Source organism: Pseudaminobacter soli (ex Li et al. 2025) (assembly GCF_029892515.1).
Lineage (GTDB): Bacteria > Pseudomonadota > Alphaproteobacteria > Rhizobiales > Rhizobiaceae > Pseudaminobacter > Pseudaminobacter soli_A.
The window spans coordinates 56,359-112,955 of the sequence record NZ_JARXVF010000011.1 but is presented as its reverse complement, the minus strand read 5'-3'; the positions used below and the strand labels follow the sequence as shown (position 1 = coordinate 112,955).

Genomic DNA, 56,597 nt, shown 5'->3' with positions numbered 1-56,597 from the left:
CTCGCGCTCAAGGTGGACATTCATCGCCACCTGATCGAGCGCTTCAACCTTGCGGCTCTGGATACGGCATCCAAGGAAGACATCCTGCGCGAGATCCTTCCACTGGTGCGCGAGTTCGTCAGGGCGCGCAACGTGCCCCTCAATTCCCGCGAACTGGACCAGCTTACCAGCGACACCGCCGACGAGATGCTTGGGCTCGGGCCCATCGAGCCGCTGCTCAAGGACGATTCCATCGCTGACATCATGATCAACACACACAGGCGCGTGTTCATCGAAAGGCGCGGCGTCATCGAGGAAACGCAGGTCCGCTTTCGCGACGAGGCGCATCTGATGCGGGTGATCAACAAGATCGTCTCGGCGATCGGCCGCCGCGTCGATGAATCCTATCCGATGGTGGACGCTCGGCTCGAGGACGGATCGCGCGTCAACGTTGCCGTGCGGCCGATTTCGGTGGACGGGCCGCTTGTGTCCATCCGCAAGTTCTCCAGGCGCCCATATTCATTGGAGCGCCTGGTCGACTTCAACTCCATCCGGCCGCCGATGATCGATCTGCTCAGGATCGCCGTGCAGTCGCGCAAGTCGATCCTGGTGTCGGGCGGCACCGGCAGTGGCAAGACCACGCTGCTCAACGCCCTTTCGAGCTACATTTCAGACCGCGAGCGCCTGATCACCATTGAGGACGCGGCCGAACTGCAGCTGCAGCAGCCGCATGTCGGTCGGCTGGAAACGCGGCCTCCAAACGTCGAAGGCAAGGGCGAGGTGCGCCAGCGCGATCTGGTCAAGAATGCGCTGCGCATGCGCCCAGACCGCATCATCGTTGGCGAGGTGCGTGGCGAAGAGGCCTTCGACATGCTGCAGGCGATGAACACCGGTCACGAAGGCTCGATGACCACCATCCACGCGAACACGCCACGCGACGCGCTTTCAAGGCTGGAGCAGATGATAGGCATGGCCGGCATGCCGATGAGCGCTGAATCCATCCGCGCCCAGATCGCCTCGGCCATCGACATCATCGTGCAGACACAGCGCCTGGCCGACGGCGGACGGCGGGTGATTTCCATCTCCGAGATTACCGGCATGGAAGGCAACGTGATCCAGCTGCAGGAGATCTATAACTTCGTTCGCCGCGACGTGGCGGAGGATGGCAAGATAATCGGCGACTTCCGCGCAACCGGCGTGCGCCCGCGTTTCGCCCAAGAGGCCGCGACCCTCGGGCACCACTTCGCGAAGGACGCATTCAATCCGCAGGTTCCGCTCTAGATGCTCACCGGTCAGACGCTCCTTTACGGAATTTATGTGCTGGCAGCAGCCGCGGTGATCCTGCTTGTCGAGTCCTTCTACCTGTCCTTTGCCGCGCGCCGGCAGGCGGCAGGGGCAGTGAACCGGCGACTGAAGCGTCTTGCAGAAGACGCCCCGGCCGAACAGACGCTTCGCGGGCTGCTGCGCGAACGCGGGCTGACCGACAATGGCGATTTCCTGTTCGGCATCATCGCGCTCAATCGCCTCTATACGCAGTCTGGCATCACAGGGAGCCCGCTGGCGTTCGCCGCCATGTTCATCATGGCCGGGCTGGTCCTGGCTCTGGTGCTGGTCGTGTTTGCCTTTTCATCACTGCTGGCGCTGCTGGCCCTCCTCGTGGTCGGCTTTATTTTGCCACTTCTGGTGCTCCGCCGAGCCCGGAACAAGCGCATAGCCAAGTTTGCCAAGCAATTGCCCGATGCACTCGACATGATCATCCGCTCGCTGCGGGCCGGTCATCCGACCACGGTGGCGATAGGCCTGGTGGCGCGCGAGATGCCCGACCCGATCGGTACTGAATTCGGCATTGTCTCCGACGAGATAACTTTCGGCCTCAGCCTCGAGCAGGCGGTGAAGAAGCTCTCCCACCGCGTGGGTTTTGAAGGGCTGAACCTGCTTTCCGTGTCGCTGTCCATACAGGCGAAGACCGGCGGCAATCTGACCGAGATCCTGTCGAACCTTTCGGCTGTGTTGCGCGAACGGCAGAAGTTGCGTCTCAAGATCCGGGCCCTGTCTGCCGAGGGACGCGTGTCGGCCTGGATCATCTCGCTCTTTCCGATCGCGATGTTCCTCATCCTCCAGCTGATCGCGCCGAGCTATTACGGCCAGATCTGGGGCAACCCGCTCATCACTCCGATATTCGTCACCTTCGGTGGGTGGGCGCTCGTTGGCGACTACATCATGTATCGCATGGTTAATTTCGAGATCTGAGGGCTGGATATGAACCTTCCAGCCAGCTTTCAGGATTTGGACCTTCTGATCTCGCTTGCGGTGTTCGCCGCCGCAGCTTCGCTTTTCCTGTTTGCGGCACTGCTGTTCCGGCCGGTCCTTCAGACCAGGCGCATGCTCGCCCAAGGCCTGCTGTCCGATTCCTCCGTCGACCGGCGTTCGCTTGCAGCACAGGAGCAGCTGGCCAAGCTTGCCGCACAGCGCCCAGTGGATGCCTATTTCAAGGCGCTCGAAAAGGAACGCGGGCAGCCCGATGCGCTGGAAATCAAGCTGTTTCGGGCAGGCTTCTACCAGAAGAGCGCGCCATTCATTTACCTGCTGTGCCGGATCGGCGCCGTTCTTATAGGGTTCGCGGCAGCGTATCTCGGCCTGCTGAGCGTCTTGCCGAAGCAGCTTCCCGGCTTCTTCGCCTTCGCCGGCGGCGGTCTGTTCGGGCTCGCCTGCCTGGTCATTCCCAGCATTGCACTCGACCGCTTCGAGCGTGCGCAGCAGCGACAGTATCGCGTCGGCTTCCCCGACTTCATGGACATGATGATCACCTGCGCCGATGCCGGTATGAGCCTGGAAGCAGCAGTCGAGCGTGTAAGCAGCGAACTTGCGGGAACGCACAAATGGCTGGGTGTCCAGCTGTCGATCATGAATCTCCAGCTGCGGGCGGGAAAGCCGTTGCGCGAAGCCCTGCGCGATCTGTCGGATCGGATCGGGCTCGACGAGGCGCGGTCGCTCGCGGTGCTGTTTCGCCAGTCCGAGGAGCTGGGCACCAGCCTAACCGAAGCTCTGCGCGTCTACAGTGGTGAAATGCGCAGCCAGCGAATCCTGCTCGCCGAGGACCGCGCAAATTCGCTGCCGGTGAAGATGATGATCCCGCTTGGACTCTGCATCTTTCCGGTGGTGCTGATGATTATCATGCTGCCCGTTATCATCCGAATGAGGGGCGTATTCTTCTGATCCGATCGGGCCAATGCGAGATCAATAATTGCACCAAAAAGGTGCTGAGGGGACGAGAATGACAAGGCCAATCCACATTGCCATCGCCGCGTGCCTCATGGGGATAGCGCTTGCCGGCTGCAAGACCGACGGCGTCGTCCTCAACGATGGGATCGTCCGCACCAACGAGCCGACGCCCCCGGAGCTCACTGCCTTCGGCGACACCTTCAAGGGACTGAAAACGGTTTCTGACGTCGAATTCTACGCCTCCGACGAGGCGGTGGCCCAGGCCACGAACCAGTTTCGGCAGAGCAATTACGGAAATGCCGGTGCGTTCTTCTACAAGGCCGTCCTTCTGGCACCCAATGATGGGGTTGCGTGGCTGGGTCTTGCCGCATCCTGTGATCGCATTCGTCGCTTCGACCTGGCGGACAAAGCCTATCGGCACGCGTTCCAGCAACTCGGCCCAACTCCGGAATATTTGAATAACTACGGCTATTCCAACCTGCTACGCGGCAATCTCCAGGCGGCCAGGAACAATTTCCTGCGCGCCTATGAATTGGCGCCCAACGACCCCACGGTGAACAATAACCTGCAGCTGCTGTCGTCAAGCGTTCACAACATCGAGCGCTGACATGCTTTTGGTCGCGTCAATATTGATGAAACTCATGGCGATGCCGCTGCTGCTCAAGATCGGCTGGAAAGACTTTACCACTCAAAAGATCGCCAACAGCGACGTCCTGCTGTTGCTCGCTCTCGGCTCTGCATCGATGTTCCTCGCCGCCTTGACCGAGAACTCGTGGTGGAACCTTGGACTGAGCGCGATTGCGGGCGCCCTGCTTCTCGTGTTGCTGTTTCCGTTTTGGCTGTTGCGGAAAATCGGCGCTGGCGACGTCAAGCTGATGGCGGTGGCGCCGCTTGTCTCGAGTGGGGCCGATTTGCTGGTCTTTGCTGTTGCGCTGCTAGTCTTCACGCTAGTCACCGCGGCCATCGTGCGCAATCCGATGTTGCTGCCATCGCCTGCATTCCGCGGCTACATCAAGCACCTGGATCGCCAGCGTGTTGTTCCCTTCGGTGTGCCCATCTCGGCCGCGTTGATTGTGACTATCAGCCTTCAACTTTATGCGCTGATGGTAGCGCCGCACTATTCCACATTGCCAATGCTGTGAGCCGGATAAGATGAATCTGGAAAGCTGATTGTTTGATACGGGGCGGAATGAAATAGTTTCCGACAGCGAAGAAGATCGAGACGAACTTCGTTAGCCCGGCCATTACGGCCAATGCATCGCAACGGATCGGACAAAGAGGGCAAGCACCAAACAACAGAAAGCCCGCCGAAGCGGGCCAATGCTAAGGAAAGCAGCAAGCGAAAGGCTCACGCTGCAGCGTTACTTTACCAGCGTGACGTACCGGCCTGCCATCTTCGAACCACGAGATGAGAGTTCTTCACCCTGTCGTTTAGGTTTTTGTGGGATTCACGTCGGGCATGAGATTGTCGAAAACCCAATCGCCGGGATACCGGTCGGAGGCGGGGAGAGGTGCTCCGGCATCGGCACAGTGTAAGCTGCCATGTGCAGAACGCTTTCGAACCTGTCAAAGCCGACGACACTGAAAACGGGCCTGCCCCAATGGGGGGCTCCCTTCGATCCCGCACAGAATCAAGAAGTTAGAGCCCGCGCGAATTTTCCCACTCTTGGCCAACGGCTTGATCCGCCGATCATAGACAAAAAGACTGGAGCCGAGCCCCACGGGGTATGGAGTAGAGGCGCTCCACGCTTCTCAAGTGGCGCGGCAGATCGCACTTCATGCCCCTATACTGTTTTTGCATGTGAATTTGCAGAAATAGCATTTGCCTTTGACTGACCGTCGCCGGAAATCTGCACGCCGACAGGCTCATTCACCGTCGGGGAGATTCAGAACATGAGAATATCGTTTCGCGCCAAAAGCTACTTGGGCGTAGCCGCTGCCTTGCTGCTTGGCGCAAGCGCGCTTGGTACGACATGCGCTTTCGCAGAGGATACACCGCAATCGGGCGGGGATCTGGTGATGGTGCACGCCGATGCAATCCTGACGCTCATGCCGACGGTGGCGGCCGAGAACGCCTCGATCTGGGCTATTGAGGAGATTTTCGACACGTTGCTGTTTCCGACCGAGGACGGCAAGGGCGTCCAGCCGGGCCTTGCCACCGAATGGAACCAGTCTGCCGACGGCCTCGAATGGACCTTCAAGCTGCGCCCGGATGTAAAATTCTCGGACGGCACCCCAATGACGTCCAAGGACGTGAAATTCTCGCTGGACCAGGCGGCAAAAGAAGCCAACCCGTTCGGTTTCATCAACACCTCCATTCAGGAAGTAACGACGCCCGATCCGCTGACTGTCGTGGTGCGCACCAAGGGCCCTTATGCGCCTCTGCCGTCGGTGATGGCGATCTTCTCGAACTCCATCGTGCCAGATAATTACGGCGGCAAGACTGCCGAGGAATTCGCCAAGGCCCCGATCGGCACCGGCCCGTTCAAGCTGGCCGAACGCACGGTGGGTGTCGGCACTCGTCTGGTCCGCAACACTGAATATTGGCAGAAGGGTAAGCCTTACCTGGATTCGGTCAGCATCAACGAAGTCGCAGACGGCAATACGCGCGCCAATCAGGTGTTGGGCGGACAGGCACACATCAACGAGTTTCCCGCCTATTCGAGCGCCCAGGCGCTGCTGGCAGGAGGCGGCGACGTCACTCTCGGCGTCTTCCCGTCGAGCCGAGTGGATTTTGTCGTTTTCAACACGAAGAAAGCACCGTTCGACGACCCGCATGTCCGCCGCGCCATGGCTGCGCTGATCGACAAGCAGGCCCTTGTCAAGGTTATCCTGTTTGGCAACGGCGAGCCGGCCGGCGCCTATATGTCGCCAAGCTCGTGGTCGCACAACGCCGACATCAAGGGCATGCCGTTCGATCTGGATGCTGCGAAAAAGGAACTCGCCCAGTCGAAGGTGCCAGATGGCTTCAGCACAACGATCACGGTAAGCAGCGGCAATTCCGACGAAGCCACGATGGCGCAGATCATCCAGGCACAGGCCGCCAAGATCGGCATCGAGCTGAAGATCCAGGTGCTTGACCCGGCGGCATCGTGGGATGCGCGCCAGGCTGGCAACTATGACATGGCCTTCACCTACAACACCACCGACATCGTGGATCCGGACGAGATCATCCGCTTTGCCGGCGTCTATAACGGTGGCTCGCAGGTGCAATTCTCGTTCTACGACAGCAAGGAAATCGCCGAGAAGGCGGAGCAGGCCTCCGCAATCAGCGACCAGAACGAACGCAAGAAAATCTACGACGAGATCCAGGTCCTATGGGACAAGGACCAGCCGATGGTACCTTTGTATTATTCGCCCGAGCTCTACTCCTACTCGACGAAGGTTCATGGTTTCCATCCTTACGTGACGGGCAACTACAACCTCGTCAATGTCTGGCTTTCGAACTAACGTCCGCTCGCGGGAAACCCGTCCCATCGTTACCCGATGAACGGATCCCGACCTGACGAACAATCGCGACGGGTTGTCCGCGTTCCTGCTTCCATGGAACCGGACAGCCCGTCTCTGTCTCTTTGAGTTTGATTTTACATGTCGAGATTTTTGTTTCGAAGGCTTGTGCTACTGGTCCCCGTGATACTCGGAACGGTAACCCTGACCTTCCTGCTAATGCATCTCACGCCAGGCGATCCGGCGCGGACCTATCTGGGCGAGCATGCTACGCCAGAGGCAATTGCCGCGCTCAGGCAGCAATGGGGTCTCGATCAGCCATTGGCGATCCAGTATCTGCATTTCCTGCGCGATCTCGTGACCGGCCAGCTTGGCGAGTCAATGTTCTTTCATGAACCGATCATCGATCTGCTTGCAACGCGTTTGCCGCCAACACTACTGCTGATGCTGATGAGTGCAGTCCTTAGCCTGATCATCGCCGTTCCACTGGCTGCCTGGAGCGCGGTTAGCAAATCCGGGCTCTCTGATATGGTGGCGCGCGCCCTTACCGCAGTGTTTCAAGGAACACCGATTTTCTTCATCGCGACCATTTTCATCCTGGTCTTCAGCATCCGGCTGAAAATCTTCCCCGTTGCCGGATACGGCAACAAGCCGTGGGACCATGTCGTATCACTGTTCTTGCCGGCGCTGACGCTGGCGCTTGGCATCGTGCCGGTGCTGATGCGCAGTCTGCGCACGGCGCTGATCGACGCTCTGAACAGCGAATATGTCAACTTCGCACGCGCCAAGGGACTGCGCAGCCGCACTGTCTGGCTGCATTACGCGTTGCGGAACGCCAGCATTTCCGGCTTGAGCATTCTCAGCATCCAGATTGGCTTTCTCGCCGGCGGTTCGCTTGTGGTCGAAAACGTTTTTGCCATTCCTGGCATGGGCACCTTCCTGATGAAGGGCATTCTGAACCGCGATTTCCCGGTCGTGCAGGCTAGTGCCCTGGTCTTCGCTCTTCTGGTGCTGCTCGTCTATCTCATAACCGACATCGCCTACACGCTGCTCGATCCCAGGGTGAGGCTGAAATGAGCGAACGCGAAATGACCGCCACTACCGCCTCAGGGGATATTGCCCGATCGCCCGGCCCGCTCAAGCGGCTCCGGCGCGACAACCCGCAGCTGCTGTACGGATCGTTGATCGTCGGGGTGATCGTGCTGATGGCGCTCTGCGCGCCTCTGCTCACCAGTTATGATCCAACCGCGCAGGATTTCATGTCCACGCTGCAAGGGCCGAGCGCCGACCACCTGCTCGGCACCGACAACCTGGGACGCGATCTGTGGGCGCGGCTGCTCTATGGCGCACGGGTCGATCTATTCCTGGCAACGATCGCGGTCGTGCTTCCCTTTGTCATTGGCTCGACACTCGGGGCGCTCTGCGGCTATTTCGGCGGCTGGTTCGATACGATCGTCATGCGCATCGCCGACATCGTGGTCGCCTTCCCATTCTATGTCCTGGTCATCAGCCTGGTTTTCATTCTAGGCAACGGTGTATCCAGTATCATCATAGCGATCTCCATTGTGAGCTGGATCGCCTATGCCCGCATCATTCGCGCCGAGGCGATGGTGCTGAGCTCGACCAATTTCATGGATGCGCTGCACGTAGGCGGCCTTGGCGTTCCACGCATCATTTTCCGCCACCTGATGCCGAATGTGCTGAGCCAGGGCATCGTTTATGCGATGAGCGACATCGTGGCCAATATCGGGGTGATCGTCACGCTGAGCTATTTTGGTCTCGGCATCGTGCCGCCGACGCCTGACTGGGGCAATATGATGTCGGAGGGACAGCCCTTCTTTGCCGGCGGGATCTACAGCCTGATGCTGATCCCCGCCGTAGCGGTGATCGTGACGAGCTACGGACTGTCGATGATCGGCGATGGATTGGCAACGGCGCTGAGGGTAAAACGATAATGCAGCAGGCGATAAAGGCAGATGCCCTTCAGATTGAGGGGCTAAGCGTCGCCGCGCAGATCGGCGAGAAGAGCTACAAGGCACTCGACGGCGTGACGCTTTCGGTGGCGCGTGGCGAGGCGCGCGGACTAGTGGGCGAATCCGGCTCCGGCAAGAGCTTGACCTTGCGCGCCGTGATGGGACTTTTGCCGGCTAATCTGACCGTTACTGCCGGAGCAATCCGTTTCGACGGACGCGATCTTCTGGGCGATGGCGGCAAACTCCTGCATGAAGTCCGGGGGACCGGCATTTCGATGGTGTTTCAGGAGCCGGCCGTCGCGCTTAATCCAGTGATGAAAGTGGGCCGGCAGATCGTCGACGGTGTGGCTTGGCGGCGTGGGCTGAGCGGCCGGCAGGCCAAGGAACTGGCGGTAGAGCTTCTGGCGCAGGTCGGCATCAAGGACCCCGCACGATGGGTCGATGCCTATCCGCACCAGCTTTCGGGCGGGATGCGGCAGCGCGTGATGATCGCCTCGGCCATTGCGAGCAAGCCGGACGTCATCCTGTGCGACGAACCGACGACGGCACTCGATGTCACGATCCAGGCTCAGATTCTCGCATTGTTCAAGGCGCTGAAAACCGACCTTGGCGCGGGACTTCTCTATGTCACGCATGATCTGAGCGTGGTGGCGGAATTCTGCGATTCGCTGACCGTCATGTATGCCGGACGCACGGTGGAGCAATCGGACGATCTGGGCGCGCTGATCGCCTCGCCTGCGCACCCCTATACGCGCTCCTTGCTTGCGGCAGTCCCACGCATCCGGGGACCGATACGGCGTCTGCGTGGGCTTTCGAGTTCCGCGCCATCGCTGACCGAACGCGACCAGAAGCCGGCGCCGGCGCTGGTCGCATGCGGACCAGGGCGGCAGGTCGCGCCGTTTACCGCAGAAGACGAACGCTTTTTTGCAAGGGACGAGGAAGTATGACGCGCAACGAGCTTGTGGCGGAAGGCCTTTCGGTCACTTTCCCCGGCGGGATGCAGGCGCTGCGCAACGTGGATATCCGCGTCGGGGCGGGCGAGATCGTCGGTCTTGTCGGCGAATCCGGATCGGGAAAATCGACGCTCGGCCGAGTCATCGTTGGGCTTCAGAACAGCTATTCCGGCGCGCTGCGTTTTGCGGACGAGGCGCTCACCCCTCGCCGCACGCGGCCGCAGCGCTGCGCCATCCAGATGGTGTTTCAGGATCCCTATGCCTCGCTCGATCCGCGCATGACGGTCTGGCAACTTATTCATGAACTGATGGTCGTGCACCGGATCGGAACGGGGCGAGAGGATCGCCGCCAGCGCTGCGAAGACCTGATGCGCCGCGTCCACTTGCCCGGCGCGCTGCTCGACAGTCGCCCGACGAGCATGTCGGGCGGGCAACGCCAGCGTGTCGCCATCGCCCGGGCGCTTGCCGTCAATCCGCGCTTTCTGGTTGCGGACGAGCCGACGGCGGCGCTTGACGTGTCTGTGCAGGCGGGGATCATCAACCTTTTCGCCGACTTGCGCCAGGAGATGGGGCTTTCGCAGCTATTCATATCCCACAACCTTGCGGTCGTGCGGTCGCTGTGCGACCGGGTGGCAGTTATCTATCGTGGCGAGATCGTCGAAATGGCGCCGACCGGCGCGATCTTCGATGCCCCCCAACACGACTATACCCGCCAGCTGCTTGCCGCAGCGCCCGATCTCCCGTGAGCAGAGAGGATTAATAATGCTGTCTTTCAACAATCTTTCGCGACGGGAAGCGCTTACGGGCGAGATCGCCACAATCTTTTCCGAGCGTCTGGCCCAAAAGATAACGCCGGGGCTCCGGTTCGCGATTTTCGATGCCGAGGGCATTGTGCATGAAGAGGGACTGGGTAGTGCAGGTGCGGCGGGCAGCCCGCCCGGACCGCGCGCCCGGTTTCGCATCGCCTCCTGCACCAAGAGCTTCACGGCCGCCGCCGTTCTGCTGCTGCGAGACAGGGGGCTCCTATCGCTCGATAGCTCCGTAACGCAGTTTGTGCCTGCGCTGGTCCCCACACTGCCCGCAGGCCGGCCGGAAGCGCCGACGGTGCGGATGCTTTTGTCCATGGCGGGAGGCTTTCCCACCGACGATCCATGGGCCGACCGGCAGGAATCACTATCCAACGAGGCGTTCCATGCCGTGCTGCGCGCCGGCATCCGTTTTTCCAGCGCGCCGGGAACCCGCTTCGAATATTCCAATCTCGGATATGCGTTGCTTGGGCAGGTGATCGAGGCCGTCAGCGGCCAGACCTACCAGGAATTCGTGACCGACAATCTGCTCAAGCCACTTGGTCTGCAGGAAACGGGTTTCGATCCAGCGGCAGTCGCTCCGGAAGCGCTCGCCACGGGTTTCCGCAAAGTCGGTGATGACTGGCTGCCACTGCCTTTTACTGGGCCGGGGGCGTTTTCGGCGATCGGCGGTGCCGTCACCACGATCGGTGACCTTGTCCGGTGGGCGCGCTGGCTATCGGCAGCTTTTGCGCCGGAAAATACAGATGACAGTCCGCTGTGCGCCTCCAGCAGGCGCGAAATGCAGCGGATCCAATGCCCGATCGCGTGCGAACCGACGGAGGAACAGCGACTCAAGGGATATGGCTTCGGCCTCATGGTCGAACACAATCCGCGCTTCGGCCCGATTGTCAGCCATTCGGGGGGCTATCCCGGCTTCAGCTCGCATATGCGGTGGAACCCGCAGACCGGGCTCGGTGTCGTGGCCTTCGAGAATGCGACCTATTCGGGCGCGTGGGTACCCACCGCGGCAGCGCTCGAGCTATTGCTTGGCGCAGCCTTTGCCAAGGCTGCGCCGGCCGGCGAGCCGCCGGCGGCCGTGCGTGACCTATCCGCGGGATTGTCGCGTCTGGTGCTGGAGGGCTGGGATAATTCGATCGCGGATGCCATCTTCCTGGAAAATGTGGCGATGGATCGGCCCTATTCCGAGCGTGCAAAGGCGCTCGCGGAGCTTTGTGAAAAGGCCGGGGCACCGGTTTCCGACGCAATGAAAATCCTGCCGGCGGATGAGGGCGCCGCGAACGGCGGTTTTGGACGCTTCCGACTGCAGATCCCCTGCGCGCACGGCGAGATCAAGGTTCGCGTTCTATGCGGCCCGACTGAACCGATGAAAATCCAGTCACTTGAATTCGAGCTTTCGAATTGAGGTGACGGGGCGTCGCTTCCGGAAGCCCGCGGCGCCTGCTACGATTCTAGAAGCAGATGGCGGGTCCTAGCGGCCCGGCCATCTCTTAGCCGGAAGCGCCCTCGCGGCCCATATAGCGCCCGAACCAGTCTCGCGCTGCCTCGACCACGGCATCGAGCGCCCCGGGTTCGGAAAAGAGATGCGTTGCGCCAGGAATGATTGCCAACTGGCTGGGGCCGGCAAGTCTGGCAAATGCCGCCTTGTTCAAGCGGATCACTTCGGTATCGTTGCCGCCGACAATCAGGAGAGTGGGCGCCCGGACTTCTTCGAGGGCGGCTCCTGCCAGATCGGGACGTCCACCGCGTGAAACCACGGCCGCGACTTGATCCCCCAGCCGCGCGGCTGCAACAAGTGCCGCCGCGGCCCCGGTGCTTGCCCCGAACAACCCCATCGGCAATCCCATCGTCTGCGCGGCCTCTCCCGTCCATTCGACCGCGGCAGTGAGGCGGCGAGACAAAAGCGGAATGTTGAACACATTGGCTCGGTTCAGTTCCTCGTCCGGTGAAAGGAGATCGAAGAGCAGCGTGCCAAGACCGGTCCGACCCAAGGCCTCCGCAACGTAGACATTGCGCGGACTGAGCCTGCTCGAGCCACTGCCATGTGCAAAGACGACAATCCCGAACGGGTTCGGAGGTAGGCGCAAGCAGCCCGGAAGATGAAGTGGCACGATCTCCACATCGGTGACGTCAGGGCCACGGGATGAGTTGCCGCCTTCACCATGTTTCATGACCTTGCTCCTTTATGAAGAAGGAACGGTTTCGAGGCAGCTTTCGTTCATTAGAATTATGAAACCGGGCGCCTGTTGCGGTTGGAATGAAAGCTATGCCCTGTGTCCCTCAATTCAAGCCGTGAGCCCGAGTCTGCAGATGAGGCCCACACCAGCGGGCCAGTGCGCCTCTTCTTATGCGGAGATGTCATGATTGGACGTGGCATCGACCAGATCATGGCCAACCCATGCGATCCGGCCTTGCACGAAAGAGCCATGCTTTCGGCGACCGGCTATATCAAGCTGGCCGAGAGGTTGCATGGTCCGATCCCGAGGCGTGTGGCACCGACTTATATCTGGGGCGTGGCCCTCGAAGAATTGAGACATAGCAATCCTGACGCATGCATTGTCAACCTTGAGACCAGCATCACGCGCAGCGAAAGCTACATACCAAAGGGTATCAACTATCGAGTCAGTCCCGAGAATGCAGACTGCCTTGTCGCCGCGGGGATCGATTGCTGCACGCTTGCCAATAATCACGTGCTCGATTGGGGGATCGCGGGCCTTCTGGATACAATGCAGGTGCTCGATCGGCTTCACATCAAACATGCTGGCGCTGGTCGCGAACGCGATCAGGCCAGCGCGCCGGCAGTGCTCGATCTGGCAAACAAGGGCCGCGTGCTTGTCTTCTCTTTTGCGTCAGTCACGAGCGGCACGCCCGAGAATTGGGCAGCAACATCGGAAGCTCCCGGCGTTAACGTCCTGCCGGATTTGTCAGAAGCCACCGCTACCGCGGTCTCGGAAGGTATTTCAGCTGCTCGGCAGCCAGGAGACGTGATCGTCGCGTCCGTGCATTGGGGTTCGAATTGGGGTTACGAGATCCCCGACGATGCACGGAGATTTGCCCACCTGCTCATCGAAAAAGCAGGCGTGTCGGTTTTTCACGGACATTCCTCGCATCACCCAAGGGCCATCGAGATCTACCGAAACAGGCTGATCCTCCACGGGTGCGGGGATTTCGTGAACGACTACGAAGGCATCGCCGGCTATGAGGAATTCAGAGACGATCTGCCCCTCATGTATCTGGTCGACATAGATGCAAAGAGCGGCGACCTTGCCAAACTTGAAATCGTTCCCTTGCGGATTCTGCGGTTTCGGCTTGCGCATCCCTCGACCGAGGACGCCACATGGATATGCCAGACCCTTGATCGCGAAAGCCGACAACTCGGAACGCGCGTTGTGAAGTCGCGCGACGGACACCTCACCGCCTCCTGGTGACGCTGGCTAGCACACCACCGCCGCGCATCGCAGGACGTAACCATGGAGCGCTGCCCTGCGAAATCGGTTGCACATCCTTTTCGGACAAGTGCAACAGGGAAGGCCACATCGTGCTTCAAGCCTTGCATTCTGGACAGGTCATCATCATTTGATATATAAATGAACCATCAAATGATGGAGAGTGCAATGCTAGCAACTGCTCATCCAATTTCAGCTCTTCCCGAACGACAGGACTTCTCGGCCGAAGCTGATCGGCAGCGGCTCTCGAAAGTGGCACTCAAGGCATACAAGCGCCTGGTCGAAAGTTGGGGCCTGACGGGTCAACAGGCCGCAGCACTGCTCGACGTTTCTACAAGCACCTGGGAGCGTTTGAAGCAGGAGGGAAAAGACAAGCATCTCAGCCAGGACCAGTTGACCCGCATCTCGGCAATGGTCGGAATCTACAAGGGGTTGCATCTGTTGTTTGCTGACGACATGGCTGACCGCTGGCCGAAACTCGAGAACAGGGGGCCACTCTTCGGGCGGATGAGCCCGATCGCGTCGATGCTGAAGGGCGGCATTCCCCAAATGCTTGAGGTGCGCAGATATGTCGACGCAGTTCGTGGAGGCCTTTGATTGTCGATCGAAGGTGTACCTGTCGTCACCGAGGCGTTCCCAAAGACTGTCCGGCTTGTGACGACTGCCCGCCTTCGCGAGGCAGTGCTTCTCCCACTGGTCGATGACCAGGATGAACTGGAACTTCTGGCTGAGATTGAGGGGGCAACCAGCACGAGGTTGATCGCACAGGACAAAGGGATTTCCGGACTGGCAGCCAATGAACTCGTCTACGACGTGCCGCATGCGCCATTTATCAACGCGTCGTTCGCCTATGCCAAACCCCGGCAACCGAACCGTTTTAGCGGACCGGACCGTGGCGCCTGGTATGCGGCGCTCGAAGTTGAAACCTGCCTCCACGAGGTTGGCTTTCATTTGACCAACGCCCTCGCAGAAGCCGGCGACTATAACGCTACGGTCGAGTATGCGGAGATGTTTTGCAGCCTCGCTGGAGACTTCCTCGATCTTCGACAAGTGCCAGATCATCCATCGCTTGATCCCGACCAAACCAGGGCCTACCCAATAGGAAACGCACTTGCTGACAGCGCTCGCGCCGAGGGACTAAATGGCATCATCTATCCTTCTGTGCGGCACGAGGATGGTATCTGCCTCGTTGCGCTAAGGCCTGCAGCGGTGCAGTCGGTCAGGCAGGGATCCGTTTATCGCATGATCTGGAAGGGCGATCCCACGCCAACGATAGAAGGGCCGCTATAGCGCCGGATGGAGATGTCATGTTAGGATGGCGCCCTCGCCGCGTCCGTGGGGTGATGCAGACCGTTCCGCCTCGCTACAAGCGTTCAGCCTTCCGGGGCCTGAACGGTGCTCCCAAGCCGAGCCTTAAATTTCAGACGTTGACCTGACAGCCCCCTGACCAGCGACATGGCTGCCTGAGCCCGCAGTTCTCCCAAAAAGTTTCAGCCCCGCGAAGTTAACTTGACATCTCTCAGGAGGCTACTGCACCAACGGGGTGTCAGCAGCATCAATCTCAACCCCCAGGAGTTCCGCTCGCCCTGCGAGGATGGCGATATATTGGCGCAGCGCCCGTTCCTCCACAGTGGCACTAAGCGCTTCAGCGATCTGCTCGCGCGCGTGCTCGAAGGGAATGTCCACGCCTGGAATGCTCCGGTCCACTGAAACGATGTGAAAGCCGAAACGGGTTTTCACCAGATGCGGCAGAATGCCGAGCGCGTCGATACGGAACAGCGCACTCTCGAATTCCGGCACCATGTCGCCGCGGCCGATCTGGCCGAGATTGCCGCCCTGCTCGCCCGACGGGCAGTTGGAAAGCTCGCGCGCCATCTCGGCAAAGCGCTCCGGGTCGGCCAGAAGCTCGTTGAGTGCCTGCTCGGCGCGGGCGCGAATGACGGCAATGTTCACCGAAGGCGTCACCTGGAACAGGATGTGGCGCGCGTGGACCAAATCGCCCGAGCGGAATTCTTCCAGATGCGCTTCATAATAGCGTTGGCATTCGGCTTCGCTCGGCGTCGGAACCTGCACGTCCTGCGCCAGCAGCTTTTCGATTGCCGCTTCCACAACCTCATTGTCGATGGCACCAGGGTCTAGAAAGCCAGCCTCGACTGCACGTTGCCGCAGCAATTCACGCACGACAGCGAGCTTCGCATCTTCCACGTCACCCGGAACCGGGACGCCATTCACATAAGCGGTCATGGGCGTATCGGCTCCTTGGCGCGCGTCTGCGGCGTTCGCACGATCTGATAGGGCCGGAACAGGTAGGCAAGTGCGCCCACGCCGCTCCAGATGTGGATCATGCGGGTGAAGGGCGAGATCAGGAACAGGGTGAAGCCGAGCAGAATGTGCAGCTTGTAGGTCAGCGGCACGCCGATCATGTAGGAAGAGGCGTTCATGTCGAGCGTGACGATGCCCTTCACGTAGCTGGTTAACGTCTCAAACAGCACGCCGTCCATGTGAAAGGCCGAAAGCGGTACGGTGAGCAGCCCCAGCGCAAGCTGCAGCCAGATCATGACGACCACGGCGATGTCCCATTTGCGGCTGTTGAGCCTGATGCGTGGGTCCGCCAGGCGGCGATAGATGAGCATCGACAGACCGATTATGGCGATCAGCCCTGCGATGCCGCCGACGATCATGGCAAGCAACTGGTGCATGATCGGCGAAAGGAAGGGCGAGACCAACCAGTGCGGCGCGAGAAAGCCGACGAAGTGGCCGAGGATGACCACGATGACACCGTAGTGGAACAGGTTGGAGCCGAGGCGCAACTGGCCCGCGCGCAGCATCTGCGAGGAATCGCTCTTCCAGGTATAGGGCTCCCGGTCGAAGCGGATCAGGCTGCCGAGCAGCAGCACCACCAGACAGACATAGGGATAGATTCCGAAAAGAAGCGTGTTGAGATGGTTTTCGGACACGGCATTCCTCCCTTTCCTCAGGGCTTGGGGCGGCCGCCAGGCGGCTCCTCGAAGGCCGGCTGTTCGGCCCAGTCGCGATCGAGCGCGGCATGATGCTCCTTCACCGGCTTGATCTCGGCTGCGTTTAGCGGCTTTTCTCCGGCGATCACGAGCAGCGCCTGTAGGACAGCCGCATAACGGCTCTGTCGGGCAATCAGCGAACGGGTGATGGCGGCCAGTATATGGGCACAGTCGGCCAGCAGGTCGCGCGCCTCGCTCAGGTCGCGGCAGCTCAGATATTCCAGCACCACCGGCAGGTAATCCGGCAGTTCGTGACTGACCAGCTCGAAGCCGGCGGCTTCGTAGAGCTGCTTCAGCTCCACCATCGCTGCGCCGCGATCCCGGCTTTCGCCATGCAGATGTTCAAAAAGATGCAGCGAAAGCGACCGCCCTCTGTCGAACAGATCGACATAGCGGGCCTCGGCGGTGAGCGTGTCCCCTTCGCCCAACTCGCGCATCAGCGCCCCTAGTTCACGTTTCTCCCTGGCCGAGATCAATGGCGAAGCCTCGACCACGCGAGAAATCTCAGCCAATGCCGCGCGCATATCGGCGGTGGGATAGGAAAGCAGCGCGCTGAACGCCTTGAAAAGGATCATCGGCATAGCTCAAGTGTCCAGAGGACGAATGGGATTGAGCTTGCGACGTCCCATTTTGCCGCCGAAGAGCGAGGAGTGCGGCGGGCCAAAATCGCAGCCATTGCCGAAGGTGAAGCCGCAGGAGCCTTTCAGGCCGTAGGCATCCTCTGCCAATTCGCGGTGGCCGGTGGGGATGACGAAGCGGTCCTCGTAATTGGCTATGGCGAGATAGCGGTGCATCTCCTCCACCTGCGCGAGCGAGAGGCCGGCCTGGTCGAGTACTGTCTGTCCGTCGCCCTCGCCGAGCTGGCGCTGACGGAAATGGATGCGCATGGCGAACAGGCGCTCCAGCGCACTGACGATGGGAGCTTCTTCGCCCGCCGTCAGCAGGTTGGCGAGGTAGCGCACGGGAATGCGCAGCGAACGTACATCCGGCAGTTCGCCCACCGTCTCGATCGCGCCTGAATTTGCATGGGACTGGATCGGCGAAAGCGGCGGCACGTACCAGACCATCGGCAGGGTGCGATATTCCGGGTGAAGCGGAAACGCCACGCGCCAGTCGACCGCCATCTTGTAGGTGGGAGAGCGCTTGGCGGCCTCGATCCAGGCATCCGGCACGCCGTCCGCGCGTGCCTGGGCCTCAATTTCGGGGTCATTCGGATCGAGGAACAGCTTCAGTTGCTCTTCGTACAGATCCTGTGTGTCCTCGGTCGAAGCAGCCTTCTCGATGCCATCGGCATCGTAGAGCAATACGCCGAGATAACGGATGCGCCCAACACAGGTCTCCGAGCAGACCGTGGGCTGGCCGGCCTCAATGCGCGGATAGCAGAAGATGCACTTCTCGGCCTTTCCGGAGGTCCAGTTGTAATAGATCTTCTTGTAGGGGCAGCCAGACACGCACATGCGCCAGCCGCGGCACTTGTCCTGGTCGATGAGGACGATGCCGTCCTCTTCGCGCTTGTAAATTGAGCCTGACGGGCAAGAGGCGACGCAGCTTGGATTGAGGCAGTGCTCGCAAATCCTCGGCAGATACATCATGAAAGTGTTTTCGAACTGGCCGTAAATGTCCTTCTGCACGGCCTCGAAGTTGTAATCCTGCGAGCGCTTGTCGAACTCGCCGCCGAGGATCTCCTCCCAGTTCGGCCCCCACTCGATCTTTTCCATCGGCTGGCCCGAGATCAGCGAGAGCGGCCGCGCCACAGGCGTGGTCGCCAGCTCCGGCGCGTTCTGCAGATGCTCGTAGTCGAAGGTGAAGGGCTCGTAATAGTCATCGATCTCGGGCAGGCGGGGATTGGCGAAGATCTTGGCCAGGATAGAAAGCCGGCCGCCTTGCCGAGGCACGATCTTGCCGTTCTTCTTGCGTCGCCAGCCCCCCTGCCAGCGTTCCTGGTTTTCCCAATCCTTCGGGTAGCCAATGCCAGGCTTGGTCTCGACATTGTTGTACCAGGCGTATTCCATGCCCTGGCGCGAGGTCCACACATTCTTGCAGGTGACCGAACAGGTGTGACAGCCGATGCACTTGTCGAGATTCATCACCATCGCGATCTGCGCGCGAATTTTCATGGTGCCGCCTCCTTCTGCGCCGGATCGACCGGATTGGAGTGATCGAGCCAGTCAATACGATTGAGCTTGCGCACGATGACGAACTCATCACGGTTCGAGCCAACCGTGCCATAGTAATTGAACCCATAGGAAAGATGGGCATAGCCGCCGACCATATGAGTGGGCTTCAGCACAGCGCGCGTCACCGAATTGTGGATGCCGCCGCGCTGGCCGGTGATCTGCGAGCCTGGCACGTTCACTATCTTTTCCTGCGCGTGGTACATCATGCACATGCCGGGCTGGACGCGCTGGCTCACCACCGCGCGCGCCACGATCGCACCGTTCAGGTTGAACAGTTCTATCCAGTCATTGTCGACGATGCCGGCGCTCTTAGCGTCTGTTTCCGAGATCCAAACAATCGGCCCACCGCGCGATAGCGTCAGCATCAGCAGGTTGTCGGTGTAGGTAGAGTGGATGCCCCATTTCTGGTGCGGCGTGATGAAATTGAGCACGATCTCGGTTTCACCATTGCCGTGCTTGCCTAGCATGCTGTTCACCGTGCGGGTGTCGACAGGCGGCCGGTAAAGCGCAAAGCCTTCGCCGAAATCGCGCAGCCAGCGGTGATCCTGATAGAACTGCTGGCGGCCTGTAACGGTGCGCCAGGGGATCAGCTCATTCACATTGGTGTAGCCGGCCGTATAGCTGACATGCTCGCTTTCGATGCCCGACCAGGTAGGCGAGGAAATGATCTTGCGCGGTTGAGCCTGCAGATCACGGAAGCGGATTTTCTCGTCCTCGCGCGTTTCGGCGAGATGGGTATGATCCCGACCGGTCACCTTGCCAAGCGCCGCCCACGCCTTCACCGCCACCTCGCCGTTGGTTTCCGGCGCGAGATAAAGAATGGTCTCGGCAGCATCTATGTCGCTTTCGATGCGTGGGCGCCCCTGGGTCGGCCCGCCATCGTTGACGCGGTAGTTGAGGTCGCCAAGGCCCTTCACCTCGGCCTCGGTATTCCAGCTTATGCCCTTGCCACCATTGCCGAGCTTGTCAGCGAGGGGACCAAGCGATGTAAAGCGGCGGTAGACATTCGGATAATCGCGCTCGACCGTGACGACCTGCGGTGCGGTGACGCCAGGCACCAGATCGCACTCACCCTTCTTCCAGTCTTTGACGTCGACCGGCTGGGCGAGTTCACCGGGCGTGTCGTGCTGGATCGGTGCCAGCACGACGTCCTGCTCGACGCCGAGATGGCCGACGGCCAGTTCCGAAAAGCGCCTGGCGATGGTCTTGTATGTCTCCCAGTCGCTGCGCGCCTCCCACACCGGATCCACCGCTGCCGACAGCGGATGGATGAAGGGATGCATGTCGGAAGTATTTAGGTCATTCTTCTCGTACCAGGTGGCCGTCGGCAGCACGATGTCGGAGTACAGACAACTCGTGGACATACGAAAATCGAGCGTCGTGACGAGATCGAGTTTGCCCTCCGGAGCCGGATCGCGCCAGACGACATCATTGGGCTTCTCGCCATCGGTTTCGCCCAGATCCTTACCCTGCAGGCCGTGGCGCGTGCCGAGCAGATGACGAAGAAAATACTCGTGCCCCTTGCCGGACGATCCGAAAAGGTTCGAGCGCCAGATGAACAGGTTGCGCGGGAAATTGACCGGATTGTCGGGGTCTTCGCAGGCCAAGCGTATATCGCCTGACTTTAATGCAGCCACAACATGGTCCTTGATCGGAATGCCTGCCTTCTCCGCCTGTGCGGCAATCCCCAGCGGGTTGACGTTGAACTGTGGCGCGGAGGGCAGCCAGCCCATGCGCTCTGCCTTTACGTTCATGTCGATGAAGCTGCCGCGATAGTCGGCAGGATTCACGAGCGGCGAGAGAATTTCGGAGACGTTCAGACGCTCGTAGCGCCACTGGTCGGTATGGGCGTAAAAGAAGGAGGTGCCGTTCATCTGGCGCGGCGGGCGCGCCCAGTCCAGACCGAAAGCGAGCATAGTCCAGCCAGTCTGCGGCCGTAGCTTCTCCTGCCCGACATAATGGGCCCAGCCGCCCCCGGAGACGCCGACCGTGCCGCACATCATCAGCATGTTGATGATGCTGCGATAGTTCATGTCCTGGTGATACCAGTGGTTCATGCCGGCACCGATGATCACCATGGACCGGCCCTTGGTCTTCTCGGCATTTGTGGCGAAGCCGCGTGCGACGGTTATGGCATGCTCCGACGGCACACCAGTGATCGTCTCCTGCCAGGCCGGCGTATAGGGCACATTGTCGTCGTAGGATTTCGCTGCAGCGCCGCCAAGGCCGCGGTCCAGCCCATAATGCGCACACATGAGATCGAAGACCGTGGCGACGCGCGCCTCGCCCCTCGCCAGCTTGACGCGGCGTACCGGCACGTTACGCGTCAGCGTATCGCCGCCATCCTGCGGATTGTCGGTGAAGTGCTCGTGCGCGCGTCCGCCGAAATAGGGGAACGTCACGGCAAGCGTGTCGTCATGTTTGCCCAGAAGCGAGAGCGCCAGGCTGACATCCTCGCCCGTCTCGCCGTCCTTCGGCTCCAGATTCCACTTGCCCGCGGGGTCCTCGTCTTTCGGCCAGCGGTAGCCGATCGATCCCTGCGGCACGACCAGCTCGCCGCTTTCCTCGTTCAGCGCCATGGTCTTCCAGGCGGAATTATCCGACTTCGGTGCCCCCGGCAGATCGCTGCGGCGTAGGTAACGATCGGCCACCCAGCGGTCGCCCTGCTGTTTGAGCATGACCAACATGGGCAGGTCGGTGTAGCGGCGGCAATAGTCTTGGAAGTAGGGAACCTGCCGGTCGAGGAAGAACTCCTTCAGGATCACATGCCCCATGGCCATGGCGAGAGCCGCATCCGTGCCCTGCTTGGGGTGCAGCCACAGATCGGCGAACTTGGCGACCTCGGCGTAGTCCGGCGTCACCGCAATGATGCGGGTTCCATTGTAGCGCGCCTCGACAAAGAAATGCGCATCGGGCGTGCGGGTCTGCGGCACGTTCGAACCCCAGGCGATGATGTAGCCGGAATTGTACCAGTCGGCGGATTCCGGCACGTCGGTCTGCTCACCCCATGTCTGCGGGCTCGATGGCGGCAGATCGCAATACCAATCGTAGAAGGAAAGCAGGGTGCCGCCGAGCAAACTGATGTAGCGCGAGCCTGAGGCATAGGAGACCATCGACATCGCCGGAATGGGTGAGAAACCCACCACCCGGTCCGGACCATAGGTCTTGATGGTGTAGACATTGGCGGCGGCGATGATCTCGCTCACCTCTTCCCAGTTGGAGCGGACGAAGCCACCTCGCCCTCGCATGGATTTGTACGACCTTGCCGTCCCGGGGTTCTCGACGATCGCGGTCCAGGCCTCCACGGGCGCAAGTGTCTTGCGCGCCTCGCGCCATGCCTTGACGAGGCGGCCGCGTACCATTGGATATTTGATGCGGCTGGCACTGTAGAGATACCAGCTATAAGAAGCGCCGCGCGAGCAGCCACGTGGCTCGTGGTTCGGCATTCCGGGACGGGTGCGCGGATAGTCGGTCTGTTGCGTCTCCCAGGTGACGAGCCCGCTCTTGACGTAGATCTTCCACGAGCAGGAACCGGTACAGTTCACGCCGTGGGTGGAGCGTACGATCTTGTCGTGCTGCCAGCGCTCGCGATAGCCTTCTTCCCAGATGCGATCCTCGTCGCGCAGTTCGCCAAGCCCATCGGCGAATGTGCCACGGCGACGGGTGAGATAAGTCATCCGGTCGAGAAAATGGCTCATTGCGCGGGCTCCTTGTTCAAGCGCGGCGACACCACCATGTCGTGGTCGTCATGCCCCATGACCGGCGCCTGGCGTACCTCGGTCAGGTAGCTGAGCATCAGCGACACCGAGACGACGCCATAGAGCAGCATGAAGCAGCTCGAATTGAAGCCGAGCCAGTCCAGCAGGCCGCCAAACATGATCGGCAACAGGAAACCGCCGAGTCCCCCGACCATGCCGACGAGGCCACTGACGACGCCCAGGTTCTCCGGAAAGTCGTCGCCGATATATTTGAAGGTGGACGCCATGCCGAAGGCAAAGGTCACGCCAACGACGAAAAGCAATGGCGTAAACACCCAAGGCGTCAGTGCTATCGTGAATTGGCGATAGCCGTCGACCGTGCGAATGGCGAATTCGGTGTGCGGATAGGACAGAAAAAAGAGGGCAACCCACGCCACCCACAGGACCCACCAGGTGACGTTGTGGGCGCCGAACCGATCCGCGAGCAGGCCGCCCACGGCGCGAAGCGCACCACCGGGCAGCGAAAAGCAAGCTGCCAGAAGTGAGGCAACCGCAATCGAGAAGCCATATTCGCGCACATAATATTGCGGCATCCAGATCGACAGTGCGGTAAAACCGCCAAAGACGATCGAATAATACTGGCAATACTTCCACACTCGACGATCGCTCATGACCGCAAGCTGTGATCGGAGCGAGGTGGCTTTACCTGCCCCAGGATCGGGCGCGGCGAGGAACCAGAATACGATTGCGATGATGAGGAGCAACACCGCATAAAAACGCGGCACCGCCTGCCAACCGAAATTGTTCATCAATACTGGCGCGATGAACATGTTGAGCGCGGCCCCCACCGTGCCGGCTCCAAAGAAGCCCATGGCAAAGCCGCGGCGTTCCGGAGGGAAGAAGCGGGCGACATAGGGCGTGCCGACTGAGAAGGATGCGCCAACCAAGCCTAGCGCGAGCCCGAGCAGGAGAAACTGCCAGAGTTCGCTGGCATAGGAGGCGAGCCACAGCGGTACAGCGCATATGATCAGCAACAAGAACATGACAATGCGGCCGCCGAAACGATCGGTCCAGATACCGAGTGGCAGACGAAAGATCGAGCCGGTCAACACCGGCGTCGCCGTAAGCAGCCCGAACTCCGTCGAGTTGAGCTGCAACTGATCGCGCAGTGGGATGCCTATAACGCCGAACATCATCCATGCGGCAAAGCACGCCATGAAGGCGGCTGTGCTTACGACCAAGACCGTCATGCGTTTAGCCTCGGACATGGCTGCCCCTCGACAAACGTCAGCGATAGATCAATGATTTATAGGGTAGAATTAATTGCGTGACAGTCCCCGTTGCTAATTGCAGGGAGTTTCAGCTCGGCAACGACTTTCTCTAACTCATCGCCCGTGATCACAATGGCGGGGCCGGCGTTCAAGGCAGTATCGTCATCGGGCTGCTTGTCGCCATCGCATTCGTCGCATCTGCAATCATTCCCGACTGACCGCGACCCACGGCCTTGTAACGCATCTAATGCCCGCTGAACCCTGGGAGATTGCCTTTTGCTTCGTGAGCGCGAGTCGCCATTGGCATAGGGGCGGCCCTTTGCATTACGGCGATGGCCGCGCCCGAACCGAAAAGGCAGGACATCGTGTGAGCCTGATCGCAGAGCAAGGCATGGTGGACGGAGCACACTCGAGCGCACGGACCTGATCATCGAAGAGGTTGGCGCAAGGCGCCGTTGAGGAGCAGTCAGCGTTCGGGCCGGCTCCGACACGACGCCCCTTATCGAAGCGAGGACCGGGGCGGGCAGCATCAGGGACGACAGTCGAAAACGGCCATGGCACCAAGGGCGTCATCCAATGGCGCGAACCACCCCGGCGATAGGCGCCAGCAGAGGCCAGCCGTCGAGCATCAGACAATCCGAGGGTGAACCGCCATTGCCGGATAGGATCAGGATGCGGTGAGGCCGCTAGGCTGGTCGCCCCGATGCCCATCCGTCACAGTGAGCGCATCAAAGCGGTCTCATCGATGGGTGTATCTGGCCGAAGACCGGCTGAAGCCTCGATCGCCTTTGACGCAACGGCGCAGCACGGCTTTCTTCCCCTGCCGGCTGCGCCGGCATTCCTCGCCCCCCAACAAAGCCGCGCCCGCGCCATCCTCCGCTTCGCTGCGGCCCATGGGTGCGCCGGCGATCGCCTTCGGCCTGCCGATTCCCATCTAGACCGCAATGGTGCGGGCTCGCAATAGACAGGATCAAGGAGAACCACCATGGCGACCATTGGCACCTTCAAGAAGACCGGCAACAACGAGTTCACCGGCGACATCGTCACCCTCAGCGTCCGGGCCAGGGGCGTGCGTATCGTCCCCGAAACCCGCACCAGCGGCGACAGCGCCCCCAGCCACCGGGTCTTCGTCGGCCGCGCCGAGATCGGCGCCGCCTGGGCCAAGCGCTCCAACGAGGGCCGCGACTATCTGGGCCTCAAGCTCGACGATCCGAGCTTCAACGCCCCGATCTTCGCTAACCTCTTCAACGACGATGACGGCGAGACCTACAGCCTGATCTGGTCGCGGCCGAGCCGCCGCAGCGGCGAGTAAGCCGACCCACAGAGGCTCCGCCCGGTTGATCCGGGCGGGGCGCTGCAGGTTGCAGGCAATCGCCGTTCATTGAGGCGGAAAGTTGTACTCTTGATCCCGCCGCTCGTTGTCATGTCGGCAAATTCACGCTCGTTCCGCCACACGTCGGCTCACAAGCCGCGTTGTCGGTCGATATTCAGGGCCATCACCTGCTGAAACTTGTGAGCTTGCGGTCTTACTTCAGAAGGGCTGCGGAAAAATGGCGCTCTAATTTTGCATCCGATGACCGAATCTTTTGCACCAATGTCGAAATCACTGGATCAAGGCGACTCGCGAACGGCTTCTTCGTCGTCCTCGCTCGCTGCCTGGCTCGCGCGCTTCAGTAGCACTCCGTTTTCCGCCACGAACTCGATACCACCCGTTTCCAAAGCCCGACGTATCGCAGTGAGATTGCTTCGATGGGGAATGCGAGCTCCTCGTTCAAAATCAACAACAGTAGCTCTGGAAACTCTTGCCGCTTCAGCCAGCTCGGTTTGGCTCCAACCGAGCATCGCTCTAGCACCACGGCATTGCTCCGCTGTAATAACACCCATCAATAAAGTCAGTCTTTCTGGTTGACTTTCCGGTAAAAGTCAGCCTAATTGGCTAACATAAGCGGCTGAGCAAGGTGTTGCTGCACCTTGCCCAACCTAGCCGCAACCCAAGCTGAGTGGAGCTCGGATCATGGCTGATTCCGACAATACCACGACTATGGCTTTCGTCACCCGCGGACGAAAGACAATAAATATCATGGCTACGGATATCCGGCAGTGTGAACCGGATACCCGGAGAGGAGGTGCGGAGGCCAAGGCGGACCCGGCTTTCACTTTGGCTCGCGCTTGGCGCGATGCCCACGCCAGATGCCTAGCCCTGTGCCGCCGCCAGCAGCGGCTGGAGAACAGGCTCGCTCGGACGGTAGGCTATCCCGCCTCCCCTGCCCCCGACGACCTCTCTGAATCTGCCCGTTGGGAAAGCGGCGATCTCCGCTATTCGAAAACGAAGGATGCCGAAGAGCGTGCCGCGGAAGCGGCTGAGCTGCTGCTCGACGAGCTCGCACGGACACCGGCGCGGTCCGTCGACGGGCTAATCGCCAAGCTGGAAGTCGTCTTGCTGGAGAGCGAGGTCGGTGACACTCCGTCTGGCTTTCCTTGGCCGCAGCTTCGTTCGGTGCTGGCGGACTTGAAAACGCTCACCAACCGGGACCGGTGTTCGCCGCCATCGCTCACATCGCGGCGGTCATCGTCACAAGGGCGCGCATAGCGACAGCCCGCGCTTGCCTTCGATCAGAGGAGCACCTCCAGCCCAAGACCTTCGTCGCAGCCAGAAGGCCTCAAAAGCACCGCCGCGGCAGCAATTCACAAAATGGGAGACAACAATGAAACGTGGATTTCGCGCGATGCGAGCCGGGCTATACATGGCCCTGGCGATGTTTGCGCTGGCAGCCGCCAGTGGTGCGGCCTTAGCCGAAACGACGAAGGAGCGCATACTGCGCGAAGGCAAGATCGTCGTTGGCATCCACAACCGCTCGCCCTGGGGCTATCGCGATGAGGTGACCGGCGCAGCTACCGGCTGGCATCCGGATTTGCTCAAGGCAGCCTTTTCCGGGCTCGGCGTCAAGGAACTCGACATAAGGGTGACCGAGTTCGGCGCCCTGATCCCAGGCCTGCTCGCGGGAAGGTTCGATGCCGTCGCGTCGGGCTTGGCGATCACGCCGGAACGCTGCCAGCAGGTTTTGTTCGGCACGCCGGACCTCAAGGTGCCGGATGCCGCGATCGTACTTGCCGGCAACCCGAAGCAGATCCACGGCTATCAGGATATCGCCGCCAATCCGAACATCGTCATGGGCGCAGGCCGTGGCAGCGTCGTCACCCGGAACGCCATTGAGGCGGGCGTACCCAGCGATCACATGCTTCTGTTTCCCGACATTGAATCGAACGTCTCGGCCCTGCGTGCCGGTCGCATCGACGTCGCGGTTTTGTCCTCGCCGACAGTGATCGGCCTTTTGGCGGGCGGCAAGGCACCGAGCCTCGAACGCGCCAGCCCCTTCGTGGTCGCTGACGAACAGGCCAACTATGCCGCCGTCGCCTTTCGCAAGGAGGACGCGGATTTGAGAACACTCTATGACGAACGGCTTGCCACCCTGCGGCGGGACGGAACGGTCACCCGCATCATGGCCAAATACGGCTTTGGCGAGCCGGAAACCGTTCCTGAGATGATGACGGCCGAGCGGCTCTGCGGCGGCGGCAAACAGGCAGGCGCTGGCCAATGAGCATGCTCGATGTCTGGCTCAGCACACTACCGCATCGCTGCAGTGATCGAAGTTTGGCGCAGCTTCATCGTCATCATCCTGCTCTTCGTCGCCTGCCCTGCATTCTCGTCGCGGTCAGAAGGCCCCAAAGGCACCGCCGTGTCAGCAGCTTCACCAAATGGGAGACAAGAATGAACCGTGTATTTCACTCGCTTCGGGCCGTCCTGTTCATGACTCTGGCTGTGTTTGCTCTACCAGTCGCCAGCCACACTGCACTTGCAGAAACGACGAAGGAACGCATCTTGCGCGAGGGCAAGATCGTCATCGGCATCCATAATCGAACGCCGTGGGGCTATCGCGATGAGACGACCGGCGAGGCCACCGGCTGGCATCCAGATTTGCTGAGAGCCGCATTTGCCGGACTCGGGGTCAAGGAGCTCGACATAAGGGTGACTGAGTTCGGCGCCCTGATCCCCGGCCTGCTAGCGGGAAGGTTTGATGTCGTCGCCTCTGGCCTGTCGATCACACCGGAGCGCTGCAAGCAGGTTTTGTTCGGCATGCCCGACCTCAAGGAGCTGGATGCTGCGATCGTGCTTGCCGGCAATCCGAAGCAAATCCACGGCTATCAGGATATCGCAGCCAATCCCAATATCGTCATGGGCGCAGGTCGTGGCAGCGTGGTCATCCGGAACGCCGTTGCCGCGGGCGTACCCGACGATCGCATGCTCCTGTTCCCCGACATAGAATCGAACGTCTCGGCCCTGCGCGCCGGTCGTATCGATGTCGTCGTCCTCTCCTCACCCACGGTGATAGGCCTTCTGGCGGGCGGCAAGGCACCCGGCCTGGAACGCGCCAACCCTTTCGCGGTCGCCGATGACCAGGTCAACTATAACGCCGTCGCCTTTCGGAAGCAGGACGAAGACTTGCGGGCGCTCTATGATCAGCAGCTTGCCGCTCTCAAGAAGGACGGGACAGTCGCCCGCATCATGGCCAAATACGGCTTCGGCGAGCCGGAAACCGTTCCCGACACATTGACGGCCGAGCAGCTCTGTAGCAGCGGCGCAAAAGCAGGTCCTGGCCAATGAGTATGCTCGATATCTGGCTCGGCATCCTGCAGGGGTTCCGTGTCACCGCTTCCGTCACCCTTTACGGCCTAGTGTTTGCGATACCCTTCGGGCTGGTCTTCGGCGTCGCGCAATATCTGACGACTGGCTTGGCCCGCGTTATCGTCACCGCAGTGATCGAGTTCTGGCGCAGCTCGGCCGTCATCATCCTGCTTTTCGTGTTCTACTATGCCATGCCGGTGATTGGGGTGACGCTGCCGGCCATGGCCGTCGGCGCCATGGTACTGGGGCTCAACGTCGGCGGATATGCCAGCCAGGCAGTGCGCGCCGGGCTGCAGGCGCTCGACCGTGGTCAGAAGGAGGCCGGACAGGCGCTCGGGCTGTCGCGCCAAGCAATCCTTTTGCGTATCGAGCTGCCGCAGGCGCTGGTTGCCATGAGCCCGACCTTCATCAACCTGGTCATTCAGTTGGTCAAAGCGACATCGCTGGTGTCCCTGATCACGCTGACTGACATGACCTTCCGCGCCAAGGAGATTGCCCAGATCGCGTATGAGCCGGTGCCGATCTACCTCTCGCTGCTCCTGGCCTATTTCGTCGCCTGCTATCCGATCGCGCTTGTGGGGCGCTGGCTAGAGCGCCGCGTAAACCCGGCACGGGAGGCGCGCCATGGGCTTTGATATCGACTTTGCGCTGTCGACGGTGCCGGCGATCCTGGGCGCCATCGGCATGACACTGCTTGTCGCCTTAGCAAGCTGCCTTGGCGCCGCCACGTTCGGCTTTTGTCTCGAGATCCTGCGGCGGCCAGGCGGCATTCTCGGCCTTGTCGTCCGCTTCCTGATCGACTTCATCCGTGCCACCCCAGTGCTGGTTTGGCTCTACTGCCTCTACTTCATCCTGCCCTTTTACGGCCTGCGCCTTAGCGCCCTGACGGTCGGCATCACCGGCCTCAGCCTCTACTACAGCGGCTATCTCGCCGAGGTGTTCAAGGCCGGGATTGATGCCATCGCCAAAGGCCAGCAGGAAGCGGCGAGAGCCCTTGGCCTCGGCCGGCTCGACTCGATCATCTTCGTCATCGCGCCGCAGATGCTACGCAACATCGCCGCCCCGATGGGCAATTACTTCGTCTCGATCCTCAAGGCGACGCCTTATCTGGCAGTGCTGGCCGTGCCCGAGATGCTCGGCCAGGCCTTCGATATCGCCTCCGAGACCTACCGCTACGCCGAGCCGCTGACCGTCGCCGGCCTCATCTTCCTGGCGCTCGCGCTGGCGATCGCCCAGGCCGTCAAATGGCTCGAGCGTAGGCTGTCGGCGCCCACTTCGCGCTAGTTTCTGCGGCACCAGCGCCATCCTCAATTCCGTTCAGAAGGATCTTTATCCAATGCAGGACACGTCCCAAGACCTCGCCGTCGAGATCACCGCGCTGCACAAATGGTACGGCGCCTTCCATGTGCTGCAAGAAATCAGCCTCAGCGTACAGCGCGGCGCCCGCATCGTCATCTGCGGCCCATCCGGCTCGGGTAAATCCACTCTAATCCGCTGCCTCAACGGCTTGGAAACCTATCAGCGGGGCACCGTGCGGCTCGACGGGATAAGGCTGGGCGATGATGCCCGGCAGACCACGCTTGCCCGTAGGCGGACTGGCATGGTGTTCCAGAGCTTTAACCTGTTTCCGCACCTGACGGTACTTGCAAACTGTACCCTCGCCTTGCGCCGTGTGGCCGGCATGGCCCGTCACGAGGCCGAAAGCCTAGCCTATCACCATCTCGATAAGGTGCGCATTCCCGACCAGGCGCGCAAATATCCCGCCCAGCTATCGGGCGGCCAGCAGCAGCGGGTGGCGATCGCCCGCGCCCTGTGCCTAAACCCGCACCTGATGCTGTTCGACGAGCCAACCTCGGCGCTCGATCCCGAGATGATCAAGGAAGTGCTCGAGGTCATGACTGGGCTTGCCCAAGACGGCATGACCATGATCTGCGTCACCCATGAGATGGGCTTTGCCCGAGAGGTCGCAGATGAGGTGGTGTTCATGGATCAGGGCCGCATCGTTGAGCAGGCCGCGCCGTCCACCTTCTTTGCGACCCCCAGCCATCCGCGCGCCCGCACCTTCCTCAACACGCTGCTGCATTGACATGACGGCGGCGCTGGCGAGCGAAACACGCCTCTGGACAACCCTCGACTTCGACCAAGACGGCAAGCGGCACGACTGGCTGCGGCTACCGTTCTCGAGCGACCTCTCCGCCTATGGCACCATCCCCATCCCGATCACCTACGTCAAAAATGGCGACGGCCCGACGGCGCTGCTCATTGCCGGCAATCACGGCGATGAATATGAAGGTCAGGTGGCACTGAGCAAACTCGCCCGTCAGGTCGAACCGGGCGAAGTGCGCGGCCGCCTCATCGTCCTGCCTGCGCTCAATTACCCCGCCGTCGCCGCCGGCCGGCGCCTGTCTCCGCTCGACGCGGGCAATCTCAATCGGCTGTTTCCGGGCGACCCCAACGGCACCCCGACACAGATGATCGCCCACTACATCACTAGTGTCCTGCTGCCCTTGGCCGATCTTGTCATTGACCTGCACTCAGGCGGCCGGTCGCTGGCCTACCTTCCCTGTTGCCTGGTCCGGGGCGGCACTGAGGCCGAAACGGCATGGCTGATCGAGCTCATGCAAGTCTTCGGCGCGCCCATCGGATCGATCAGCGACGGTTCAGGCGGCGGCGGGGCCACGACCCTTTCTGCCGTCGCTCAGGCGCTCGGCGTTCCGACCCTCACCACCGAGCTTGGCGGCGGCGCCACCTTCTCCCGACCCGGCGAGGCCATCGCCACGCAGGGCCTCCATCGCGTCCTCAAGCACATCGGCGTTCTGCCCAATGCCGCAACCGAACCGGCGCCACCCGTCCGCCTGATGCGGGTCGACGGCCGGGGCGCCTTCACCTACGCGCCCAGCCACGGCCTCTTCGAGCCCGCCGCCGAGATCGGCGACACGGTATGCGCCGGCCAGTGCGCCGGCGTCCTCCATCCGATCGCAGGCCCCCAGCAGCCGCCAACGCAAATCCGCTTCAGCCAGTCCGGGCTCGTCGCATGCCGTCGCGCACCGACCCTCACTGCGCCCGGCGACTGCCTGTTCAAGCTGGTGACCGACGTCGAGCGCATGTGATGCAAGACGGGTGTGGTCGCTTATGACAAGGCCAGCAGCGATTAGAGGCTGATCTGGCATCGTGCGCGCTGCCCAACCCGGGCAACCGCCGAGCCGGCCCTTGCAGCCAGTCAATCCCAACTTTCAAGGATAGCTTCTTTCAAGGATAGCTTCGCATTTTACCCTGTCCTACGGGGATGATCCGTGATCGCAGGGGGGATGGATGAAGCCGAATTCGACGCAGTGGCGGAGCCCGACCGCTTACGATTTCACAAGCCATGCAACGGCCGATGCGCTCGCCTGGGAATTCTTGCGCAGGAACCCAATCTATCAGCACGAGTTCGCAGAATTACTGAGTACAGGCGTCAAGCGAGATTCCCCATCTCTGGACAGGCTTCGGCGACGGTGGGGCTTGCGATTTCCCAGCCAATCCTGAGCGACCCGCAACGGCACAGGCGGTCTACTGGACGCCCGAGATCGATCCCGGCGTCATTCTGCTCATTAACACGCCGGCGCTGCTGGCCGAGGACAACGATGCCCTGCCCACGCTGCCGGCGGCAGCTGCTCAACGCGATGAGCTCGGAGAGCATAGGCGTCCGCTATCGGGTGCAAATGGCTGCCAGCTTGCGCTTCTTCGCGGCACCAAGAGCAAACGCCCCCTCGCAATCATCGTGCCGCTCGACGAAAAGGCGCCGGAACGGCTTTCCGCGATCGGTCGGTTCATCAGGCTGGCCCATGGACGCGGTGTGCCCGACAAGCGCCTGACGTCTTCGCAGCGCAGGCGCCTTGGCCACATGCTGCGCGCCCTCGACGGCCGCAGCGAAGGTGCCTCCTATTTCGACATTGCTTACGCGCTGTTCGGTCCACGCTTTGTCGTCGCCTCGGACTGGCAGGACTCGCCGTTTCGCTATGCAACGCTTCGCCTCGTGCGGGACGGCTACAAGATGATCGATGGTGGCTATCGCCAGCTGCTCCGATTTCGGCGGCGTCACTCCTAGCTATGTCACGGTCGCAGATACTGCCCTGTGCGCAATGGCGCCCGGTCATATCGCACCTGAACGCCGCCGCACCCCTTCTCCATCATCGCCCGTGTCCGCCGCTTAACGTCAACAGCCCCCACAGACCGCACGGAGACGCCTGATGAACAGTCGTGACACTGATTTGCCGCAGCGCTTCTTGTGCACGAAGGAAGCGGCTACGTTTCTGAGCTTGTCGGCTAGAACGCTCGAAAAACACCGCACCTGCGGAACAGGTCCCACCTATCGCAAACTTGGCGGCCGCGTCGTCTACGCCGTCGACGATCTTAAAGCCTGGGCCGATTGCGGCGCGGTGACCTCCACCGCCGATCCACGCAACACCGTCCTGTCGTCCAAGCGCCACACGCCCATCCCGCCGGGCCTGCGCCGATCGTAACGCGCGCCGATGACGCAGTGGCTCCTCATCGGTCGCGGCGTCGGGACCCGCCACTTCCAGCGTCAGAAGACGGCCCTTGGGTCGCCTCGGTGCAAGAATGCCGCCATCAGCCCCGCTGCGGCCAATCCCCTCCATCTTCGTCACGACGAGGTACGGCTCATGTCTTTCCAAGGAACTCTCGCTAACGGCCGTACTTTGGAACGCGGCAGCTCGACGCCGACCGTACGCCTTGCTGACCATCTCACTCAGGTTGAGCTGACCTGGGTGGGAAAGAAGATCGAGCACTGGGTTCGTTTCGGCTTGCCCGCGCACGACCGGATCCTCGACCGTCACCGGCACATCCTCTTCTTCCGGCCGGGCACCGTCTTCGCCCTGGTGCGCAACGAGTTCGGCGCGGCCATTTCGCGCCTCGACATTGTGGCGACCGTCGGCCGCGACCAAGCCTATCAGACACTGCCCTGCGTTCACCCCGGCGGCGACATCCTGCTCAGGTCCGAAGGCTGGCCAAAGGTCGAGCGCGTGCTCCAGGCGATCGACGCCATCGAGCGTCTCAAGATCGATCCGGAGGCGGTTTCATCGGACTATTGGCGGCACGTTCACAACCGTCTGACCGCAGGACAGGAACCACGCGGCTACTCGATCGACCAGCATCGCGCCTTCCTTCTGCGCCAAAGGGCCGCGCCATGAGCCGCGCGAGCATTCTGGCAGCGACCGTGCTCGCGACGATGAGCTCCGGCTATGCGGCGCTCACGCCAATGCCTATCAAGCTCCTCTGGAACGCCTCGGCGAGTGCGCCGATCGGGCTCTACACGATCGCCGTGGACGGCCCGCTCGAGGTCACCGATCTCGTTGCCGTCCACGCATCAGAGCCGCTTGCGACATTCCTCGCCGAGCGCGGCTATCTGCCCAAGGGCGTGCCGCTCTTGAAGCGCGTTCGCGCGGTGTCTGGTCAAACCGTCTGCCGTACGAACCTCACCATCACAGTCGACGGTGTCGAGGCCGGCGCTGCGCTTGAGCGCGATCGCGCCGGCCGCGATCTGCCGGTCTGGCAGGGCTGCCGCCGCGTCCCGACCGGCGAGATCTTCCTCATGAGCTGGAACGTCCGCGACAGTCTGGACGGGCGCTACTTCGGCCTCACCGTCACTGACCAGATCATCGGCCGCGCCGTCCCTGTGTGGACCGACGAGGATGGCAATGGCCGCTTCGAATGGCGCGCACCGACGCGGTGAGTGCGCGACCGGCGGCGCATCTCCTGCCGCCAAACTTATTCACCGCTCATCAAAAACAGGAGCTACCCATGGCACAGATCGGACAGTTCACACGCGCGGCGACCGGCTTTGTAGGGCGCATGCGCACCCTCACCGTTGACCTCGACCTCGCCATCGTTCCCACCGAACCTAGCACTGCCGAGAATGCGCCCGACTACCGCGTTCATCGCGGCGCCGAAGACGGGCCAGAGGTCGGAGCGGGCTGGACGCGCCGCAGCGACAAGGCGGGCGAATACATCTCGCTGCAGCTTGACGATCCAACCCTCGACGAGCCGATCCGCGCCCGCCTGTTCCAGAACGGCGATGATGCGATGTCCTGGTCGCTGCATTGGAACCGCCCGCACGAACGCGGCGAGAATGCATAAGCGATGATGCGCCGCTACGCGCCAATCGCTCCCCGGCTGCGCTTCTTGCGCAGCCGCTCGGACGCCGAACGGCTAGCTCCTGCCCGCCGTCTTGCCCGCCTTCTCCGTTTCGCCCTCATCCTGGCGGCCGGCACAACCGCGCCCACTGTAGCGCAGGCGGTCGCCGATGAGCGGTCGGCGTGCGTCGACTGCTATGACGCTTATGTGGCGGAAGCGTCGAAGCGCTTCGGCGTACCTATCGCATGGATACGCGCCGTCATGCGCCAAGAGAGCGACAGCAACGTCCGCGCCGTCTCCGGCGCCGGCGCGCGCGGTCTGATGCAGATCATGCCTGAAACCTGGGAGGAGCTTCGCGCCCGATGGTCGCTCGGCCACGACCCGTTCGACCCGCGCGACAACATCCTCGCGGGCACCGCCTATCTGCGTCAGTTGCACGATCGCTTCGGCGCGCCGGGCTTTCTCGCGGCGTACAATGCCGGGCCGGCGCGCTACGCCGCCTACCTTAGCGGACGCCCGCTGCCCGCCGAGACCCGCGCTTATGTCGCAGTGCTCGCCCCCGTTGTCGGCAGCGAACCGCTGACCGATCCTGCCCCGATCTCCGCCGCTTTGCGCAGCGTAGAAGCGCTCGCGTGGCGCCAAGCCCCGCTCTTCGTTTCAGCCGCCTTGCGCATCGCCGTGGCAGTACCGCCCCAATCTGGCGGTGACAATCGCAGTGCCAGCGAGACGGCCACCGCGCGCACTGTCACCGCCATCACGCCGCGCGCTCACGGCCTCTTTGCCGCGCGCACCAGCGCAGGAGGGCTGCACTGATGGCTTTCGCAGTGAGGCGCGGCCTGGTGGGCTTCTGGAACGGGCGGGCAGAGTTCGGGGGTCGGGCGGGGAGAAGCGACAGGCGAAGGCAAGATAAAAGCGCCAGCGCGGTCGAAGACCAAGTCATTGACATGACTTGTCTTTCTCCCCGCACGGCGGTCGGTCGCGGGCAGGATGCCCGGATTTATCCAACGATTACAACGGCTCTGAATGCACAGCCTGCTTCCGCCATGGGGAGGCGGCCGCGATGAGCGAGGGCGACAGCGAATTTCGGATCAGGCCGGGCCGCATCCGTTCGACGCGAGCGCCGAAGCCCAAAAGATTCATCCAGCAGGTTCTGCGCGCCGCCCAGAAGGCAGGGCATATGGAGGGCGGCTTTTGCAAAACTGCAACCAGCTTGCGACGCGGCCATTCCACCTTCGGGCGCGGCCGCAATGCCTTTGGCCGTTCGCGACTGTTCGGCGGCTCTCGCCGAGTTGTGGTTGCCGCACGCGTCGCGCGTCACCGGGGCCGAGCGTTCCGCGCCGCACCGCTCATCGCGCACGTCTCCTATCTCAAGCGCGAAGGCGTCAGCCGCGACGGCGAGAAGGGCGTGATGTTCGATGCCAATACCGATCGCGCCGACGACCGCGCCTTTGCCAATCGCTGCCAGGACGACCGACATCACTTCCGCTTCATCGTCGCGCCGGAGGACGCGGCCGAGATGACCGACCTCAAGGCGTTCACGCGCGATCTCGCCCGCCAGATGGAAGCCGACCTCGGCACGCGTCTCGACTGGATCGCCGTTGATCACTGGAACACCGACAACCCGCATGTGCATCTGCTCGTGCGTGGCGTCGACGACGCCGGCAGCGATCTGGTGATCGCGCGCGACTACATCAGCCACGGTCTGCGCTCCCGCGCCGGAGATCTTGTCGACATCGAGCTTGGCCCCAAGCCCGAGCACGAAATCCGCAACGCGCTGGAAAACGACCTCACCGCCGGGCGCTGGACGCGGATCGACGCGGAAATCCAGCGCACGGCCGACGAGACCGGCTACATCGATCTCAGACCCGACCCGACCGGCCCGTCCGATCCCGAACTTCGCCGGCTCATGATCGGTCGACTCCAGCACATTGAGAAGATGGGGCTTGCCATACAGGGCGAACCCGGCCAGTGGGTCCTCGGGCTCGAGGCGGAACGCACCTTGCGCGACCTTGGCATCCGCGGCGACGTCATCAAGACCATGCATCGCGCCTTCACCGAGCGCGGCCAAGATCGCGGCGTCGCCGACTATGTTGTCGACGGCGGCGCGCCCGGCGCTACGATCATCGGGCGGTTGGTCGATCGCGGCCTCTTCAACGAGCTGACCGGCGAAGCCTACGCCGTCATTGACGGCGTCGACGGGCGCGCCCATTACCTCCGTTTCCGTGGCGTCGAAGCCTTCGATCAGGCGCCGGCCAATGGCGGCCTCGTCGAGGTCCGCCGTTTCGGCGGCCCGGACGATCGGCGCCCGACGCTCGTCCTCGCTGTCCGTTCCGATCTCGACCTTCAGGCCCAGGTCACCGCGCCCGGCGCGACGTGGCTCGACCATCGCCTCGTCGATCGCCCGTCCATGCCGCTCGCCCAGAGCGGCTTCGGCCGTGAGGTCCGTGACGCAATGCAGGCACGCGCCGAGTATCTCGTCGATCAGGACCTCGCGCGGCGCGACGGCCAGCGCATCGTGATGCAGCGGGACCTCCTTGCCACACTGCGCCGCCGCGAGCTCGACGCCGTCGGCGAGAAACTTTCGAAGGAGACCGGCTTGCCGCATGTGAAGGCACATGCCGGCGAGCATGTCGCCGGCACCCTACGCCGACGCCTTAGCCTTACCTCCGGGCGCTTCGGCATGATCGAAGTTCTTGGCGAAAGTGGAGGCCTCGGCTTCCAGCTCGTGCCCTGGGCGCGCGATCTTGATTGCAGGCTCGGCCAGCACGTCACCGGCGTCACCAAGCACGGCGGCGGCATCGAATGGTCGATCGGCCGCAAGCGCGACCTCGGCTTCTGACAACGACAAGAAAGGATCTCGCCATGTCAGCGACCAAAATCCTCTGGGGCCAAATCGCGGTAGTTTTCCTTATAGTGATTGCTACCACCTGGGCCGCTACACAATATGTCGCGTGGAAGCTCGGGTTTCAGTCGCAGCTTGGTACGCCCTGGTTCGTGCTCGCCGGAGTCCCCGTGTACTATCCGCCCACGATCTTCTGGTGGTGGTATTTCTACGATGCTTACGCACCGGAGATTTTCACGAAGGGCGGGATTATCGCGGCCTCCGGCGGCTTCATCGCGATCGCGGTCGCCATCGGCATGTCGGTCTGGCGTGCCCGCGAGGCCAAGAACGTCCAGACATACGGCTCGGCGCGATGGGCGGAGAAGAAGGAAGTGAAAGCGGCAGGGCTACTAGGCGCCGATGGTGTGGTCCTAGGTCGGCTGGAGCGGGACTACTTGCGCCACGATGGACCCGAGCATGTGTTGTGCTTTGCCCCGACCCGCTCGGGCAAGGGCATCGGCCTTGTCGTTCCGACTCTGCTGACCTGGCCAGGATCCGTCATAGTCCACGACATCAAAGGCGAGAACTGGAAGCTCACTGCTGGCTTCCGCTCCCGACACGGCCGCGTATTGCTGTTCGATCCGACCAATCCCAATTCCGCCGCCTACAATCCCCTGCTGGAGGTCCGGCGAGGGGATTGGGAAGTCCGCGACGTGCAGAACGTCGCCGACGTTTTGGTCGATCCGGAGGGCTCACTCGACAAGCGCAACCACTGGGAAAAGACCAGCCACTCGCTCCTGGTCGGCGCGATCCTACACGTCCTCTATGCCGAGGAAAACAAGACACTCGCCGGCGTCGCCGCCGTCCTGTCCGATCCACGCCGTCCGATCGAAGCAACGCTTGTCGCTATGATGACCACTCGCCATCTGGGCGAAGCCGGACCGCACCCGGTTGTAGCTGCGACTGCGCGAGAGCTCCTCAACAAATCCGACAACGAGCGCTCGGGCGTACTTTCGACCGCCATGTCCTTCCTCGGCCTCTATCGCGATCCCGTGGTTGCGGAAGTAACAAGTCGCTGCGACTGGCGCATCGCAGACCTCGCCACGGGCGCAAAGCCGGCCACGCTCTACTTGGTGGTGCCGCCCTCGGATATTTCCCGCACCAAGCCACTCATCCGACTCGTCCTTAACCAGATTGGGCGACGGCTCACCGAGGACCTGCATGCCAAGGAACGCAAGCACCGCATCCTCATGATGCTCGACGAGTTCCCCGCCCTTGGGCGTCTCGACTTCTTCGAATCTGCCCTCGCCTTCATGGCCGGCTACGGCATCAAGAGTTTCCTGATCGCTCAATCGCTGAACCAGATCGAAAAAGCCTACGGCGCCAACAACTCGATCCTCGACAACTGCCACGTGCGCATCAGCTTCGCGACCAACGACGAGCGAACTGCAAAACGCGTGTCAGATGCCCTCGGTACAGCAACCGAGATGAAGGCTATGAAGAACTATGCCGGACATCGCCTCTCGCCCTGGCTCGGTCATCTGATGGTCTCTCGCTCCGAGACGGCCCGCCCACTTCTCACCCCAGGTGAGGTGATGCAATTTCCGCCGGCCGACGAGATCGTCATGATCGCAGGCACCCCGCCAATCCGGGCAAAGAAAGCACGCTATTTCGAGGACGCCCGCTTTCGCGAGCGCGTACTTTCGCCACCGGACCCGAAGAAGTCTGGCAGGACAATTCACACCGATAACTGGTCGCCCCTTCAGCCCCAGAAGCCCGATGCGGTGCCGATGGCGGCCAAGACCCCCGATGGCGCTAATGCAGGCCTGCGCCGGGAGCCCGAACTTCCCGATCATGTTGCCATCGTGAGGGAGTCTACTGACCAACGCCCCGCCGATGAGTTTGCGCATTTTGTCGACGACGAGCCGGAAGACGCTGCGCTTCAACGCCAGGCGTTGCGCCGCCAGATTGCTCGCCAAGCCGCACTCGATCCAGGCGACGGTATGGAGCTCTAGGAGGACACCATGCGCAACCGTATCAACCTCACTCTGCCGGTGGAGCTAATCGGCCGCATCAACGAACTGGCTGACCGGAAGAAGCTGCCGAGATCCGCGATTGTCGAAGCCGCTGTTGCGTCGTTTCTGTCGCCAGACCACGCCGACGCTCGGGAGGCAGCGTTCGCCCGACGCCTCGATCGTCTCACGCGACAGGTTCAGCGCATGGAACGAGATCTCGGCGTCACGGCCGAAACGCTCGCCCTTTTTATACGTTTCTGGCTGTCGATCACCCCGCCCCTGCCGCCCGAAGCGCAGGCCGCGGCCCAAGCGAAGGGGCGCGAACGCTTCGACGGCTTCGTGGAAACCCTCGGAAGGCGCCTGCAGAAAGGCCAGAGCTTCCTGCGAGAAATTCCCAACGATGTTCTCGGCGGCCCACCAAGCGGTATACGGGAATGAGCGCGGGCGAATGCACGTGGATCCCCCGTATGCGAATGGTACTGGTTTCGACGACTTGGAATGCGCCGGCGCGATGGCCGAGATAGCGCCGACAAATACGCTCGTAACGCGAGTTGTTCGCTGGGGTATGCCTCGTTTACTTAGGGCCGTGGCTTCTCCGCCAGGAATGCGACGAAGCGGCGAAACCTTCACCGCAATATGGCGATTGACCGGATAGACCGCCTGCAACTGTATCGTGCTGATATCCCGACCGCGTACGAGCCGGCCCTGGCTGATGTCCTCCCCGTCCATGAAGTCGGGCAGAACGACGATACCGACCCCGAGCAAAGCGGTATCACGCAGACTCAGACTGTGGTGTCGTCGGACAGCACTTGCTCCACGTACAACTCCGCCGTTCGCCTGTATTTGCACGCTACACTACGACGACCGCTCAAATCTATTGAAGCGGCCAGATATCTGGCTCCATTAATTATCCCCGATCCAGGGTCGCGCGCCGCGCCACCCGCACAAGGACGGGGACGACGTGGCGACTTCCCAAGAAAATTCCGAAGCGACTTTGCGTGGTGCGCGCATGCTGCGCACGGCGCTCGGTCCGGCGATCGCCGGTTTCCTCGAGGAGCCGTCAATCGTCGAAGTGATGCTCAATCCCGATGGGCGGCTCTGGATCGACCGTCTCTCCGGGGGGCTCGAGGACACCGGCCAGACGCTCTCGGCAGCCGACGGCGAACGCATCGTTCGCCTGGTAGCTCATCACGTCGGCGCCGAAGTTCATCCAGGCAATCCGCGCGTCTCTGCCGAGCTTCCCGAGACGGGAGAGAGGTTCGAGGGCCTTTTGCCTCCGGTGGTGGCGGCGCCAGCCTTCGCGATCCGCAAGCCGGCAGCCGCCATCTTCACGCTCGACGACTATGTCGCCGCTGGAATCATGAAGGCCGAGCAGGCGGTGGCGCTGCGCGAAGCCGTCGCCGCCCGGGCCAACATCCTCGTTGCCGGTGGGACATCGACCGGCAAGACGACGCTTACAAACGCGCTTCTCGCCGAGGTGGCCAAGACCTCGGATCGCGTCGTTCTGATCGAAGATACCCGTGAGCTGCAATGCGCGGCGCCCAATCTCGTGGCGCTGCGCACCAAGGACGGAATTGTCTCGCTCTCCGATCTCGTCCGCTCCTCGCTACGCCTGCGCCCCGACCGAATCCCCGTCGGCGAGGTGCGCGGCTCGGAAGCGCTCGACCTGCTCAAAGCCTGGGGGACCGGTCATCCCGGCGGCATCGGTACTATCCATGCCGGCTCGGGCATCGGTGCGCTCCGCCGCCTCGAACAGCTCATCCAGGAAGCCGTCGTCACCGTCCCACGCGCTTTGATCGCCGGGACCATCGATCTCGTCGTCGTGCTCTCCGGCCGCGGCTCGCAGCGCCGGCTGGCTGAACTCGCCCGTGTCGAAGGGCTTGGCCCCGACGGCGACTACCGCATCACCTCCATCACCCCCGCCAACGAAGGAGCCTCCGCATGACTCTGTCCTCCGCCCGCGCAGCGCGCCGTATCGCGGCATTCAGCTCGGTCACCGTCTTCGCGCTCGCCGCCGCGCCGGCAGCACACGCCTCGGGCTCGTCCATGCCCTGGGAACAGCCGCTGCAACAAATCCTGCAGTCGGTCGAGGGGCCAGTGGCCAAGATCATCGCGGTGATCATCATCATCGTCACCGGCCTAGGACTTGCCTTCGGGGACACCTCAGGTGGCTTCCGTCGCCTGATCCAGATCGTCTTCGGTCTCTCGATCGCCTTCGCCGCATCGAGCTTTTTCCTGTCGTTCTTCTCCTTCGGCGGCGGAGCGCTAGTCTGATGGAAGAGCCGGTCATTGGATTCAGCGCGCCCGTCCATAGGGCGCTCACCGAACACATTCTCCTCGGCGGCGCGCCGCGCTCGATTGCCATTTTCAACGGCACGCTGGCCGCTGCCCTTGGCCTAGGTCTGCGGCTTTGGCTCGTCGGAATCGCGCTCGGCCTCATCGGACACCTAGGGGCCGTCTGGGCGGCCAAGCGCGATCCGATGTTCGTCGACGTGGTCCGCAGGCATTTGCGCATCCCCGGCCACCTCAGAGCGTGAGGTGGCAGCCATGATGAACCTTGCCGAATATCGCAACCGCAATGCCCGCCTATCGGACTTCCTGCCCTGGGCAGCGCTGGTGCGCCAAGGCATCGTCCTCAATAAGGACGGCAGCCTCCAGCGCACAGCCCGCTTCCGCGGCCCCGACCTCGACAGCGCCGTTGCTGCAGAACTCGTTGCCGTTGCTGGCCGTCTCAACAATGCCTTCCGTCGTCTCGGCTCCGGCTGGGCGATCTTCGTCGAAGCGCAGCGCCACGCCGCCAGCTCCTATCCGGAGAGCACGTTCGCCGATGCCGCCTCCGCGCTCGTCGATGCGGAACGGAAGGCCGGCTTCGAAGAGGCCGGCGCGCATTACGAGTCCAGCTACTTCCTGTCCTTCACATATCTCCCTCCGACCGAGGACGCCGCCCGCGCTGAGGCCTGGCTCTACGAAGGCAAGACCGAACCCGGCGTCGATCCGCATGAAATCGTCGCCAACTTCATCGACCGCACAGACCGCGTGCTGCAGCTCGTCGAGGGCTTCATGCCCGATTGCGCCTGGCTCAATGACGCCGAGACGCTGACCTTTTTACATGCCTGCGTTTCGACCAAACGCCATCGCGTCCGCGTTCCCGAAACGCCAATGCATCTCGACTCGCTGCTCGCCGATCAGTCGTTGACCGGCGGACTGGAGCCGCGCCTCGGCGATCAGCATCTTCGCATTCTCACCATCGTCGGCTTTCCGACCGCCACAACGCCGGGGGTTCTCGACGAGCTCAACCGTCTGGCCTTTCCGTATCGCTGGTCGACGAGGGCCATCCTGCTCGACAAGATCGACGCAACCCGCCTGATGACAAAGATCCGCCGCCAGTGGTTCGCCAAGCGCAAATCGATCGCGGCGATCCTCAAGGAGGTTATGACCAACGAAGCGTCCGCTTTGGTCGACACCGACGCCGCCAACAAAGCGGCGGACGCGGATCTCGCCCTTCAGGAGCTTGGCGCCGATTACGCCGGTCAGGCTTACGTGACCGCCACGCTGACCGTCTGGGATGCCGATCCGCGCACCGCCGACGAGAAGCTGCGGCTTGCCGAGAAGGTCATCCAGGGTCGCGATTTCACCTCGATGGTCGAAACCATCAACGCGGTCGACGCCTGGCTTGGCTCCTTGCCCGGTCATGTCTACGCAAATGTCCGGCAACCGCCGATCTCCACCATCAATCTCGCCCACATGGTTCCGCTTTCGGCGGTGTGGGCGGGGCCGGAACGGGACGAGCACTTTGCGGCTCCACCTCTGTTGTTCGGCAAGACCGAAGGGTCGACCCCGTTCCGGCTCTCATTGCACGTCGGTGACGTCGGCCACACGCTGATTGTCGGCCCGACGGGTGCGGGCAAGTCCGTGCTGCTCGCGCTGATGGCGCTCCAGTTCCGCCGCTATGTCAGCTCCCAGATCTTCGCCTTCGATTTTGGCGGCTCGATCCGCGCCGCGACGCTCGCCATGGGCGGCGACTGGCACGATCTTGGCGGCGGATTAAATGGAGACGTCAGCGAAGCCGTCCAGCTCCAGCCACTCGCGCGCATCCATCATATCCCGGAGCGCGCCTGGGCCGCCGGCTGGGTGGTCTCGATCCTCACACGTGAGAACGTGAAGATCACGCCGGAGGTAAAGGAACATCTCTGGTCGGCGCTGACGTCTCTCGCCAGCGCCCCAGTCCTCGAGCGCACAATCACCGGCCTCGCTGTCCTGCTCCAATCGAACGATCTGAAACAGGCGCTTCGCCCCTATTGCGTCGGCGGTCCATATGGCCGCCTGCTCGACGCAGAATTCGAGCGTCTCGGCGCCGCTTCGGTCCAAGCCTTCGAAACCGAGGGTCTGGTAGGCACTGGCGCCGCCCCCGCCGTCCTTGCGTACCTCTTCCACCGCATAGAGGACCGGCTAGACGGCTCGCCGACGCTCATCATCATAGACGAAGGCTGGCTTGCGCTCGACGATGACGGCTTTTCCGGCCAAATCCGAGAATGGCTGAAGACGCTGCGCAAGAAGAACGCCAGCGTCATCTTCGCCACGCAGTCGCTGTCCGACATCGATGGTTCGGCGATTGCGCCCGCAATCGTCGAAAGCTGCCATACGCGGCTACTGCTACCAAACGAACGCGCGCTCGAGCCGCAGATCACGGCAATCTACCGCCGCTTTGGCCTCAACGATCGGCAGATCGAGATTCTGGCCCGGGCCACGCCAAAGCGTGACTACTACTGCCAATCTCGTCGCGGCAATCGGCTCTTCGAGCTCGGCCTGTCCGAAGTCGCGCTCGCGTTCTGCGCGGCCTCCTCCAAGCAAGATCAGACACTAATCGGCCAAGTCCATGCCCGTACCGGTACGAACGGCTTCCTCGCCGAATGGCTGCGCGCCCGTGAGCTCGCTTGGGCCGCAGATCTAATCCCGAACCTCACCAATGTCGCGCCGGCCTGTATCCAAGCGCCCGGCATTCCACCCCCTACCGAACAGGAGATCTTGTCATGACGTTCCGCCATCGTCCCCGCATGCGCGCCGCCCTGATGGCCGCCACGATGTTCATCGCGCTGACCGCGGCTATGCCGGTCATGGTCACACCAGCCCACGCACTATTCGTCTTCGACCCGTCGAACTATGCCCAGAATGTGTTGACCGCCGCTCGTTCGCTCGAGCAGATCACGCATCAGGTCACCTCGCTTCAGAACGAAGCGCAGATGCTTATCAACCAGGCGCGCAACCTCGCGAACCTGCCCTTTTCCGCTCTCCAGCAGATACAGCAGTCCGTCCAGAAGACGCAGCAGCTTTTGCAGCAGGCGCAGAACATCGCCTACGACGTTCAACAGATCGATCGCGCCTTCCAACAGTCCTACAAGAACATCTCGCTATCCACCTCCGATCAGCAGCTTGTCGCCGACGCGCGCTCGCGCTGGCAGAACACGGTCGGTGGCTTGCAGGACGCCATGCGCGTGCAGGCCGGCGTCGTCGGCAACATCGAGGCCAACCGCGCGCAAATGTCGGCGCTGATCGGCCAGAGCCAGGGCGCGACCGGCGCTCTCCAGGCGACCCAGGCTGGCAACCAGCTTCTCGCCCTTCAGGCGCAGCAGCTCGCTGACCTCACGGCCGTCGTCGCGGCGGCGGGCCGTGCCCAGGCGCTGACCGAGGCCGAGCGCGCCGCAGCCGCCGAACAGGGCCGCGAACAGCGACGTCGCTTCCTGACGCCCGGCTCCGGCTATCAACCAAGCGACGTCACGATGTTCAATCAGTGAGGGCATGACGATGGACGGTCAAACCCTCGCCCGCATTGTCGCCATCGTCTTCGTCGCAGTCGCCGTCACGGCGACCGCGGTGGAGATGAATAGGAAAGAAGAACCGGAGGTCACGGAACCGAAGGTGATCGCGCCTACCGCGCTGAGCCCGCTGCGAGAGGGTCTTCGCCGCTGTCAGGGTCTCGGCGAAGCAGCTCTGCGAGACCGTGAATGCATGCGTCTGTGGGCCGAACAGCGCGACCGCTTCCTCGGGCTCAAAACACCGCCGGCCGCCACTTCGTCCAAGCCCGTTGCGCCCCGGTCTCTCACAGCACCGACGCCGGGGGTACAGTAGTCATGGGCAGCACCGGCGTCATCGACCAGTTCCTCGCTACGTTCACGCGCTACATCGATTCCGGCTTCGGGCTCCTTAGCGGTGAAGTGGCCTTCATCGCAACGACGCTGATCGTCATCGATGTAACTCTCGCTGCCCTCTTCTGGAGCTGGGGCGCCGACGACGACATCCTCGCCCGGCTCGTCAAGAAAACGCTGTTCGTCGGCGTCTTCGCCTATCTCATCTCCAACTGGAACAACCTCTCCCGCATCGTCTTCGAGAGCTTTTCCGGCCTCGGCCTGAAGGCAAGTGGCACAGGGTTTTCCGTGCAAGATCTACTGCGGCCCGGCAAGGTCGCTCAGACCGGCCTCGATGCTGGGCGCCCGCTGCTCGATTCCATTTCCGGTCTTATGGGCTGGATCTCCTTCTTCGAGAACTTCGTCCAGATCGCCTGCCTGCTCTTCGCCTGGGCGCTTGTAATACTCGCCTTCTTCATCCTGGCCGTGCAACTTTTCGTCACGCTGATCGAGTTCAAGCTGTCGACGCTTGCAGGCTTCGTGCTCATCCCCTTCGGCCTCTTTGGCAAGTCCGCCTTCATGGCGGAGAGGGTGCTTGGCAACGTCATCTCCGCCGGTATCAAGGTGCTAGTCCTGGCCGTCATCATCGGCATCGGCTCGACGCTATTTAGCCAATTCACGACCGGTTTCGGCAGCGAGAAACCGACTATCGATCAGGCAATGGCGATTGTGCTCGCCGCGCTCTCCCTTCTCGGCCTTGGCATTTTCGGCCCCAGCATTGCCAACGGCCTTGTCTCTGGCGGTCCTCAGCTGGGCGCGGGCGCGGCCGTGGGTACTGGGCTTGCTGCTGGCGGCATGGTGTTCGCCGCTGGCGGAGCTGCCGGACTTGCTGCGCGCGGGAGTATAGCCGCCGCCTCGGGTGTCGCGGCGACCGCCCGCGGTGGGGCATCGCTCGCAGGTGGTGCGTCAGCCGCCTACACGCTCGGCTCAGCTGGTCAGTCCGGCCCTGCCGGCATTGCCTTTGGCATGGGCGGTGTGGCGCGCACAGGGGCGTCCGCGGCCGCCTCACCACTCAAGCGCGCCTTTTTCCGCGCCGGTGCTTCCCTGAGATCAAGCGCAGATTCGGGCGTCAAGTCCGCCTTCGAGACCACAGGCGGTTCATCGACCATGAGCACAGTCGGCGGTGCTGCCGAGGCCAGCAACGACGCCTCGCTCAGCGACGCAGCCAAGGGCCAGCCCGATTGGGCCAAGCGCCTGCAGCGCTCCCATCGTATCTCCCACGGCGTCCAGACCGGCGCCCACGCCATCCGCTCCGGCGACAGCCATGGCGGCGGTTCTTCCATCAATCTCTCAGAGGGGAACTGATCGATGAACATCTTTCGACGACCATCGACGCGCTACGGAACGACGCCTGAGCCAGAGACACCCTATCAACGCGCCGGCCAAGCATGGGACGAGCGCATCGGTTCCGCGCGAGTGCAGGCCAAGAATTGGCGCTATATGGCTTTCGGCTGCCTTATTCTTGCCAGTGGTTTTGCCTCTGCGCTTATGTGGCAGTCTACACGCGGCACCGTCGTTCCTTGGGTCGTTCAGATCGATCGCCTCGGACAGGCGCAGGCCATCTCCCCGGCCGTCGCCGACTATCAGCCGACCGATCCGCAAGTCGCTTGGCATCTCGCCCACTTCATCGAACAGGTCCGCTCGATCCCGGCCGACGCGATCATTGTCCGCCAAAACTGGCTGCACGCCTATGATTTCACGACGACTGCGGGCGCCATGGCGCTTAACGACTACGCCCGCGCCAACAATCCCTTCACGAAGGTCGGCAAGCAACAGATTGCCGTCGACGTCTCAAGCGTCATCCGCGCCTCACCCAGTAGCTTCCGCGTCGCCTGGACAGAGCGCCGCTATCAGGACGGCTCGCTCGTCGAGACCTCCCGTTGGACCGCCATTCTCACTGTCGTCGTGCAGGCACCGAACAACGCCGAAAAGCTCCGGGCCAATCCACTCGGAATTTACGTCAACGCCATCAACTGGTCGAAGGAGCTTGGACAATGACGCCCGCCTTCCGCGAAGCCAGCAGGCCGGCTCCCCGCAAAATCTCCGTGTCGCTTTTGCTGCTCGCGGCGTCGGCCCTGACCGGATGCGCGAAAACGAACCTGCCGCCGGACATTGAATACGACAATGCTGCCCCCGCCGTTCAAACAGTCGATCCGCCCGCGCCTGTCCGTGTCATCGAACTGCCGAAGCCGCTCCCGTTGCCAGGTCAGATGAAGCCCGTTGAGACGCAGCGACAGGACGCCGAGCCGAGCAATCCCACGGCTCGCGTCAGCCAGGCCAATGCCGCTGCCCGCGTCCAGCCGGTTCGCAACGGCTTCATCAATTCGATGCAGGTTTATTCCTTCACGCAGGGCGCGCTCTATCAAGTCTATACCGCCGTCGGCCAGATCACCGACATCGCGTTGCAGCCCGGGGAACAGCTCGTCGGTTCCGGTCCAGTCGCCGCCGGTGACACCGTTCGCTGGATCATTGGCGATACGGAGAGCGGCTCTGGCGCTACGAAACAGATCCACATTCTGGTGAAGCCCACGCGGCCGGAACTGACGACCAACCTCGTGATCAACACCGATCTGCGTACCTACCATATGGAGCTGCGCTCGACCGAGAAGACCTACATGGCTTCCGTTTCGTGGCAGTATCCGCAGGACCAGCTCATTGCACTTCGTCGCCAGAACGCGCAGGCCGAAGCCATGCAGCCGATATCGACGGGCGTTGATCTCGCCAACGTCAATTTCCGCTACGCAATCAACGGCGACCGCGCACCATGGCGGCCGCTGCGAGCGTTTGACGATGGTCGCCAGGTCTTCATCGAATTTCCGCGCGGCATCGGCCAGGGCGAAATGCCGCCGCTCTTCATCGTCGGCCCTGAAGGCAAGACCTCCGAGCTCGTGAACTATCGCGTGCGCGGCCATCACATGATCGTCGACCGGCTCTTCGCAGCCGCCGAACTGCGCTTCGGCTCAGGTGATCGCCAGAAGCGCATCCGTATCGTGCGCACCGACGGAAGGCCGGCGAGATGAACGAGATCGATCTCGGAAAGGAAAAGGAAGCGCCGTCCTCGGACGGTGCTTCGCCACTCATCGGCGAACCCGCGATGCGGCTTCGCCCGGAGCCGCCGCGGGTGACCCGGATCTCTCGCAAGGTGCTGGCCGGTCTCGGCCTCATCGTCGGCGCAGGTCTCGGCGGAGTGCTGATCTATGCACTCCAGACCCGCAATGCCGGAAAACCTGAGGAGCTGATCTCGACGGACGGCCGCGCCATCGCCGATGGGATCGCAGGACTGCCTCGTGACTATACTGGTCCCATTCTCGGTCCGCCCCTACCCGGGGATCTAGGCGGGCCAATCCTCAATGCACAGAACGCCGTACAGTCACCTGTGATCACGACGCCCGATCAGGGTTTGACGGCCGAGGAACAGCATCGGCAGCAGGAGATGGAATCCGCGCGCACGGCCAAGCTCTTTGCGCCAACCGCAACGCGCCCAGTGACGAGCGACACCCCTGCCACCACGCAGACAATCTCCACCAATCAGTCGATGTCGGATCTCACTGCTCTCGGTCTCGGTCCGCAGCCATCAACGCCGACGGCCATCGAACGGCAGAATGCCTTCCTCGATGCCATGCCCGATAAACACACGGTCTCGCCGGATCGCGTCGCGGCTCCAGTATCGCCCTATGTGCTTCAGGCAGGCGCAGTCATTTCGGCGGCGCTGATCACCGGCATTCGCTCGGATCTTCCCGGACAGATCACCGCGCAGGTCACCGAAAACACCTATGACAGCCCGACGGGACGCCTCCTGCTCGTGCCCCAAGGAACGCGCGTCATCGGTCAATACAGCAACGATGTCGGCTTCGGGCAGCGTCGCATCCTGCTTGTCTGGAACCGGCTTATCTTCCCGGACGGCCGATCCATCGTGCTCGAACGCCAGCCCGGCGCCGATGCCGAAGGCTATGCGGGCCTGCAAGATGGTGTCGATTTCCACTGGTGGGAACTGGCCAAGGCCACCGGCCTCTCGACCCTGCTTAGCGTGGGTACAGAACTCGCGACCAACGACGAAGACCGTTTGCTGCGCGCTATCCGCAACGGAGCCCAGGACACGATAAACGACGCCGCTCAGCAAATCATCCGCCACCAGCTCGACATCGCCCCGACACTCACCATCCGTGCCGGCTTCCCGGTCCGCGTCATCGTCACTCGTGACTTAGTGCTTGAACCCTATGGAGGAGGAACGCCATGACCACCAAGCTGAAACTCGGCCCGATCGCCGACGACAAGCCCGTGAAGGTGACGCTGGAGCTTCCGGCGTCCCTTCACCGCGACCTCAAGACCTATGCGGATATCCTCGATCGCGACAGCAACCAACCCGCCACTGATCCGGTCCGGCTGATCGTGCCGATGTTGGAACGTTTCATCGCTACCGATCGCGGCTTTGCGAAAGCACGAAAAGGTGAGCAGACAGCCACAGTGCAGAACTCCCCATGACACTACGACCATACTACCGCCTCGCCAGTTGGTTGCCGTGGCTCCGTGCGCCCGCCACGCGGCTTCTTCATTGACAGCGTGCGCGACCGGTTCCCTGTGTCATGGGAACTAGCCCCGAAACCGGCCAACTCTATTTCCACCCAACGCTGCGCGACGATCATCTGGCAGAAGTTTCGCAGCCCTGCTTCTCATCTCCGAAAACTGGCCATCGTAAAATTCCCGACATGCGTGTCAGCCTGTTTAGTGCGTATGTTGTCAATCCAGTATGCGATCATGAGCCCTACGGACGATGTCCTCAAAGAAGAAAATAGCGGCTCCGCAAGGCGATCAGCACTATTCCTCTTCGTCGGAGCCACCCTAATTACTCGCTGTTGTTGCCGTTACCAATTTTAACATCTGGCTCGAATGGCTGACGAAGCGGCCTCGCATGCATTGAGCCAATCAGGGAGCTCAAGAGAGCGCGACAATCGCGCAATTCCGATCGAAATAGGGAGTGCCCAGGAGAGGGAGCATGTCTGCCAACTCGAATTGGTGATCTCAATCGAAGGAGCGTGCAATGCAAGACAAGCCAGGACAAGCCCACCATAGCGAGCCAACCGATGCGGTCGACAGAGTGTCATGTGGCTCGAGCGCTTCTGCAGGACTTTCCCATCCAATTCTACGAAAGAGCATTGAAATCTTCTCAGCAACGGTCATGTCGCGATCACTTGGCGTGCTGGCGGCCGGGGCATTCATGGTCTGCTTGCCTGGGCTCTCAAGTCTAGCGCAAGCACAGGAAAGGCGCCCCAACATCGTCATGCTGATGACCGACGACACCGGCTGGAGTGATTTCGGCGCTTATTCCGGAGGCGGTGCTGGCCTCGGCCATCCGACACCAAGCGTCGATAAGATCGCCAAGGAAGGCGCTGTCTTCACCAATTGGTATGGGCAGGCAAGCTGCACGGCCGGCCGCGCCTCCTTCATCACCGGCCGCATCCCGATCCGCTCGGCGCTTTCGATCGTGGTTGCCCCCGGCGATGAAAACCGTATCCGCAAGGAGACGCCGACAATCGCGGAATTCTTCCAGAAGAATGGCTACTCCACCTATTTCTCCGGCAAATGGCATCTGGGCGACAAGCCTGACGCCTATCCGACCGAACATGGCTTCGACGAAATGAAGCACTTCGCGGCCTATTATGCCGGCGTATACGCCTATAGTGACACAGACAGCACGTTCCATCCCTGGTTCCCATCCTACAATCGGGAATTCAACAAGATGTACGACGACGTCGTCAATCTGGGCGAATGGGAAGGAACCGCAGGCCAGCAGGCCAGGATGGTCGGCACGATAACGTACGACTCGCTTGCCGCGTTCGACGTCCGGCAAACCAACTCGGCTGTCGACTACATCAAACAGCATGCCAAGGGCGACAAGCCCTTCTTCATGGACGTCAACTTCATCAAGATGCACAACCCGACGAACCCGGCACCAGAGTTCAGGGGCCGGACAAAGCTCGGCAACTATTCAGATTCACTGTTGGAAATGGATACCGACATCGGCCGGATCATGGACGCCATCCGGGCCGAGGCACCCAACACGATCGTTATCGTGACCGCCGACAACGGTGCCTGGCTCGATGCCTATCCGGATGCCGGAACAACGCCCTTCCGCGGCGAAAAGGGATCGGCATTCGAAGGCGGTTGGCGCGTGCCTGGGATCATGTGGTGGCCTGGTCATGTTCCGGCCGGCGTCCAGTACAACGAAATGATGTCGCACATCGATTGCTGGGCAACGCTGGCCACGCTGGTGGGCCTCACTCTGCCCCCACACGACTGGGTCGGCAATGACGGCAAGCCGATCTACTTCGATAGCATCGACAACAGCGCCTACATCCTCGGAAAGGCTCAGCATTCCGCGCGCAGATCATGGGTCTATATCGATGGCGAGGAATTCCTGGGCGCACGTGTAGATATCGGCGACGATCCCAAGGAGCCATGGGTCAACATCGCCTGGAAATACCTTTGGACCGCGAAGGACTCCTGGCTTGGCGCGACTGCCAATCTGGGATCGATCGGTGCCCTCTATAACCTAACCATGGACCCCTATGAGAAATACGACATGGTCTTCAACGGTGCGGCTCCCGCGCGCGTGCTGACGACTTCGCCGGGTCGTTTCTCAGGTGAGGACAACGGCTGGGCCCTGTCGCTGATCTATCCGGTGGTCATCGATTTCGATAAGTCGATCATGCAGTACCCCAGCATCAGGCGCTATGTCGGCGGCGCATCGAATGACCTGGTGCCCAACCTTCAGCATCCCGACAATCCTGTTCCGCTGCTGAAGCAGCAGTTGATGGAGCAGAAGGAGCCGCATATCGGCGGCGGTGGCGGCTAAGCGCCCTGCTCCACAGAATGTCAACGCAGCCGGTGCCGTTGGCCCGGCTGCGTTGACGGTTTGAGGGGCTTGAGAACCCTTGGAGGCCGAAGATGAAGTCCAAGCATTTGTCCTTCGACATCAACCGCCGCGTCGTGATTTCCGGCATTGCGCTGCTTCCCACGCTCTCAGGGACGCTGCTCTCTTCAGCTATCCAAGCGCAAACGACATCGAACGAGCCGCTTGCCTCATGGAATGATGGTCCCGCCAAACAAGCGATCCTCGATTTCGTCCGGGACACGACTGACCAAGGAAACGCCAATTTTGTGCGCCCTGAAGATCGCATCGCCGCATTCGACCAAGATGGCACAATGTGGGTTGAACATCCGATCTATTCGCAGGTCGTCTATTGCCTTGACCGTGTGCCGTTCTTGGCGGAGCAAAACCCCAAACTCAGAAGCGTAGAGCCGTTCAAGACGGTCCTTTCCGGCAACCGCCAGGCAATAGCGGAACTCTCATTGCACGAGCTTGAAAAAGTGCTCGTTGCGACGCTGACCGGCATGTCGGTGGACGAGTTTGAAGCCGAGGTGAGGAAATGGCTAATAGAGGCCAAGGACGCGCGTTGGAAGCGGCCCTACACCGAACTCATCTATCAGCCAATGCTCGAAGTAATGCAGTATCTGCGCAGCAATGGCTACAAGACCTACATCGTGACTGGCGGCGGCCAAGACTTCGTGCGTGTCTATAGCGATCAGGTCTACGGCGTACCGGTAGAACAGGTGGTTGGGACCGCAGCCGGCACGAAGTTCGGATACCGTAAGGACGGCACGCCGTTCCTGACGAAAGAACCAAAACTGCTCCTTAACGACGACAAGGCAGGCAAACCGGAGAGCATCCACTTGATGATCGGCCGAAAACCTATCGCGGCGTTCGGAAATTCGGTCGGAGACCGGGAGATGCTTGAGTACACCGATGTCGGGCCCGGCAAGCGACTCATGATGCTTGTTCTGCACGATGATGGTCGGCGAGAGTATGCATACGGCCCCGCGCAAGGGCTCCCGGACAGCAAGATCGGGACATTCAGCCAGGCACTTTACGACGAAGCGAAGAAGAAGGGTTGGGCCGCTATTAGCATGAAGAACGATTGGAAGCGGATTTTCGCGTTCGACGAAAAGGCTTGAGACCGGGGGGCCAGCTCTCGTTCATGCCCTCGAACTGTGCTAGCCGAATCTGGCGCTGTGCTCTGCTCCAGCCAGCGTTCAAAAGTGGATGCCGAGACTAACATAGGGCCCGTACTGGGTCACCTTATAGAGGAAGTTATCCTTGTCGTAGTCGGTGTAGAGGACTCGATAGCCGAGCGCGGTCGAGATCTTCTCGCTCCAATTGTATCCGACCGCGGCGAACGCCTGCGCCGAAATTTTCGATCCGGCACCAAATCCGCCAACGTCGGCCAGACCATTGGCGAACCAGCGATCGTTGAAATCGTAGTGCATAAAGAGCCCGACGGTCGGATCGACCCAGTCGCGCTTGCCCTCGCGGCTAATGTCCGGAAATTGCGCCGGTGAAACGTCCAGGTTCGCCTTGAGATAATTATACCTGATGCCCGCTGTCGCACTCACATCGAGATTTGGAACGTTGACCGGAAGCGCATAGCCCACGATTCCAGAAGCGATGGCCTGGGTCTGCCCATAACCGACCGTACCGAAGTTGGGGCCGGTCGCGTCGACCGAGATCTTGGCCCAGACCAGATCGGCCAGGAACATCCATTCGCCGTTGGTCCCGTAGATCGAGCCCATGAACGCGCCGTCAAGATGCCTGAGAATATCAGCAAAGGACACGTCGACGTGGGCGACCGGCAAATCTCGGATACCCACGTCGCCCGTCAGCGACGTCGCCCAGCCATAAATGGTCAGTTGGTATTTCCAGCCGCCGGCTTCGATCGGAACTGGCTCGGCTATATCTGCCGCGGCAACCGGACCACACAGCGAGAGGGATGCCATCAGTCCAAACAGCGCCGTCCGCATTGCCGCCATTCCCCCTCATCTATGTGAATCTAACATAGCTGAAAAATAGTCGGATACAATTCACCCACAAAGAAGCAACTGCAAATAGTCATGACCTGTATTTGGATTGCCACAGCGCCACCTTCTGAAGAAGTGACGATTGAGCGACCGCACTTTCCGTTTCAACTGCCCACCGCAACCGAGCGTGATGGGCGGCAGGGCTGTTTCGCCAACATTGCCGTGCCTTGACCAATTGCGGTCATGCCGGGTCAGGTCACCTCCCTGACTAGGGCGTGTCAGGTTGATTTCAAATCAACGTTACTTGTCTTCCGAAATAATCGGGCCAAGGCTCCCTTTACGTGAGGCGCGCCAGGAAGCCGTCCATGGGTACAAGCGAAGCGAAGGCTGCCGATCGGGCATTGCGTGATCTTGACGGAATGCTTCCCGATTTGGCGTCGCTCTACAAAAACATTCATTCACACCCGGAGCTGTCGATGCAGGAGACGCGCACGGCAGGTCTTGCGGCTGACCGTCTTCGTGCGGCCGGCTATGAAGTCACCACGGGCGTCGGCAAGACCGGCGTGGTTGGCCTGCTACGCAACGGCGATGGCCCAACCGTCATGCTGCGAGCCGATATGGATGCGCTGCCGATCCAGGAAGCGACAGGCCTCGACTATGCCAGCAAGGCCACGGCCAGCGATCGAGAAGGCAAGACGGTTCCCGTCTCGCACATGTGCGGCCACGATATGCACGTAACCTGGCTTGCCGGTGCTGCCAGGCTGCTCGCCGACGCGCGAGCAGCCTGGCACGGCACATTGATGGCGGTCTTCCAGCCTGCGGAAGAAACGGCGGAAGGCGCACAGGCCATGATCGCCGATGGCCTGTTTACTCGCTTTCCAAAGCCCGACGTGATCCTCGGCCAGCACGTCATGGTGGGACCATCAGGTACCGTCGCCGGGCGCGTTGGCCCCATAACCTCGGCAGCAGACAGTCTTCAGATCCGAATGTTCGGACGCGGCGCGCATGGCTCGATGCCGCAGGCGAGCATCGACCCTGTGGTGATGGCCGCATCCACGGTCATGCGCCTTCAAACCGTTGTGTCGCGCGAGGTGGCGGCCGCCGAAGCCGCCGTCGTGACTGTCGGCGTCTTGCAGGCAGGCACCAAGGAGAATGTCATTCCCGACGAAGCCATCATCAAGCTCAATGTCCGGACGTTCGACGCCGGCGTTCGCGCCCGTGTCCTGGCTGCGATCGAACGGATCGTCAACGCCGAAGCGGCGGCCTCCGGCGCGCCCCGCCCGCCCGAGATCACAACGCTCGACAGCTATCCGCTCAACGTCAACGATGGGGCCGCAAGCAAGCGGGTCGGAAATGCGTTCCGGGCGTATTTCGGAGCAGACCGCGTCCGCGAAACCGGGCCAGCGCCGGCCAGCGAGGATTTCGGATCGTTCGGGTCCGAATGGCAAGTGCCCTCGGTCTTCTGGTTTGTGGGCGGCACCGATCCAGAACTCTACGCGAAGGCGAAAGAGGCAAACCGGCTCAATGAGATTCCGGTGAACCACAGCCCCAAATTCGCACCCGTTCTTCACCCCACTTTGCAAACCGGTGTCGAAACGCTGGTTGTCGCGACCTGCGCATGGCTGTCAGCATAAGACACGCCAGCACTTCGGCGTTCAGCCTAGATTGCCCGCGCTGCAAATTCGGTAACGTTTTGTGCAGGGCCGCCGAGGCTCGCATCACAAATGCTCGCGCATCGGAGGCGTACCGAAGCGTATGTCGTTGGTCCGACGCCTAATCTTGCCTTCATCGCCGGACCAGAGGTTCTGGAAGCGCGCTTCCATGAAGTGCCATAAGAACGTTCAGCATCAGGGAACTTTCCTGTTCGCGATGCGTTCGCTTGCAACGTCCGATTGAAGGCCAGCCCTCACGATCATCGCGT

General features: G+C 61.7%; 55 protein-coding genes (1 of these 55 running past the window's edge). 46 read left to right on the top strand and 9 right to left on the bottom strand.

The features are described from left to right. From M2281_RS27230 to M2281_RS27180, 11 genes are all read left to right on the top strand, one after another. Positions 1–1,260, top strand: partial view of a CpaF family protein gene (locus M2281_RS27230; protein WP_280824342.1) — the 3' portion only. 123 nt of this gene lie to the left of the window's left edge; 1,260 of the gene's 1,383 nt are visible here — the last part of the coding sequence; the start codon falls outside the window, past its left edge; its stop codon occupies positions 1,258–1,260. Further along, the gene (locus M2281_RS27225) at positions 1,261–2,229 is read left to right on the top strand and encodes a type II secretion system F family protein (protein WP_280824341.1); all 969 of its coding nucleotides are present in this window, start codon (positions 1,261–1,263) and stop codon (positions 2,227–2,229) included. A gap of 9 nt (positions 2,230–2,238) precedes the next feature. Then, entirely contained in the window at positions 2,239–3,195 is a 957-nt protein-coding gene (locus M2281_RS27220; RefSeq protein ID WP_280824340.1) for a type II secretion system F family protein, read from the top strand. 58 nt (positions 3,196–3,253) lie between these two features. Continuing rightward, complete coding sequence (locus M2281_RS27215) at positions 3,254–3,808, top strand: hypothetical protein (RefSeq protein ID WP_280824339.1); 555 nt, start codon at positions 3,254–3,256, stop codon at positions 3,806–3,808. A 1-nt stretch (position 3,809) separates the two neighbouring features. Continuing rightward, the gene (locus M2281_RS27210; protein ID WP_280824338.1) at positions 3,810–4,343 is read left to right on the top strand and encodes a prepilin peptidase; all 534 of its coding nucleotides are present in this window, start codon (positions 3,810–3,812) and stop codon (positions 4,341–4,343) included. Positions 4,344–5,094: 751 nt separating this feature from the next. Then, positions 5,095–6,651, top strand: a complete 1,557-nt coding sequence (locus M2281_RS27205; protein WP_280824337.1) for an ABC transporter substrate-binding protein — start codon at positions 5,095–5,097, stop codon at positions 6,649–6,651. 138 nt (positions 6,652–6,789) lie between these two features. Then, positions 6,790–7,725 (top strand): ABC transporter permease, encoded by a 936-nt coding sequence (locus M2281_RS27200; RefSeq protein ID WP_280824336.1) that lies wholly within the window; start codon positions 6,790–6,792, stop codon positions 7,723–7,725. Further along, on the top strand, positions 7,722–8,603 hold the full coding sequence (locus tag M2281_RS27195; protein WP_280824335.1) for an ABC transporter permease: 882 nt from the start codon (positions 7,722–7,724) through the stop codon (positions 8,601–8,603). Before M2281_RS27200 ends, M2281_RS27195 begins: the two co-directional genes overlap by 4 nt. Continuing rightward, positions 8,603–9,568 carry an ABC transporter ATP-binding protein gene (locus M2281_RS27190; protein ID WP_280824334.1) on the top strand — a complete coding sequence of 322 codons (966 nt, stop codon included), beginning with the start codon at positions 8,603–8,605 and terminating at the stop codon, positions 9,566–9,568. Before M2281_RS27195 ends, M2281_RS27190 begins: the two co-directional genes overlap by 1 nt. Further along, a complete protein-coding gene (locus M2281_RS27185) occupies positions 9,565–10,320 on the top strand; it encodes an ABC transporter ATP-binding protein (protein WP_280824333.1) in 756 nt (251 codons plus the stop codon). The genes M2281_RS27190 and M2281_RS27185 overlap by 4 nt, the downstream gene beginning before the upstream one ends. Further along, on the top strand, positions 10,262–11,785 hold the full coding sequence (locus M2281_RS27180; RefSeq protein ID WP_342394307.1) for a serine hydrolase domain-containing protein: 1,524 nt from the start codon (positions 10,262–10,264) through the stop codon (positions 11,783–11,785). The genes M2281_RS27185 and M2281_RS27180 overlap by 59 nt, the downstream gene beginning before the upstream one ends. Before the next feature lie 85 nt (positions 11,786–11,870). Here the strand turns inward: M2281_RS27180 and M2281_RS27175 are convergent, their stop codons facing one another. Next, positions 11,871–12,551 (bottom strand): dienelactone hydrolase family protein, encoded by a 681-nt coding sequence (locus tag M2281_RS27175; protein ID WP_280824331.1) that lies wholly within the window; start codon positions 12,549–12,551, stop codon positions 11,871–11,873. A 102-nt stretch (positions 12,552–12,653) separates the two neighbouring features. Here M2281_RS27175 and M2281_RS27170 point away from each other — a divergent pair, with 102 nt between their 5' ends. The 3 genes from M2281_RS27170 to M2281_RS27160 all read left to right on the top strand — a co-directional run bounded on the left by M2281_RS27170 (position 12,654) and on the right by M2281_RS27160 (position 15,116). After that, the gene (locus M2281_RS27170) at positions 12,654–13,808 is read left to right on the top strand and encodes a CapA family protein (protein ID WP_280824330.1); all 1,155 of its coding nucleotides are present in this window, start codon (positions 12,654–12,656) and stop codon (positions 13,806–13,808) included. Between the two features lie 159 nt (positions 13,809–13,967). After that, positions 13,968–14,423, top strand: coding sequence for an antitoxin Xre-like helix-turn-helix domain-containing protein (locus M2281_RS27165; protein ID WP_280824329.1), 456 nt, complete (start codon positions 13,968–13,970; stop codon positions 14,421–14,423). Beyond that, positions 14,424–15,116 (top strand): RES family NAD+ phosphorylase, encoded by a 693-nt coding sequence (locus tag M2281_RS27160; protein ID WP_280824328.1) that lies wholly within the window; start codon positions 14,424–14,426, stop codon positions 15,114–15,116. Between the two features lie 237 nt (positions 15,117–15,353). Here the strand turns inward: M2281_RS27160 and M2281_RS27155 are convergent, their stop codons facing one another. From M2281_RS27155 to M2281_RS27130, 6 genes are read right to left on the bottom strand one after another with little or no spacing between them, the layout of a single operon-like run. Then, positions 15,354–16,070 carry a peptidylprolyl isomerase gene (locus M2281_RS27155; protein WP_280824327.1) on the bottom strand — a complete coding sequence of 239 codons (717 nt, stop codon included), beginning with the start codon at positions 16,068–16,070 and terminating at the stop codon, positions 15,354–15,356. Further along, entirely contained in the window at positions 16,067–16,783 is a 717-nt protein-coding gene (gene narI, locus M2281_RS27150; protein WP_280824326.1) for a respiratory nitrate reductase subunit gamma, read from the bottom strand. The genes M2281_RS27155 and narI overlap by 4 nt, the downstream gene beginning before the upstream one ends. Before the next feature lie 17 nt (positions 16,784–16,800). Further along, complete coding sequence (gene narJ, locus M2281_RS27145; RefSeq protein WP_280824325.1) at positions 16,801–17,424, bottom strand: nitrate reductase molybdenum cofactor assembly chaperone; 624 nt, start codon at positions 17,422–17,424, stop codon at positions 16,801–16,803. A gap of 3 nt (positions 17,425–17,427) precedes the next feature. Next, the gene (narH, locus tag M2281_RS27140) at positions 17,428–18,960 is read right to left on the bottom strand and encodes a nitrate reductase subunit beta (RefSeq protein ID WP_280824324.1); all 1,533 of its coding nucleotides are present in this window, start codon (positions 18,958–18,960) and stop codon (positions 17,428–17,430) included. Continuing rightward, on the bottom strand, positions 18,957–22,718 hold the full coding sequence (locus M2281_RS27135; RefSeq protein ID WP_280824323.1) for a nitrate reductase subunit alpha: 3,762 nt from the start codon (positions 22,716–22,718) through the stop codon (positions 18,957–18,959). Before M2281_RS27135 ends, narH begins: the two co-directional genes overlap by 4 nt. Next, the gene (locus tag M2281_RS27130; RefSeq protein ID WP_280824322.1) at positions 22,715–23,986 is read right to left on the bottom strand and encodes an MFS transporter; all 1,272 of its coding nucleotides are present in this window, start codon (positions 23,984–23,986) and stop codon (positions 22,715–22,717) included. Before M2281_RS27130 ends, M2281_RS27135 begins: the two co-directional genes overlap by 4 nt. A 988-nt stretch (positions 23,987–24,974) precedes the next feature. On the opposite strand from M2281_RS27130, the gene M2281_RS27125 reads away from it, so the two are divergent. Beyond that, positions 24,975–25,301 carry a DUF736 domain-containing protein gene (locus tag M2281_RS27125; RefSeq protein WP_280824321.1) on the top strand — a complete coding sequence of 109 codons (327 nt, stop codon included), beginning with the start codon at positions 24,975–24,977 and terminating at the stop codon, positions 25,299–25,301. A gap of 299 nt (positions 25,302–25,600) precedes the next feature. Here M2281_RS27125 and M2281_RS27120 read toward each other — a convergent pair whose 3' ends face one another. Next, complete coding sequence (locus M2281_RS27120) at positions 25,601–25,873, bottom strand: helix-turn-helix transcriptional regulator (protein WP_280824320.1); 273 nt, start codon at positions 25,871–25,873, stop codon at positions 25,601–25,603. Positions 25,874–26,003: 130 nt separating this feature from the next. Between M2281_RS27120 and M2281_RS27115 the strand changes: the two genes are divergently transcribed. From M2281_RS27115 to M2281_RS26970, 30 genes are all read left to right on the top strand, one after another. Then, complete coding sequence (locus M2281_RS27115; protein ID WP_280824319.1) at positions 26,004–26,579, top strand: hypothetical protein; 576 nt, start codon at positions 26,004–26,006, stop codon at positions 26,577–26,579. Positions 26,580–26,694: 115 nt separating this feature from the next. Continuing rightward, the gene (gene ehuB / locus M2281_RS27110) at positions 26,695–27,588 is read left to right on the top strand and encodes an ectoine/hydroxyectoine ABC transporter substrate-binding protein EhuB (protein WP_280824318.1); all 894 of its coding nucleotides are present in this window, start codon (positions 26,695–26,697) and stop codon (positions 27,586–27,588) included. Positions 27,589–27,758: 170 nt separating this feature from the next. Then, positions 27,759–28,652 carry an ectoine/hydroxyectoine ABC transporter substrate-binding protein EhuB gene (gene ehuB / locus M2281_RS27105; RefSeq protein WP_280824317.1) on the top strand — a complete coding sequence of 298 codons (894 nt, stop codon included), beginning with the start codon at positions 27,759–27,761 and terminating at the stop codon, positions 28,650–28,652. Next, positions 28,649–29,308: an amino acid ABC transporter permease gene (locus tag M2281_RS27100; protein WP_280824316.1), complete on the top strand. Its 660-nt coding sequence runs from the start codon at positions 28,649–28,651 to the stop codon at positions 29,306–29,308. The genes ehuB (M2281_RS27105) and M2281_RS27100 overlap by 4 nt, the downstream gene beginning before the upstream one ends. Then, the gene (locus tag M2281_RS27095; protein WP_280824315.1) at positions 29,298–29,957 is read left to right on the top strand and encodes an amino acid ABC transporter permease; all 660 of its coding nucleotides are present in this window, start codon (positions 29,298–29,300) and stop codon (positions 29,955–29,957) included. The genes M2281_RS27100 and M2281_RS27095 overlap by 11 nt, the downstream gene beginning before the upstream one ends. 52 nt (positions 29,958–30,009) lie before the next feature. Beyond that, complete coding sequence (locus M2281_RS27090) at positions 30,010–30,759, top strand: amino acid ABC transporter ATP-binding protein (protein ID WP_280824314.1); 750 nt, start codon at positions 30,010–30,012, stop codon at positions 30,757–30,759. Between the two features lies 1 nt (position 30,760). Continuing rightward, on the top strand, positions 30,761–31,783 hold the full coding sequence (locus M2281_RS27085) for a succinylglutamate desuccinylase/aspartoacylase family protein (protein WP_280824313.1): 1,023 nt from the start codon (positions 30,761–30,763) through the stop codon (positions 31,781–31,783). Between the two features lie 202 nt (positions 31,784–31,985). Next, entirely contained in the window at positions 31,986–32,198 is a 213-nt protein-coding gene (locus tag M2281_RS27080) for a transcriptional regulator domain-containing protein (protein WP_280824312.1), read from the top strand. Between the two features lie 235 nt (positions 32,199–32,433). After that, positions 32,434–32,760 (top strand): DUF2285 domain-containing protein, encoded by a 327-nt coding sequence (locus M2281_RS27075; protein WP_280824311.1) that lies wholly within the window; start codon positions 32,434–32,436, stop codon positions 32,758–32,760. Between the two features lie 142 nt (positions 32,761–32,902). Continuing rightward, positions 32,903–33,175: a helix-turn-helix transcriptional regulator gene (locus M2281_RS27070; RefSeq protein WP_280824310.1), complete on the top strand. Its 273-nt coding sequence runs from the start codon at positions 32,903–32,905 to the stop codon at positions 33,173–33,175. Positions 33,176–33,334: 159 nt separating this feature from the next. Continuing rightward, entirely contained in the window at positions 33,335–33,862 is a 528-nt protein-coding gene (locus M2281_RS27065; RefSeq protein WP_280824309.1) for a DUF2840 domain-containing protein, read from the top strand. Further along, positions 33,859–34,404, top strand: coding sequence for a S26 family signal peptidase (locus tag M2281_RS27060; RefSeq protein ID WP_280824308.1), 546 nt, complete (start codon positions 33,859–33,861; stop codon positions 34,402–34,404). The genes M2281_RS27065 and M2281_RS27060 overlap by 4 nt, the downstream gene beginning before the upstream one ends. A gap of 68 nt (positions 34,405–34,472) precedes the next feature. Continuing rightward, entirely contained in the window at positions 34,473–34,808 is a 336-nt protein-coding gene (locus M2281_RS27055) for a DUF736 domain-containing protein (RefSeq protein WP_280824307.1), read from the top strand. A 3-nt stretch (positions 34,809–34,811) separates the two neighbouring features. Continuing rightward, on the top strand, positions 34,812–35,618 hold the full coding sequence (locus M2281_RS27050; protein WP_280824306.1) for a lytic transglycosylase domain-containing protein: 807 nt from the start codon (positions 34,812–34,814) through the stop codon (positions 35,616–35,618). A gap of 247 nt (positions 35,619–35,865) precedes the next feature. Continuing rightward, positions 35,866–37,644 carry a relaxase/mobilization nuclease domain-containing protein gene (locus M2281_RS27045; RefSeq protein ID WP_280824305.1) on the top strand — a complete coding sequence of 593 codons (1,779 nt, stop codon included), beginning with the start codon at positions 35,866–35,868 and terminating at the stop codon, positions 37,642–37,644. 23 nt (positions 37,645–37,667) lie between these two features. Continuing rightward, positions 37,668–39,641, top strand: coding sequence for a conjugal transfer protein TraG (locus tag M2281_RS27040; RefSeq protein ID WP_280824304.1), 1,974 nt, complete (start codon positions 37,668–37,670; stop codon positions 39,639–39,641). 9 nt (positions 39,642–39,650) lie between these two features. Further along, a complete protein-coding gene (locus M2281_RS27035) occupies positions 39,651–40,079 on the top strand; it encodes a ribbon-helix-helix protein, CopG family (RefSeq protein WP_280824303.1) in 429 nt (142 codons plus the stop codon). Positions 40,080–40,650: 571 nt separating this feature from the next. Beyond that, a complete protein-coding gene (gene trbB, locus M2281_RS27030) occupies positions 40,651–41,586 on the top strand; it encodes a P-type conjugative transfer ATPase TrbB (protein WP_425537814.1) in 936 nt (311 codons plus the stop codon). After that, entirely contained in the window at positions 41,583–41,915 is a 333-nt protein-coding gene (locus tag M2281_RS27025) for a TrbC/VirB2 family protein (protein WP_280824301.1), read from the top strand. The genes trbB and M2281_RS27025 overlap by 4 nt, the downstream gene beginning before the upstream one ends. Then, a complete protein-coding gene (locus tag M2281_RS27020) occupies positions 41,915–42,178 on the top strand; it encodes a VirB3 family type IV secretion system protein (protein ID WP_280824300.1) in 264 nt (87 codons plus the stop codon). The genes M2281_RS27025 and M2281_RS27020 overlap by 1 nt, the downstream gene beginning before the upstream one ends. Positions 42,179–42,188: 10 nt before the next feature. Then, positions 42,189–44,675: a conjugal transfer protein TrbE gene (gene trbE / locus M2281_RS27015; protein WP_280824299.1), complete on the top strand. Its 2,487-nt coding sequence runs from the start codon at positions 42,189–42,191 to the stop codon at positions 44,673–44,675. After that, entirely contained in the window at positions 44,672–45,433 is a 762-nt protein-coding gene (gene trbJ, locus M2281_RS27010; protein WP_280824298.1) for a P-type conjugative transfer protein TrbJ, read from the top strand. The genes trbE and trbJ overlap by 4 nt, the downstream gene beginning before the upstream one ends. Positions 45,434–45,437: 4 nt before the next feature. Continuing rightward, complete coding sequence (gene trbK-alt, locus M2281_RS27005; RefSeq protein ID WP_425537813.1) at positions 45,438–45,767, top strand: putative entry exclusion protein TrbK-alt; 330 nt, start codon at positions 45,438–45,440, stop codon at positions 45,765–45,767. Positions 45,768–45,769: 2 nt separating this feature from the next. After that, a complete protein-coding gene (gene trbL / locus M2281_RS27000; protein ID WP_280824297.1) occupies positions 45,770–47,128 on the top strand; it encodes a P-type conjugative transfer protein TrbL in 1,359 nt (452 codons plus the stop codon). A gap of 3 nt (positions 47,129–47,131) precedes the next feature. Beyond that, positions 47,132–47,821 (top strand): conjugal transfer protein TrbF, encoded by a 690-nt coding sequence (trbF, locus tag M2281_RS26995; RefSeq protein WP_280824296.1) that lies wholly within the window; start codon positions 47,132–47,134, stop codon positions 47,819–47,821. Continuing rightward, complete coding sequence (gene trbG, locus M2281_RS26990) at positions 47,818–48,843, top strand: P-type conjugative transfer protein TrbG (protein WP_280824295.1); 1,026 nt, start codon at positions 47,818–47,820, stop codon at positions 48,841–48,843. Before trbF ends, trbG begins: the two co-directional genes overlap by 4 nt. After that, a complete protein-coding gene (locus M2281_RS26985) occupies positions 48,840–50,060 on the top strand; it encodes a TrbI/VirB10 family protein (RefSeq protein ID WP_280824294.1) in 1,221 nt (406 codons plus the stop codon). The genes trbG and M2281_RS26985 overlap by 4 nt, the downstream gene beginning before the upstream one ends. After that, positions 50,057–50,305: a DUF2274 domain-containing protein gene (locus M2281_RS26980; protein WP_280824293.1), complete on the top strand. Its 249-nt coding sequence runs from the start codon at positions 50,057–50,059 to the stop codon at positions 50,303–50,305. The genes M2281_RS26985 and M2281_RS26980 overlap by 4 nt, the downstream gene beginning before the upstream one ends. A 694-nt stretch (positions 50,306–50,999) precedes the next feature. Next, a complete protein-coding gene (locus M2281_RS26975; RefSeq protein ID WP_280824292.1) occupies positions 51,000–52,676 on the top strand; it encodes an arylsulfatase in 1,677 nt (558 codons plus the stop codon). A 92-nt stretch (positions 52,677–52,768) separates the two neighbouring features. Continuing rightward, positions 52,769–53,836: an HAD family hydrolase gene (locus tag M2281_RS26970; protein WP_280824291.1), complete on the top strand. Its 1,068-nt coding sequence runs from the start codon at positions 52,769–52,771 to the stop codon at positions 53,834–53,836. A 78-nt stretch (positions 53,837–53,914) separates the two neighbouring features. Here the strand turns inward: M2281_RS26970 and M2281_RS26965 are convergent, their stop codons facing one another. Continuing rightward, the gene (locus tag M2281_RS26965; protein ID WP_280824290.1) at positions 53,915–54,679 is read right to left on the bottom strand and encodes a hypothetical protein; all 765 of its coding nucleotides are present in this window, start codon (positions 54,677–54,679) and stop codon (positions 53,915–53,917) included. Between the two features lie 362 nt (positions 54,680–55,041). On the opposite strand from M2281_RS26965, the gene M2281_RS26960 reads away from it, so the two are divergent. Continuing rightward, positions 55,042–56,310 (top strand): M20 family metallopeptidase, encoded by a 1,269-nt coding sequence (locus M2281_RS26960; RefSeq protein WP_280824289.1) that lies wholly within the window; start codon positions 55,042–55,044, stop codon positions 56,308–56,310. Positions 56,311–56,597: the final 287 nt, after the last annotated feature.

What these genes read in the sequence shown, in the direction of transcription:
- M2281_RS27225 (WP_280824341.1), top strand. Translation starts at nt 1,261, where the DNA reads ATGCTCACCGGTCAGACGCTCCTTTACGGAATTTATGTGCTGGCAGCA.
- M2281_RS27220 (WP_280824340.1), top strand. Translation starts at nt 2,239, where the DNA reads ATGAACCTTCCAGCCAGCTTTCAGGATTTGGACCTTCTGATCTCGCTT.
- M2281_RS27215 (WP_280824339.1), top strand. Translation starts at nt 3,254, where the DNA reads ATGACAAGGCCAATCCACATTGCCATCGCCGCGTGCCTCATGGGGATA.
- M2281_RS27210 (WP_280824338.1), top strand. Translation starts at nt 3,810, where the DNA reads ATGCTTTTGGTCGCGTCAATATTGATGAAACTCATGGCGATGCCGCTG.
- M2281_RS27205 (WP_280824337.1), top strand. Translation starts at nt 5,095, where the DNA reads ATGAGAATATCGTTTCGCGCCAAAAGCTACTTGGGCGTAGCCGCTGCC.
- M2281_RS27200 (WP_280824336.1), top strand. Translation starts at nt 6,790, where the DNA reads ATGTCGAGATTTTTGTTTCGAAGGCTTGTGCTACTGGTCCCCGTGATA.
- M2281_RS27195 (WP_280824335.1), top strand. Translation starts at nt 7,722, where the DNA reads ATGAGCGAACGCGAAATGACCGCCACTACCGCCTCAGGGGATATTGCC.
- M2281_RS27190 (WP_280824334.1), top strand. Translation starts at nt 8,603, where the DNA reads ATGCAGCAGGCGATAAAGGCAGATGCCCTTCAGATTGAGGGGCTAAGC.
- M2281_RS27185 (WP_280824333.1), top strand. Translation starts at nt 9,565, where the DNA reads ATGACGCGCAACGAGCTTGTGGCGGAAGGCCTTTCGGTCACTTTCCCC.
- M2281_RS27180 (WP_342394307.1), top strand. Translation starts at nt 10,262, where the DNA reads ATGCCCCCCAACACGACTATACCCGCCAGCTGCTTGCCGCAGCGCCCG.
- M2281_RS27175 (WP_280824331.1), bottom strand. Translation starts at nt 12,551, where the DNA reads ATGAAACATGGTGAAGGCGGCAACTCATCCCGTGGCCCTGACGTCACC.
- M2281_RS27165 (WP_280824329.1), top strand. Translation starts at nt 13,968, where the DNA reads ATGAACCATCAAATGATGGAGAGTGCAATGCTAGCAACTGCTCATCCA.
- M2281_RS27155 (WP_280824327.1), bottom strand. Translation starts at nt 16,070, where the DNA reads ATGACCGCTTATGTGAATGGCGTCCCGGTTCCGGGTGACGTGGAAGAT.
- narJ (WP_280824325.1), bottom strand. Translation starts at nt 17,424, where the DNA reads ATGCCGATGATCCTTTTCAAGGCGTTCAGCGCGCTGCTTTCCTATCCC.
- narH (WP_280824324.1), bottom strand. Translation starts at nt 18,960, where the DNA reads ATGAAAATTCGCGCGCAGATCGCGATGGTGATGAATCTCGACAAGTGC.
- M2281_RS27135 (WP_280824323.1), bottom strand. Translation starts at nt 22,718, where the DNA reads ATGAGCCATTTTCTCGACCGGATGACTTATCTCACCCGTCGCCGTGGC.
- M2281_RS27130 (WP_280824322.1), bottom strand. Translation starts at nt 23,986, where the DNA reads ATGTCCGAGGCTAAACGCATGACGGTCTTGGTCGTAAGCACAGCCGCC.
- M2281_RS27125 (WP_280824321.1), top strand. Translation starts at nt 24,975, where the DNA reads ATGGCGACCATTGGCACCTTCAAGAAGACCGGCAACAACGAGTTCACC.
- M2281_RS27120 (WP_280824320.1), bottom strand. Translation starts at nt 25,873, where the DNA reads ATGGGTGTTATTACAGCGGAGCAATGCCGTGGTGCTAGAGCGATGCTC.
- M2281_RS27115 (WP_280824319.1), top strand. Translation starts at nt 26,004, where the DNA reads ATGGCTGATTCCGACAATACCACGACTATGGCTTTCGTCACCCGCGGA.
- ehuB (WP_280824318.1), top strand. Translation starts at nt 26,695, where the DNA reads ATGAAACGTGGATTTCGCGCGATGCGAGCCGGGCTATACATGGCCCTG.
- ehuB (WP_280824317.1), top strand. Translation starts at nt 27,759, where the DNA reads ATGAACCGTGTATTTCACTCGCTTCGGGCCGTCCTGTTCATGACTCTG.
- M2281_RS27100 (WP_280824316.1), top strand. Translation starts at nt 28,649, where the DNA reads ATGAGTATGCTCGATATCTGGCTCGGCATCCTGCAGGGGTTCCGTGTC.
- M2281_RS27095 (WP_280824315.1), top strand. Translation starts at nt 29,298, where the DNA reads ATGGGCTTTGATATCGACTTTGCGCTGTCGACGGTGCCGGCGATCCTG.
- M2281_RS27090 (WP_280824314.1), top strand. Translation starts at nt 30,010, where the DNA reads ATGCAGGACACGTCCCAAGACCTCGCCGTCGAGATCACCGCGCTGCAC.
- M2281_RS27085 (WP_280824313.1), top strand. Translation starts at nt 30,761, where the DNA reads ATGACGGCGGCGCTGGCGAGCGAAACACGCCTCTGGACAACCCTCGAC.
- M2281_RS27080 (WP_280824312.1), top strand. Translation starts at nt 31,986, where the DNA reads ATGAAGCCGAATTCGACGCAGTGGCGGAGCCCGACCGCTTACGATTTC.
- M2281_RS27070 (WP_280824310.1), top strand. Translation starts at nt 32,903, where the DNA reads ATGAACAGTCGTGACACTGATTTGCCGCAGCGCTTCTTGTGCACGAAG.
- M2281_RS27065 (WP_280824309.1), top strand. Translation starts at nt 33,335, where the DNA reads ATGTCTTTCCAAGGAACTCTCGCTAACGGCCGTACTTTGGAACGCGGC.
- M2281_RS27060 (WP_280824308.1), top strand. Translation starts at nt 33,859, where the DNA reads ATGAGCCGCGCGAGCATTCTGGCAGCGACCGTGCTCGCGACGATGAGC.
- M2281_RS27055 (WP_280824307.1), top strand. Translation starts at nt 34,473, where the DNA reads ATGGCACAGATCGGACAGTTCACACGCGCGGCGACCGGCTTTGTAGGG.
- M2281_RS27050 (WP_280824306.1), top strand. Translation starts at nt 34,812, where the DNA reads ATGATGCGCCGCTACGCGCCAATCGCTCCCCGGCTGCGCTTCTTGCGC.
- M2281_RS27045 (WP_280824305.1), top strand. Translation starts at nt 35,866, where the DNA reads ATGAGCGAGGGCGACAGCGAATTTCGGATCAGGCCGGGCCGCATCCGT.
- M2281_RS27040 (WP_280824304.1), top strand. Translation starts at nt 37,668, where the DNA reads ATGTCAGCGACCAAAATCCTCTGGGGCCAAATCGCGGTAGTTTTCCTT.
- M2281_RS27035 (WP_280824303.1), top strand. Translation starts at nt 39,651, where the DNA reads ATGCGCAACCGTATCAACCTCACTCTGCCGGTGGAGCTAATCGGCCGC.
- trbB (WP_425537814.1), top strand. Translation starts at nt 40,651, where the DNA reads ATGCTGCGCACGGCGCTCGGTCCGGCGATCGCCGGTTTCCTCGAGGAG.
- M2281_RS27025 (WP_280824301.1), top strand. Translation starts at nt 41,583, where the DNA reads ATGACTCTGTCCTCCGCCCGCGCAGCGCGCCGTATCGCGGCATTCAGC.
- M2281_RS27020 (WP_280824300.1), top strand. Translation starts at nt 41,915, where the DNA reads ATGGAAGAGCCGGTCATTGGATTCAGCGCGCCCGTCCATAGGGCGCTC.
- trbE (WP_280824299.1), top strand. Translation starts at nt 42,189, where the DNA reads ATGATGAACCTTGCCGAATATCGCAACCGCAATGCCCGCCTATCGGAC.
- trbJ (WP_280824298.1), top strand. Translation starts at nt 44,672, where the DNA reads ATGACGTTCCGCCATCGTCCCCGCATGCGCGCCGCCCTGATGGCCGCC.
- trbK-alt (WP_425537813.1), top strand. Translation starts at nt 45,438, where the DNA reads ATGACGATGGACGGTCAAACCCTCGCCCGCATTGTCGCCATCGTCTTC.
- trbL (WP_280824297.1), top strand. Translation starts at nt 45,770, where the DNA reads ATGGGCAGCACCGGCGTCATCGACCAGTTCCTCGCTACGTTCACGCGC.
- trbF (WP_280824296.1), top strand. Translation starts at nt 47,132, where the DNA reads ATGAACATCTTTCGACGACCATCGACGCGCTACGGAACGACGCCTGAG.
- trbG (WP_280824295.1), top strand. Translation starts at nt 47,818, where the DNA reads ATGACGCCCGCCTTCCGCGAAGCCAGCAGGCCGGCTCCCCGCAAAATC.
- M2281_RS26985 (WP_280824294.1), top strand. Translation starts at nt 48,840, where the DNA reads ATGAACGAGATCGATCTCGGAAAGGAAAAGGAAGCGCCGTCCTCGGAC.
- M2281_RS26980 (WP_280824293.1), top strand. Translation starts at nt 50,057, where the DNA reads ATGACCACCAAGCTGAAACTCGGCCCGATCGCCGACGACAAGCCCGTG.
- M2281_RS26975 (WP_280824292.1), top strand. Translation starts at nt 51,000, where the DNA reads ATGTCGCGATCACTTGGCGTGCTGGCGGCCGGGGCATTCATGGTCTGC.
- M2281_RS26970 (WP_280824291.1), top strand. Translation starts at nt 52,769, where the DNA reads ATGAAGTCCAAGCATTTGTCCTTCGACATCAACCGCCGCGTCGTGATT.
- M2281_RS26965 (WP_280824290.1), bottom strand. Translation starts at nt 54,679, where the DNA reads ATGCGGACGGCGCTGTTTGGACTGATGGCATCCCTCTCGCTGTGTGGT.
- M2281_RS26960 (WP_280824289.1), top strand. Translation starts at nt 55,042, where the DNA reads ATGGGTACAAGCGAAGCGAAGGCTGCCGATCGGGCATTGCGTGATCTT.